Here is a 57,671-nt window from a genome sequence, read left to right on the forward strand (position 1 = left end):
CGGCCGAGGAGCCGTGGGCGCGGAGGAATGACCGAGGCGGACATCTGCCCTCTCTCGGGGTGCGTTCGCGCACGACCGGGCCGAGCAGGCGTTTCCACGCTACGTCACCCGGCCCCGGTCGGCGCGTCGAGGCCCGGCACCACCGGTGAGACCCTCGCGCGCGTCCGGTGAGACAGCTGGCCGGATGCCGCCGTTGACATGCACTTGCTGGGGCAAAATACGTGACATCAGTGATGATCATGGGCGGGGTGGTGTTGTCGGTGGCGTCCTTGTCGATACGGCGATTACGGGCACTGCGCAGGACGACGGGGGTGGGGTCGGGGCTGCAGCGCGCCCAGTCCTTCATGATCCTGACCACCCTGCTCTACCGGGCGAGCCATCTGACGGTCGGCGTCCTCGCGGTGGCCCAGCGACGGCACGACCTCCCCCTCCAGTACGCCGGGCTCGCCGTGGCCCTGGGGCTGAGCGCGGTGTGTTACGGAGCGGCCCTGCGGCGCGGCTGGTTCGACCGGCGGCACGTCTGGGCGGACGTCCTGGTCACCGGGTGCGTGCTGCCGTTCGTCCTCTGTACGTGGGGCGGGGTGCGGGAACCCGCCCTGCTCGGCTGGGCGATGCTGCTGGGCGGGTCGGCGAGCGCCGCCGCGGCCATCGCCCTCGAACGGTTCCACGTCCTCGCCGCGGTCGCGCTCCTCGTGGTGACCCACCTCATCGGCTACCAGCTGGTGGGCGCGAGCCCCGCGGTCCTCGGCGGCCACGTCAACTCGCTGCTGTCGTCCGCCGTGATGGCCTGGGTCATGTGGTGGTACCTGCGCCGCCAGGGACGCCTCCTCGACGACGCCAACGCCCGCGCGCTGGCCGCCGAGGCGCACAAGGCGCGCTACGCCGAGCGGCTGGAGCACCACCGCGCCCTGCACGACACGGTCCTGGCCACGCTGACCACCCTCGCGGCCGGCGGGATCGACGCCAACGCGCCCCGGGTGCGCGAGCGTTGCGCCCGCGAGGCCGCCTACCTGCGCCGGCTGATCCAGCAGACCGCCGACGAGGTCCCCCACCGGGAGATCGGCGCGGCCCTGGAGGAGGCGGTCGGCTCCGTGGAGAGCCTGCAACTGCGGGTCACCGCCCAGTACCACGACCTGCCGAAGGTGCCGCCCGAGGTGGCCGCCGCGTTCGCCGACGCGGCGCGGGAGGCCCTGAACAACGTACGGCGGCACGCGGGCACCGGACACGCCTACCTCACCGCGACCGGAGACCCCGACGGGCGTGGGGGAGCCGTCGTCACCGTGGTCGACCGGGGACCCGGGTTCGACCCCGAGCGGTACGTGCCCGGCCTCGGGCTGCGCGGTTCGGTCTGCGCCCGGATGGCAGAGGTGGGCGGCCGGGCCACCGTGGACGCCGCCCTGGGCGAGGGGGTCCGGGTGGAGCTGAGATGGCCCCGGTGATCACGGTCGCGGTGGTCGACGACGACCGGATGCTCCTCGACGGCATGCGGGCCTGGCTGGGCGGGGTCCCGGAGCTGCGGCTGGTGGCGACCGTGGCCACGGTCGGGGAGCTGCTCGCCACACCGGCCGTGGAACTCCCGTACGGACCGGGCGAGTCGGGGTACGTCCCGCCCGACGTCGTCCTCCTCGATCTCGTGCTGCGCGACGGCTCCGCCCCCGCCGACAACATCCGGCGGCTGCTGCGTTCCGGCAGCCGAGTCCTGATGATCAGCACCGTCCCGGACCGCTCCCGGATCATCGAATCGCTCCGGGCCGGCGCCGACGGCTACCTGACCAAGGACAACGACCTGCCCACGCTCGTCGCCGCCGTCAAGGACGTCGCGGCGGGCCGCAGCGCCCATTCCGCGGAACTCGCCTTCGCCTGCGCCCACGACACCAGTCCCGCCCGGCCGCGGCTCTCGCCCCGGGAACGGCAGGTCCTGCTGGACTACGCGTCCGGGATGACCCTGAAGTCCGCCGCCCGGCGTGCGGGCATCACGGTCCACACCGCCAAGGACTACCTGGACCGGGTCAAGGCCAAGTACCAGCAGGCCGGCCGGCCCACCTACACGAAGCTCGACCTGGCCCGGAGGGTGCGCGAGGACAGCCTCGACGGGGGCTGACCACCCTGCGCAAGCCCCCCAAACGGACGGCTACAGGGAACGGTCCCGCCCTTCGTATCGTCAACCCCGGCGCCGGCGCAGACGACGGCGCAGAGGCCGCTCGCTCCGCCAGGCGACTGCACTTCCGCTTCCCCGCGCACCAGGAGAGGCAGATGACAGAGCTGTACGAACGCATCAGCACGGGCATCGACGGCAGTCACCGCACACGAGGGGAACTCATCGGCAGGGAAGCCGAGATGGGGCAGGTCGCGACCGCCCTGGCCGCCGCCCGGTCAGGGCGGGGCGGCGCGGTCTTCGTCACCGGCGAGCCCGGCATCGGCAAGACCCGGCTCGCCGCCGAAGCCGTCGCCGCCGCTGCCGGGGCCGGGATGGTCACGGCCCAGGGGCGGGCCGGCACGATGGGCCCGGTCGTCCCGTACCGGCCGCTGGTCGAAGCGCTGCTCCTGCTGTCCCGCGCCGGCCTGCTGCCGGACCCGGACGAGCTGGGCCGCTACGGGCCGGTCCTCACCCACCTGCTGACCGGCACCCGGGGCACGGCCGCCGGCGCCGCGTCACCCCTCATGGTCGCCGAGACGGTCCTGCGCCTGGTCGCCGTCGTCGGACGGCAGCGGGGCTGCCTGCTCGTCCTCGACGACCTGCACGAGGCCGACGCCGGGACGCTGGCGATCGTCGAGTACCTGCTGGACAACATCGGGCCACAGCCGGCCCTGCTCCTGCTCGTCGCGGGGCGCGAACCCTGCGCGGCGACCGAACTGGCCGCGCGGGCCCGCCAGCGCGGGGCCGCGGCGGTACTCGACCTGCGCCCCCTCAGCCGGACCGACGTGCACCTCCTCGTCGCGACCGAGCTGGGAACCGCCCCGGCCGAGGCCGGCCCCGAGCTCGTCCACCGCGCGGTGACCTTCGGCGCCGGGATCCCCTTCCTGGTCAAGGAGCTCGTCCACGACCTCACCGGCCGGGCCCCCGGCGACGAGCGGATGCCGTCCGTCCCCGCCGCCGTCGCGGACAGCGTCAGACGCCGGGCCGAGAGGATCGGCCCGCTCGGCGTGGAATTCCTGAACATGGCGGCCCTGTTCGGCACGCGCTTCCCGCTGCCGGTGCTCCAGCACGCGACCGGCTGCGACCACGGGGAGCTGTCCGCGATCCTGCGCGCCGGGCTCGCCTCGTGCCTGATCGTGCCGGACGCGTCGAGCACGCAGTGGTACGCGTTCCGCCACCAGCTGGCCGCGGAGGCTCTGCTCGGCGACCTCGGACCGGGCGAGCGCGCCGGGTACGCGCGGCGCGCGGCGCGCGCACTGGCCGACCTGCACCCCGGGCTGCCCGGAATCTGGTGCGCGCAGGCCGCGGAGCTGCACGGACACACCGGCGACACACAGGAGGCCATCCGCCTGTACTGCGAGGCGGCGGGGCGGGCGATGACCGAGGGCACGGTGGAGAGGGCGGTGGCGCTGCTCACCCGGGCCCACCGCCTCGTCGACGCCGCCACCGCACCCGAACTGTACGCCGCCGTACTGGAGCAGCTGCTGGACGCCGTCGCCTGCTCGGCCCGGTTCGACCAGGTCCCCGCGCTGGTCGCCGGCCTGGAAGCCCTGGGCGGCGACCACGACGTGCCCGCCGGGCGCCGGGCCGGGCTGCACGCGCGACTGGCCCACATCGCCACCCTGAGGGGCCGGTCCGCGGAAGCCCTCCGGCACCTGGACGTGGCCCGCTGGCTGCTCGGGAGCCGCCCGGCCCCGGCCCACGCCGCCCGCGTGGACCTCGCCGCGGCGCACGTGGAGCTGAGCCGGTTCGCACCCGACCGGCTGTCCACCGCCGCCGGGTTCGCCCGCCGGGCGGCGGACGCGGCCGGGCACGCCGACCTGCCGGCCTTGGTCTGCGAGGCCCTGCTGATGCTCGGGCAGCTCACCTGGGAACGGGACGAGCCGACCGCCATGGCACACCTCACACGGGCCTGCGCCCTCGCCCACGCGCACCGGCTGCCCGTACTGCGGGTGTCCGCCGAGGTGTACTTGGCCAGGATCGCCGCGCGCCACGACGGCCTGCCGGACCGGGTCGAGCAGGCCCGGCAGGAGGCCCTGCGCATGGGCGCGGCGCCGCTGGCGCACGAGACCGGCTTCGTCCTCGCCCTGGACCAGGTCCGGCGCTGCGAGTTCGAGGCCGCGCGGGACCGGATCCGCGCGGGGGCGGCCGACGCGGAGCGGCTGGGGCTGGGGAGGGCCCTGTCCCTGCTGCGGCTGGCCGACGCGGTGCGCTGGGCCCACCAGGGCCGGCGCGCCGAGATGCATGAGGCACTGGAGGAGCTGGCTCCGCTCATCGACGACGCGCCGGGCGTGCGGTCGATGGCGTACGGGCTGGCGCGGGCGTTCTGTTCGCTGCTGGAGGAGAGGCACGACGCCGCCGAGCAGGAGTTCGCGCAGGCACTGGCCTACGACGCGGAGAACCCGGCGACCGGCGAGTTCGGCAAACACGGAGTCATCCTGCTGCTCGGCGTGCTGGCCGGGCGCATGGGCCGGCGGCACCACGCCGACGTAGCGGAGGCCGGCGTCAGCGGCAGCCGCTGGAACCGGCAGTTCGTCGGGCTGGCGCACGCCGTGCTGCTGGGCCGCGAGGGCCGCTCCGGCGAGGCGACGGCCGCCGCGCGTGCGGCGCTGGAGGCGGCCGAGCTCTACCCCATGGCGCGCCACCTGTGTCTGCGGCTGGTCGCGCAGTCGGCGTACGCGGACGGCTGGGGCGCCCCGGCCGACTGGTTGCGCGAGGCGGAGGAGTACTTCCACGGCGCCGGCCTGCAGGCCGTCGCGGGCGCCTGCCGGGCCCTGCTCCGCGGGATGGGCGCGCCGGTCCGGCAACGGCGCACGGGGACCGATCAGGTGCCGCCCGGCCTGCGCCGGTTCGGCATCACCGTCCGCGAGTTCGAGGTGGCCCGGCTGCTCGCCGAACGGATCGGGAACAAGGACATCGCCGGCCTGCTGCACATCTCGCCGCGCACCGTCGAGAAGCACGTGGCGAGCCTCCTGCAGAAGACCGGCCACCCCAACCGGTCGGCCTTCGCCTCCGCCGCCCGCGACCTGGTCACCGGCGCCGGTGCCACGGTGCCGGTGTAGGCGGTGTCCTGGGGATCAGGAGAGCGCGCCGGCCCCCGCCAAGGTCACCACCCGGTCGAAGCGGCCGTCGAGATCCTCGTCCCCGTGGTGCACGACGAGGAGGGCGCGCCCCTCGGTCCGCTCCCGCAGGGCCCGGAGCACCAGTTCCCTGCCGTCCTCGTCGAGGTTCGAGAACGGCTCGTCGGCGAGGTACACGTCCGCTTCCTCACACAGGAGAGCGGCGACCCCGACCCGCTGCCGCTGGCCGGACGACAGCTCCGAGGGCAGCTGGTCGGCCAGCGGGTCCAGGCCCATCGACGTGCGCAGCCGCTCGTCGGCGACCAGTTCGCGTACCGGCAGCGGGGGCAGGTTCACCGGGGTGGTCAGGCTCGCCACCCGGGGCGGCAGGGTGACCGCACCCGCGTCGGGGGCGAGCGTCCCGGAGATGATGTGCAGGAGCGTGCTCTTCCCGCAGCCGTTGGGGCCGCGGAGCAGCACGTGCTCACCGGCGCCCAGCTCGAAGTCCTCGATCGACACGTCGGCGCCGTCGCCGTAGACGACCCTGGCCCCGCGGACCAGGACCAGGGATCCTTCCTCGTGGTACGGGATCTCCCGGGCGTCGCGCAGTGCCTGGATCCGCTTGAGGACGGCGGTGCTCCGGCGGGCCTGCGGGATCATGTTGACGAGGTCGAAGATCCCGGTGACAGCCCGCCAGAGCGAGTTCACGAAGGCGAGGAAACTGCCGAACGACATCCTGCCGGAGAAGACGAAGAAGGCTCCGATGATCATCGAGGCGGTGTCCGACAGGTTCATCACCAGGTCGCTGAGGGTCTTCTGCTTCAACGACAGCCGGTAGTTGACGAACTTGATGCCGAGGAACCCGCGCAGCGCGTCCTGGTTCGCCGTACGGGTGCCGGGCAGCAGCGACGGCAGACCGCGCAGCGCGTGGAAGGACTCGAGGGTCCGGGTCAGCTTGTTGATGTACCGCGCCTCCGCCTCGCGTTCGGGCTCGGTGTTGTCCTCGATCCGCCTGGCCAGCCGGTTGCTCACGAGCACCAGCGGCGGCACGATCACCAGCAGGATGAGGCTGGCCTGCCAGGACAGGTACAGCAGCACGCCGAGGAAGACGACCGAGGCGACCGTCTGCCGCGCGATGCGGATACTGACGTCCACGGCCGGCAGGACGCCCTCGGAGACGTCGTTGTGGATGCGGCTGACGTACGAGGCGTTCCCCGCCGCCGACACCTTCCGGCCGTCCAGGCCGAGCGTGCGTCCCAGCAGCTCCGTCTCGAGCACCAGCGTGAACGCGTTCTCGAACCGCTTGCGCCACGAGGAGATCGCGTAACCCGCGAGGTTGAGGGTCAGACCGAGCAACAGGTAGCCGGTCCCGAGGACGAGGAACCTGCGGAAGTCCGCGGCCAGGATCGCCTGATCGAAGAGGGCCTTGAGCAGAAGCGGGTGCAGCAGGGCCTCGAGTCCTCCCGTGGTCGCCTCGGCGGCCAGGATCACGACGAACCGGGCCCGGTGACCGCTCAAAGTGAGCCACAACTGGTTCACCGCGCGGCCTCGTCCAGCAGGAAGTCGGCCGTGCCACCGCCGTTCACGCGGTGCAGCACCCGCAGCACGCCCGCAGAGCCGGTCATGTAGTCGCACGAGCAGCGCAGCAGTCCCTCACCGGGGACGCCCAGCGGGGTCAGCCCGTTCACGCGCGGCACCGCGAAGCGCTCGGCGGGCTCGAACAGGAACACCTTCCGGACGTAGTCCAGCTGCCGCAACGCGGTGTCGCGGTACGTGCGGTCACCGGTGAACTCGGCCGCGTCCAGCAGCGCGTCGGCGACGCCGCTCATGCCGAAGGCGTACCCCGGCAGCACCGAGTGCCCGGCGTCCAGCCCGCGCAGCACGGTCCGTGCGGAGTCCAGGTCCCCGTAGCGCAGCAGCACCTGCGCCACGCCCGCGGAGCCCACCTCGACGTACGGCTCCATGGTCCCTTCGTGCTCGAACATGACCGGGCTGTCGGCAGTATCGGCGTCCAGGGGTTTGGCATGGGCCATCTCCCAGGCGAGCGCGTCCTGCCCGAGCCGCAGATAGCGGTCCTCTCCCGTGACCTGGTGCATCCGCAGCAGGAACATCGCCACACCGGCCTGCCCGAAGCCCAGCCCGGTCAACGGCCCCTTGGACGAGAACTCGTTCAGCCAGTAGGCCTGCCGCCCGTCGCGCTGCGCGGCGGCGCACAGTACGCGCGCGCACTCCTGCGCCGCGGCGAGATCGCGGGGGTCGTGGCCGCGCAGGAAGAAGCGCAGGTTCGTCATGCCCAGCCCGGCGAGACCGTAGTAGAAGGTGTAGTCACCGGTTTCCGGGGCGCGCCGGTTGGCCTGGGTCAGCAGCTCCCTGGCTTGGGTCCGGAGCCCGAGCGAGTCGGCCGCCCAGGCCATGCCGGCCAGGCCGCTCATGAGACCGTCGGGGTACTCCGTCACGTCGATGCCGGACAGTTTGTCGCCCAGCCATTCACGCCATTCGGGCCGGATCGGGATGCCCGAGGCGTTCAGCGACCACAGGACGCCGCTGGCCCCGAAGCCGAGGCTCAGCGGGTTGGTGACGTGCGCGAACGGGTCCACGGGGAACAGCGTCGCCCGGTCGGTGTCGGCGACGGCCTCGACGAACGCGGCGACCCCGGCCTCGGCCTCCACCAGCCCGAGCCGCTCCTCGACGACCGGTCGCGGCGGCGCCGCCCGGACCTGGCCGAGCAGGTCTTCCTCGTGTTCCAGGGCCTCGAGCACGTCGGCGAGGGTGATCCGGGCCTGGGCCAGGTCGGTGAGCAGATCGTGGATCCGCTCCGGCCAGCCCAGGGCGTCGGTGAAGATCCGGTAGGTGTCGAGGACGTCCTCGCGCAGGTACGACATCGCCGCGATCGGGAAGATGAAGTAGGCCATGGTGTTCGCCAGGCCGTACAGGTCGCCCTCCGGTCCGGACGCCTTGAAGAGGCTCCGGGAGAGGCTGAACCCCGGTGTGAACAGTTCGACCGGCTTCTCCAGCGCCGCGTCGTCGCCGGCGATCGTGTTCCCGCCCTCGGCCAGCCGGCACGCCTCCAGATCGACGATGGTCACCTCGTGGGTGTCGGTGTCGATGAGCAGGTTCGCGGGGGTGAAGTCACCGAGGATCACGTGGCGTTCGTGGGCGGCCTGGATCGCACGCGTCAGTCCGCGGAAGACGGCGATGAAGATCCGCAGGAACTCCCGCGACCGGTCGATGTCGAACTCCGGCCGCGCGAGCGGGTTGCGTTCGAGCAGCACGGAGCGGATGTCGGAGCCCTCGACGAACTCCTCGGCTATGTAGTGGTGTTCCCAGTGCCGGAACGTGGCGATCGGAGTCGGGTACGAGCCGATGTCGCCCAGCCGGTTCAGGAACATCCATTCCCGGGCGAGGATGTCCACGGCGTCGTGGTCCTGGCGCGGGTTGATGTTGGTGTGCGGGCGGGCCTCCTTGAGGACCACCTTCCGGTCGCCGTCCGCCGTGTCCTCGGCCGTGTACACCCCGCCGGCGTTGGAGAACTGGATCGCCCCGGTCACCCGGAAGCGGCCGCCGAGCAAGCCGTCGCCGTCGTCCTCGTCGGCGGGCTTCCAGTCGGCGAACGGCCAGGGCACCCACCACGGTTGGGCGTACCCGGGCCGCCGGTCGTCGGGGACGGGGCCGTCCGGTCCGAGGATGTGGGGCACCCGCCGCCCGAGCACGTCGACGGCGTGCGTGTCGAGGAACTGGCCGTACCGGAAGTAGAGCGCCTTGCTGTCCCGGTAGCGCAGGTCCGACAGTACGTAGGCGCCCTCGATGCCCTCCAGGACGCGGGCCAGGTCGGCCAGGCAGGTCCGGAACTCCTCGTCGTCACGCGGGTAGACGGTGACGAGTTTTCCGCCGCTGCCCCGGGACATGGCCTTGGAGTTGAGCATCTCGAAGATGTTGAGGTCGAGAGCGATCTTGAAGTCGATCTCGTGTGCCGTCAGATGTGCGATCACCGAGGCCGCGACCTCGCGCACGGTGCGCTGACCCGCCGACACGTGGATCTTCCAGCCCTGCGCCGGCAGGGCCGGGTTGTGCCGATGGCTCCACCAGATGCCGCTGCGGACGAATCGCGCCCGCACCTGCTCGTCGAGCCCGGCGAGGAAGTGGTCGGCCCTCGGCTCGTAGTCGACGTCGAGCGGGTCGAAGAACAGCGTGTCGTTCCAGGCGAAGAGGAATCGGTAGACCCATCGTTCGTTGCGCATGTCCGCCTCTGTGATCGTCCGAAGGCCGCCGCCGGCAGCGGCCGGTGAGAAACGGAAACGGCGATCCGTGCGGGGACACAGCGCCTCCCCGCACGGATCGCCGTCGGGGTTAGACCGGCTTGACGGAACAGCAGGTGCTGCTGCTGCTCGTCAGGCTGACGATGGCAGCGCTGTTGTTCGTCGCGACGGGCTGCAGGTTCTGAAGCTTGAGAACGCTCATGGAGGTCACTTCCTCGGAGGTCGAGTGGAGTCGGAGTCCGTACCGGCCGATCGGCATGCCCGAGTCAACGCCACCCGTCCCACCCGCACATGGGAGCTCTCCACCCATCATTCCCGCGCACCACCCCCAGATACGGCTCGCCCGGGCCGGGCCCAAATGGTGGTGGGCCGCACAGAGGCGGCCCACGAGGACGTTTCCGGGGTGCTGAAGACGTCCGGGGCCGGCCCGTGCGGGCCGGCCCCGGACGCCGGGATCAGACGAGGTCGAACCGGTCCAGGTTCATCACCTTGGTCCACGCGGCGACGAAGTCCCGCACGAACTTCTGCTTCGCGTCGCCGCTCGCGTAGACCTCCGCGAGCGCGCGCAGCTCCGAGTTCGAGCCGAAGACGAGGTCGGCACGAGTGCCGGTCCACTTGACCGCGCCGGAGCCGTCACGGCCCTCGAACTCGTCCTGCGCCGAGGACGTCGACTTCCACGTCGTGCCCATGTCGAGCAGGTTGACGAAGAAGTCGTTGGACAGCGTGCCCGGCCTGTCCGTGAAGACGCCGTGCTTCGACCCGGCGTGGTTGGCGCCCAGGACGCGCAGACCACCGACGAGCACCGTCAACTCGGGCGCGCTGACCGTCAGCAGGTTCGCCTTGTCGAGCAGCAGGTACTCCGCCGGCAGGCGGATGCCCTTGCCGACGTAGTTGCGGAAGCCGTCGGAGGCCGGCTCGATCGCGGCGAAGGATTCGACGTCCGTCTGCTCCTGCGCGGCGTCGACGCGGCCCAGCGTGAACGGCACCTCGATGTCGACGCCACCGTCCTTGGCGGCCTTCTCGACGGCCGCGGAGCCCGCGAGCACGATCAGGTCGGCCAGCGAGACCTGCTTGCCCCCCGCCGAGTTGAAGGACCCCTGGATGCCCTCGAGCGTGCGCAGCACGTGCGCGAGCTCGTCCGGGTTGTTGACCTCCCAGTTGCGCTGCGGCTCCAGGCGGATGCGGGCGCCGTTGGCGCCGCCGCGCTTGTCGCTGCCGCGGAAGGAGGAGGCGGCGGCCCAGGCCGTGGAGACCAGCTGCGCGACGGTGAGGTCCGAGCCGAGGACCTGCTCCTTGAGGGAGGCGATCTCCGCGGCGCCGATGAGCTCGCCCTCGCGCGCCGGCAGCGGGTCCTGCCACAGCAGCGTCTCGGAGGGGACCTCCGGGCCGAGGTAGCGCACGATCGGGCCCATGTCACGGTGCGTCAGCTTGTACCAGGCGCGGGCGAAGGCGTCCGCGAACTGGTCGGGGTTCTCGTAGAACCGCCGCGAGATCGGCTCGTAGACCGGGTCGAGGCGCAGCGACAGGTCGGTGGTGAGCATCGTGGGGAGCTGCTTCTTCGACGCGTCGTGGGCGTCGGGGATGATCGCCTCGGCGTTCGTCGCCACCCACTGGTTGGCGCCGGCCGGGCTCTGCGTCAGCTCGTACTCGTACTCGAAGAGGTTCCTGAAGAATTCGTGGCCCCACCGGGTCGGGGTGCTCGTCCAGGTGACCTCGAGACCACTGGTGATCGCGTCCGCGCCCTTGCCGGTGCGGTACGAATTCGCCCAACCGAGGCCCTGGGCCTCGAGCGGGGCGGCCTCGGGGTCGTCGCCTACGCTCTCGGCCGGGCCCGCGCCGTGGGTCTTGCCGAAGGTGTGGCCACCGGCGATGAGGGCGACGGTCTCCTCGTCGTTCATCGCCATCCGGCGGAACGTTTCGCGGATGTCGCGGGCCGCGGCGATCGGGTCCGGAGTGCCGTTGGGCCCCTCCGGGTTGACGTAGATGAGGCCCATCTGGACCGCGCCGAGCGGGTTCTCCAGCTCACGGTCGCCGGTGTAGCGCTCGTCGTCGAGCCAGGTGGTCTCGGGGCCCCAGTACACGTCCTCGTCGGGCTCCCACACGTCGGGGCGGCCGCCGGCGAAGCCGAAGGTCTTGAAGCCCATCGTCTCCAGGGCGACGTTGCCGGTGAGGATCATCAGGTCGGCCCAGGAGATGGACTGGCCGTACTTCTGCTTGACCGGCCACAGCAGACGGCGGGCCTTGTCCAGGTTGCCGTTGTCCGGCCAGGAGTTCAGGGGGGCGAAGCGCTGCTGGCCGGTGCCGGCGCCGCCGCGGCCGTCGCTGATGCGGTACGTGCCCGCGCTGTGCCAGGCCATGCGGATCATGAGCGGGCCGTAGTTGCCGAAGTCGGCCGGCCACCAGTCCTGCGAGGTGGTGAGCACCTCGGCGATGTCCCGCTTCACCGCCGGGAGGTCGAGGGCGTTGAACGCGGCGGCGTAGTCGAACTCCTCACCGAGGGGGTTGGCCACGGCGGGGTTCTTGGCGAGGATCTTCAGATTCAGGCGCTCGGGCCACCACTGGCGGTTCCCGCCGCCCTGCGTGGGGTGCGGGGCACGCTCGTGTGCAACCGGGCAGCCGCCTCCGCCCCCGGCCTTGGGGTCGGTGACGATTGCGTCGTGGTTCTCAGACATGGGAATCCTTCCGGACCAACGGATCACGGTGTTCAGGAACTGCATGCTGTGGAACTGTCGGGGCTCAGGCCCCCAGTCAATGGTCTCGGCCTCGTCGGTCGTCTCGACGCCGAGGTGGTCACCGTCCCGGACGGTCTGGAGCAGTGGGACGGGGCGGCCGGCACCTGCGTGCCGGCACCGCACGGCTCCTCGGCGGCGGTCGGTCACGATTCCGACGCCTGCCGCTCTGGAGTCTTCCTGTCCCTTGGCTATCTACGAAACCGATCCTACGATGGACAGAATCCAAGTCAAGAAGGACACCAAGTCCATATGCCATCGGATCCCGGATGTCCGCCGGTAAACTTCGGGTCCCGCCGAGCCTGAATAGGTGAGCCGATATGAGTGACCTGCTGGAGCGGCTGCGAGGGCGTGGCTGGCGGATGACGTCCCAGCGGCGTGTCGTCGCGGAGGTCCTCGACGGCGAGCACGTGCACCTCACGGCCGACGAGGTGCACGCCCGCGCGGCAGAGCGGCTGCCCGAGATCTCCCGGGCAACCGTCTACAACGCCCTGGGCGAGCTGGTCTCCCTCGGTGAGGTCGTGGAGGTCACCACCGACGGCCGCGCGAAGCGGTACGACCCCAACGCGCACCACCCGCACCAGCACCTGGTGTGCTCCGCCTGCGGACTTATCCGCGATGTCCACCCGACCGGCAACCCGCTGGCCGGGCTCCCGGCGGAGGAACGGTTCGGCTTCACGGTGTCCGGGGTCGAGGTCACCTACCGGGGGCTGTGCCCGGCCTGCGCCTAGCCCGGGGATACGGCGACCGGAAGCTCCCGGACGGCGTGGAACCTGAAGGTGGTGGTCCACGGGACCTTCTCCACGGGGCACGCGAGCCGCAGGGACGGCAGGCGGCGCAGGAGCGTCCCCAGGGCGAGGGTGACCTGCATGCGGGCCAGCGGCGCACCGAGGCAGTAGTGCAGCCCGTGGCCGAGCGAGAGGTGGGCCTTGTCCGCCCGGTCGAGGTCGAACCGGTCCGGCGCGGGGTAGCGCGCCGGGTCACGGTGGGCGGCGGCGAGGGAGAAGAGCACGGTGTCGCCCGCGGGGATCCGGACGCCGCCGATCTCGACCGGCTCGGTCGGGAACCGCCGGATCGCGGTGTGGTTGGGGTGGGAGTGGCGCAAGAGCTCCTCCACGGCCTGCGGCAGCAGATCCGGACGGGCCCGCAGGGCCGCCAGCTCCCGGGGGTGCGTGAGCAGCGTGAGGAGTCCGTTGCCCAGCAGGTGCTGGACGTTCTCGCTCCCTGCCATGAGGAGGAGGAAGGCGAGCGAGACGAGTTCGTTCTCGGTGAGCCGGTCCTCGTCGTCCCTGGCCGCGATCAGATCCGACAGCATGTCCTCACCGGGGTGGGCGCGCCGCTCGGCCACCAGATCGAGCAGGAAGCCGTGGATGGCCCCGATCGCGGAGGTGAGTTCCTCCCGGGACGCCGGTGAGAGCATGCCGGCGACCCAGCCGGAGAACTTCCCCCGTTCGGCCTCGGGCACGGCGAGCAGCTCGCCGATCACCGTGAGTGGCAGGGGCCTGGCGAACTCCTCCACCACGTCGGCCCGGCCCTCGGATTCCATGCGCTCCACGAGCCGGTCGACCCGCGCGTCCACCGCCGTCTGGACGGAGCCGCGCAGGCTCTCGACGTGGCGGGGGGTGAACCCCTGGGACACGAGGCGGCGCAGCCGCAGGTGGTCGTCCGCGTCGATGTTCAGCAGGTTCGCGTCGAGCGCCGGGGGCAGGGCGAAACCCTTGAAGCCGGTACCCGAGTGCCTCTTGTTGACGGACAGCCGCGGGTCGACGAGCCCCTGGCGGACATCGGCTTCCCGGGTCACCAGCCATACGGGCGAGCCGTCCGGCAGCGCGACGCGGTGCACCGAGCCCTGCTCGCGCAGCCGCGCGTACATGGCGTGGGGGTCGGCCGGGAAATCGCGTCCGAAGGGCTGGGGAAGGGCCGTCGGGGCGGTGTTCAGGGTCATGCGGGTTCCTTGCGTGGTGTGGTGCCGGGGGCTTTCGGGTGGCCGGCGTAGCGGACGGCGATGGGCGAGGACATGGCGCGGGCCAGTCTGCGCTGGAAGGCGAGTTCGGCCGCGAGGTCGCCGGGGGCCGCGGCCATGGGCGTCTGCGGCTGCCGCTGGGGCGGGAGGTCGCGGCGTTTCGCGTCGATGGCGTTCCTGAGCTGCGCCGCCTCCACCACTGCCGCGAGTTCCTCGTCGCGCAGGCCGGCCCGTTCGGCGTCCTGCCGGGCCAGCTGGGCCACGTCCGCGTCCATCCACGTGCGCAGTGCCCACTGGGCGTCGCGGATCTCGATCACCATGCGGTACAGCCGGGTGCGCAGGTCAAGGGCCCGGGTGAACGGCAGGACGGGTTCCGGTACGTGCTCGGTGAGACTGCGGTGCAGGGGGCTCAGCGCGCGGTGGGCGATCCGGTGGCCCAGCCGGTCGCGCAGAGCGGTGAGGTGCGGGCCCCAGTCCGGCAGGATCCACCCGACCGTCTGGACGATCACGGCGATGGCCACGCCGATCTGCGCGAGGGGCTCCCAGGCGCGTCCGTCGTGGCCGAGCTGGGCCGCGAGGACATCGGCGGTCCGGGCTCCGGTGTAGAGGAGCGCGAAGGGCAGGGTGAGGGCGACCATGCGCAGTCCGCGGCGCAGCCACGGGGACGGCGCGATCCTGGAGTACCGCCGGCCCATCACGCCGACCTGGACCTGGTTCGCCGTGAAGGCGGCGAGGTAGACGACGAGGTAGGCGGGGGTGAACTGGGCCCGCGCGACGGCGAAGTCGTGCGGCGCCTCGCCGTGGGCCGACGCCGCGAAGAACAGCACGCCCATGGTGACCAGCACCAGTCCCAGGGCCACCACCCGGGGGACCGCCTTGCGGCGGGCCGCTTCCGGACCGTGGCTGAAGTGCAGCAGCACCAGCTGCTGACAGACGGTCATGATCACCACGCAGCTCTGGGTCAGGAGGCCGGAGAAGTTCTCGATCCCGGCGTACTCGCTGACCTGTACCCAGACGGACGGGGTGGACACGGTGAAGATGACGAAGAGCAGCAGGAAGTTGGCGACCAGGGCGACCTGGGGGACCGAGCGGTCCGTCCTCAGCACCCGGGCCTTGTAGACGAGCGCCACGAGGGCCACGGCCGAACAGAGCGGATAGAGAAGGGTGTTCAAGCCGAGTCCCGTGCCACGGGCGACTCCAGGGAGCTCAGCCTCTCGGCGATCTCCCGGGCTTCCGGCGGCACGGTCCAGGTGGGGTGGACGTTCCACGTGCTGATCAGCCCGCCGATCAGCGAACCCACCAGCTCGGCCTCCAGCTCGGCCTCGGAGTCGCCGTGTTCGCGGCCCATGACACGTCGGACGAGCGCCGGGTCGAGGGAGGGCATCAGCAGCCGCGAGGCGTCCCCGGTCATGACGGGCGAGGTGTCGTGATCGCACACGACATGACCGATCTCGTGGAGGATCACCTGCTGCTGATGGACGGGTACGAGGCGCTCCTCGGCGAAGATGTAGTCCCGGGTGTCGGTCGAGACCCACAGTCCGTGCGGCCCGGCGGACGGAAGGGCGAGGGTGGCGATATGCACCTGCCGTTGGCGCAGGGTGCCGACGTAGGCGCACAGTTCGCCGATGGTCAGTTTCTCCCCGGGCGGCAGGCGCAGGTCCCGCACCCTCTCCTGGCACCGTTCGGCCAGCGGGTTGCCGGCAGGGCCGCCGAGTTTTGATCGCCAGCGCACGACGATCACGGCACGTCGACGCTGAGTGCTGCACCGCTGTACATCCTGATCCCCTCGAATGATCGTCAGGAGTTCTACCCCAACACAGTTGTCCCTGGTCGTACAGGCGCCTTTGCGCCAGTGGGGGACCTGTCAAGGGGGGACTTCGGGTCAGCCGTCGGCGCCGGTCCCCGGTTCGGGCGGCACCTCGGCGAGGCCCTCCAACTCGCGGACCCGTTCGATCAGTTCACCGATCGAACGCAGGCTCCCCTCCGACAGCCCGGCGGTTCTCAGTGCGACCCGCTGGACCTGGGCGTCCCGCATGGCCGCCAGGAGGGCCAGTTCGGAGTTGACGGTGTCGGTCACCTCGTCGTCGAAGAAGTAGGCGGGCGGCACGCCGAAGAACTTCGCCAGACCCTCGATGTGCCGCAGCGTCGGATTGTCGCGCTGGCCCTTGCGCAGCAACCAGATGTAGCTGCCCGAGATGGGAACTCCGGAGGCCGTGATGGCACGTGCGACCTCCTCGCCTGTGTACGGGCCCCGGCCGGCCGGGGCCGTGGTGCCGAACAGGTGGTTCAGCTTGTCGGCCAGGCTGCCGGTCGGCTTGTTCTCGGGGTTGGTCATGCGCCGTGCCTCCATCTTCGAAGGCGCATTTTACCTGCGCACTGATGTGTCAGCCCTCCGTCCGTCCGCCCGTCACGATCGGCAGCAATCGCGGTACGTGGTCGGCCAGATAGAAGTGGCCTCCCGGGAACACGTGCCGCGCGTACGCGCCGGTGGTGACCGAGGCCCACTCGTCGATCCGGGCGAGGTCCACCTGGGGATCACGGTCCCCGGTCAGGGCGACGACCTCGACCCGCAGGGGTGCGGCCTCCGGTTCGCGGCGGTACGTGTCGATCAGGAGGTAGTCGTTGCGGACGATGCCCAGCACCATGTCCCGCAGGTCCGGATCGTCCAGGACCGCCGAGCGGGTGCCGCCGAGTGCCGTCATGGAGGCCATGAGCTGCTCGTCGTCGCGGACAACCGGGGCGGCTGGCTGGGGGGAGGCCCGCAGCTCCCGGCCCGACACGCACAAGCGCGTGACGGGCGAGGAGCCCCAGGATTCCAGCAGCCGCAGTGTCTCGTAGGCGACCGCGGCTCCCATGCTGTGGCCGAAGAACACCGTGTCGCGACCGTCGGCCGGCCCGTCGGCCAGGGCCTCCGCCACACCCTGGGCCAGCTGCTCCATCGAGGGGACCAGCGGCTCGGCCAGCCGGTTCTCCCGGCCCGGGTACTGGACGGACTGCAACGCGAAGCCGGGGCCCAGGTGCTCTGCCCAGGTGCGGAAGTAGCTCGCGCTGCCGCCCGCGTGGGGGAAGGTGACCACGCGGGTCTCCGCGTCCGGGTCGGGCCCGTAGGCCACCAGCCAGGGGGACTTCTTGCTCATGGTGGTTCCGGCCAATCTGGCTAGCCGAGAACGGCTTCGCCGAGGTGGGTGAGGCGGTGTACGACGAGATTGCTCTTGCGCTCCGTCGCCACCAGCCCGGACCGCCGGAGCACGCTCACGTGCTTGCTCGCGGACGGCTTCGAGATGTGCAGGCGGCGGGAGATGTCGCCGGTGGAGCTGGGTACGCGGACGCTTTCGAGGACGCTCGCCCGGGTGTGCCCGAGCAGCTCGCGCAGGGCGGCGGCGCCGTCCTCCTCGGCCTGCCACAGGGAGGAGGCGGACTCGGTGTCGAGCGGCACGTTGTATACGAGGGTGGTCAGCCCCTGCCGTCCGCTCTCCGGGTCCAGGACGAGCGGGCGGCTGGCGAACAGCGAGGGGGCGAGGACGATCCCGTCGCCGGTGAGTCGTATCTCCCGTGCGTTCTGTCCGTTGTCCACCCGTAAGTAGGGCGCGTCCCAGTCGATGGTCGGGTGCAGCCGGTTGAGTGCGCTCTCCACCCCGCCGGAGAGGGCCGTCCGGCCGAACAGCTCGCGCTCCGTCTCCAGATGGCTGCGTATGCGCCCCCAGAACGGTTCGATGGCCGTGGCGTGGAAGTACCCCCCGACCGGGGAGGGGCCCGTCGCGGCGCGGGGCGCGGGCGGCGGGGCCGAGGCGGCGATCGTGGAGATCCGGCGCAGTCTTCGCTTCACCTTCCGACGCCACTCGCTGAACTCGTCCTGTAGCGGCTCCGCGTATCTCAGCTCCGCGAGACGGGATTCGAACTCCGCCCCCAGAGTGCCGATGAAACGTATTCGCGACAGGTCCTCGACGGTCAGTCGGAGGGTAACCAACGCATTTCTCCTGATGTCAAAGCCATGCACGCGGTGTCCCGCGCGCCCCCATACCTTGCGCATCCACATGAGTTGATGACTGTTGACGACACTACAGTGATCAACCGGCCTCGGGGCAGGGCGGTTTCGAGCCATCGGGTGCTGACAGCCCGGCTTCGTGATCAGTAGAGTTGGCGATTCCTGAGGGGCCATGAGTGCAGAGGACGTGACCGATGGCTGGCGGCGCTGACAGCAGAGATACGGGGGCGGACGCCGACCGGACCCTCGCGGAGAAGCTGGATCGGCTCTTCACCGAGGAACCCGGGGGCCGGCGTCCGCCGTCGTACGAGGAGGTCGCCACCGCGATCAACATCGCCGCCGGTGAGAGGACCATCAGCGCGACCTACATCTGGCAGCTGCGCACGGGCAAGAAGACCAACCCGACCAAGCGGCATCTCGAGTCGCTGGCCAGGTACTTCGGCGTCAAACCCGCCTACTTCCTCGACGACGAGGAGGCGGAGCGGACCGATGAGCAGCTGTCCCTCCTCAAGGCGCTCCGGGAAGCGGACGTACGCGCGCTCGCGCTGCGCGCCAACGGCCTCTCGCCTTCCAGCCGCCGCACCATCGCGAGCCTGATCGGCCAGCTGCGGGAACTGGAAGGCGTGGACAACCCGGACACCGCGCCGCAGGCGGACGCGTCGCAGACCGGTGACGCAGACTCCTGAGGCGAGCGCTCACCGCGCCGACCGCGACACCGTGCCCGTCCCCTCGCCCACCTCCTCCACGGCCGGAGCCTCCGGAGGGCGGCGCATGACCGGGCTCAGCACGGCAGACAGGGCGATGACGCCCAGCAGCGCCGAGCAGGCCAGCAGTGTGACGGGCCGTCCACACAAGTCGAAGGCGGCGCCCCCGGCGAGCGGCGCGATCGCGGCGCCGCCCGAACTGCAGATGTTCGCCACGCTCATCACCCGGCCGCGATGGGTGTCCGGAGTGAGCAGCAGCTGGTAGGTCGTGAAGTAGGCGCTGGCGGTCGGCGCGGTGAAGGCGGTGACCCCCAGCAGGATCCCCGGCGTGTAACTGCCCGGCAGCAGCGCGATCCCCGCGGTCAGCACGGCGAAGAGCCACAGCACGAGGAAGATGGGGCGGGAACCGGTCAGGACCCGCTGGAGCCTGGGTGCGGCCAGCGCGCCCAGCAGCCCGCCGACCCCCAGGAGTGCGGCCATCACGCCGACCAGGCCCGAGCTCATCCCGCTCGTCTTCGCCGAGGCGATCACCACGAAGTAGACCGCTCCGTAGAAGAAGTTCGTGACCGTCGCGTAGAGCAGGCCCAGCCGGAGGAAAGGACGCCCGGAGATCCAGCGGATGCCGTCCACCAGGTCCCGGGAGGACCACTTCCGGGACCCCTTCCGTCCGGCGGGCGGCTGCGGCCGGATGAAGAGCAGCAGGACGAAGCTGATCGCGTGGGCGACGCCGCCGAAGGCGAACGGCAGCGCGTTCCGCATCGCCTGCAGGAAGCCGCCCGCCGAGGTGCCGACGAGCTGGCCGGCGTACGTGCGCGCCGAGTTCATCGCGACGGCGCCGGACAGTTCCTCCCTGGGGACCAGGGCCGGCACCATCGCCGCGCCCGTGGCGAGCAGCACCGCGGTGGCGGCGCCGCTCACCAGGGCCAGCAGCACCAGGACCGGCAGCGACGCCACCTCCACCCACAAGGACAGCGCCGCGACGCCGAACACCGCGACCAGCACCCCCTCGCACCAGAGCATCACCGACCGCCGGTCGTAGCGGTCGGCCACGGCGCCCGCCGGCAGTCCGGCGAGCAGCATGGCGACGGCGTCGACGAAGGCGATGACGCCCGCCTGCGAGGGGGACCCGGTGATCGTCAGCACCAGCAGGGGCAGCGCGATCAGGGAGGTGCTGTAGGCGAACTCGCTGACCGCCTGGCTCGCCCACAGCAGAGTGAAGTCCTTCCTGGCCATGTCAGCCCAGCACGCGGGAGCGGGACCGCGTGTGCACGAACGTGCGCCGCAGGTCGCGGACCACGCTGGTGCGCTTGAGCCACCGGTCCGCGCCGTCGTACCGCGGCACGAACACGTCCCGGCCGTGCACCACCCGGTAGTTGTCCAGGAAGACGGCCTCGCCCGGGCTCAGCACGACCCGCTCGGCGGACGCGTTCAGCAGCTCGGCGCACTCCTCCATGGCCTTCCAGGCCTCCGCGTCACCGGGCAGCGCACTGGTGAAGTCCGCGTCGATGCGCAGGTACGGGGCATCGGCGGGGCCGAACAGTACGGAGGCCACCTCGTGCTCGCGCTCCTCCCGGGCGACGGGCCGCCCGCCGGAGTACCGGGGTGGGACCGCGTGCGAGTCGTCCGGGTAGAAACGGAAGCGCTCCTGCTGCAGCACCTCCCGCAGCGGCTCCGGCAGGGAGCGGGAGTCGAGCCCCGCGACGGTCGTGCCCACCCGGTCGGGGTTGCGCAGGCACATCAGGGCCACGTAGTCCCCCCGGCAGGCGTGGAACACGTCCTCGGTGTGCAGGGTGAGCTGGGTTTCGCTGCTCGCGCTGGTCAGCGAGGACTCCTGGCCCCTGGCCGGGCAGACGTCGTGCACCAGCCGGCCGTTCTGCTGGTTCGCCCAGGCGAAGGGATCCCCGAGCACGGAGGCGATCAGCAGCAGCACCAGCTCCTCCCGGACCGCCGCTCCCTCCTTCTCGGCGACCTGCCAGCTCGCCGGGGTCGGCACGAGGCCCTCGTCGACGGGAAGGTTCGCCACCGTGATGACGGGCTCCTCGGCGGTCCGGCAGGCCACGAGGAACTGCCGTATCCCGAGCGGCAGCCGCTCGGACTCCGCCCTGATCTCGTCCGCGAGGATGAGCGGCTCCCAGCCCTGGCGGCCGGCGAGGAAGCGGTCCGCCAGATCGGCCACCGCGTCCGTTTCGTTCTGGTCCAATGCATAGCGATTCACAGGAAGAACCCTTCAGTTGGCGCGTGCCTGCCCGGCGATCTGCTCCAGTCCCAGCAGGAACCGGTCGGCGAGACGCTCGACGGTGGCGGTGTGGTGGTGTCCGGGGGAGTGGATCCAGTCGATCCGCAGCTCGCCGTCGACGACGGCCGCCACGATGTCGATCAGGTGCGGGCGCGGGAGTCCGGGCGCCCGGTCACGGCCCAGGGCCTCCAGGTGTCCGCGGACCAGGCCCTCCGGGTCGGCGGACTGGTCCCACTGGCCCATGTAGTTGAAGCTCACGCGCGGCTGCTCCTGGGCCGCCAGCGCCCGGCCGGGGCCGTCGGCGGCGGACAGGTGGCGCAGCGCCCCGTAGCCCAGTCCCCGTCCGGGGACGGCGCGCAGCAGGCGCCGTACGGCCTTGAGCGCGGGCGGCCAGTCGCCGGCCGGAACGTCGAGGGTCACGGGGTGGATCGTGGTGAACCAGCCCACGGTGCGGGACAGGTCCACGTCCTCGAACAGTTCCTCGCGGCCGTGGCCCTCCAGCGCGACGGTGACCGGAGCCCCGGCCCATTCGCCCAGCACCCGCCCGAGCACCGTCAGCAGCACGTCGTTGATCTGGGTACGGAAGGCCCCGGGCACCCGCTTGAGCAGATCGTCGGTCGCCTCCCGGCCCAGCCGGACGGACGCCACGGCGCTGCCGCCGTAGGTGTTGGCGCCCTCGCCGTCCTGCGGGACGGCCCGCGAGCCCGGGACCTGCGTCCAGTACTCCACCTCGTGGTCGAGGCCGCCGGAGCGGACGTGGTCGGCCAGGCGCCGGGCCCACTGCCGGTAGCTGCTGGTCCGTGCGCCGAGGCCGGCCGCGGCGCCGGCCGCGAGCTGTCCGTACGCGGTGGCCAGGTCCTCCAGGACCACCCGCCAGGAGACGCCGTCCATGACCAGGTGGTGCACGGCCAGGAACAGTTGGGGCAGCTCGTTCCCGCCGAGGCGGAAGAAGACTCCCCTGACCAGGCTCCCCGAGGCGAGCTCGAGGTCCCGCTGGGCGGTCAGCGCCGCCTCGTCGGCCGCCCGTTCCCGGGCGGCCGCGTCCGGCTCGGACGACAGGTCGCACACGGAGAGCACACCGCGGGGTGCGTCGCCGTACTCCTGCACCCACCCCTCGGGGCCGCGGTTGAACCGCAGACGCAGGGCGTCGTGTTGCGCGATCACGGCTTCCAGGGCCCGGCCGAGCAGCACGGGGTCGGTGCCGGGGGCCAGTTCGACCCGTACCGACATGGCGTACTGGTCCGGGGTGACGGCCTCGTGCTGGTCGAAGAACCACCTTTGGACGGGGGTGAGTTCGACGGTGCCGCGCGCCGGTTCGAGCGCCGTGGCGGGGCCGGAGCCCGGTGCGGCCACCGCGGCCTGCACGGCCAGGGAGGCGATGGTCTGGTGCAGGAAGAGCAGCCGGGAGGTCAGCTGCAGACCCTCCTGCCGGGCCCGGGAGACGACCTGGATCGAGAGGATCGAGTCCCCGCCGAGGTGGAAGAAGTTGTCGTGGACGCCGACGCGTTCGACCCCCAGCACCTCCGCCCAGATCCGGGCCAGCGCCTCTTCCGCAGCGTCGCGCGGAGCGACGAACTCGGCGCCGGACGGTCCCGCCTGCGCCTCCGGGGCGGGCAGGGCACGCCGGTCCACCTTCCCCGACGGCGACAGCGGCAGCGCGTCCAGGACCACGAACAGGGCCGGGATCATGTAGTCCGGCAGCGAGGCTGCCAGGTGCTCGCGCAGCTCCGCCGTGGACAGTTCGCCGCCGCCCACCAGATAGGCGACGAGCCTGCGGTGTCCGCCCTCGTCCTGGTGGGCGATCACCACGGCCTCGCGGATGCCCGCGTGGCCCACCAGCGCCGTCTCGATCTCCCCGGGCTCGATCCGGAAGCCGCGCACCTTGACCTGGTCGTCGCTGCGGCCGAGGTGTTCCAGGGTGCCGTCCGACCGCCAGCGGGCCAGGTCGCCGGAGCGGTACATCCGCTCACCGGGAGCGCCGTACGGGTTGACCGGGAAACGCTCGGCCGTCAGCTCGGGCCGGTTCAGGTAGCCGCGGGCCAGACCGCCCCCGGCCACGTGGATCTCACCGGGCACCCCCACGGGTACGGGCCTGCCCGAGGCGTCCAGCAGCAGCACCCGGTAGCCGGGCAGCGGCCGGCCGACCGGGATCCGGCCTCCGCCCGCCAGGTGGCCGGCCAGTACTTCCTGGAACGTAACGTGCACGGTGGTCTCGGTGATGCCGTACATGTTCACCAGCCGGGCCCGGCCCGATCCGTAGCGGTCGAACCAGGCCGTCAGGTGCTTGGACTCCAGCGGCTCACCGCCGAACACCACCCAGCGCAGCGTCGGCAGCGGCGCCGAGCCGCGCTCCGCCGCGGTGGCCACCAGCTCGCGGAACATCGACGGCGTCTGGCTGAACACCGTCACGCCCTCCTCGCCGAGCAGGGACCACATCGCCTCCGGGCTGCGCGCCGCGTCCCGCGGGACGATCACCGCGCGGCCGCCCGTGACCAGGCATCCCCACAGCTCCCACACCGAGAAGTCGAAGGCGTAGCTGTGGAAGACCGTCCACACGTCCCGCTCGTCGAACCCGTAGGCCGGGCGGCAGTTCTCCAGCAGATGGAGCACCGACCGGTGCTCGACGGCCACGCCCTTGGGGCGGCCGGTCGAACCGGAGGTGTAGATCACGTACGCGAGGTCCGTGCCGGACACCGCGCTCCGCGGCGCGGTCTTCGGGCGCCGGCCGATCGCCGCCCCGTCGCCGTCCAGATCGACCACCACGGCCCGGGTCACCGGCAGCCGCCGTTCCAGGCCGCGGTGGGTGACCAGGATCTTCGCCCCGGAGTCCTGGACCATGTGCGCCAGCCGGTCCGCCGGGTAGGCGGGGTCCAGCGGCACGTAGGCCGCTCCGGACTTGAGGATGCCGAGCATGGCGACGGCCATCTCCACCCCGCGTTCGACGGACAGGCCCACCAGCACGCCCGGTCCCGCGCCGAGGGACACCAGATGGTGCGCGAGCCGGTTCGCCCGTTCGTCCAGTTCCCGGTACGACAGGGCCTCCGGTCCGCACGAGACCGCCGTCGCCGCCGGGGTGGCGGCGGCCCGGGCGGCGACCGTCCCGTGCAGCGAACCGTGCGGAGCGGGCCCACCGCCCGTCCGGTTCCACTCCTCCACCACCCGCTCGAACTCGCCCGGCGCGAGCAGCGGAAGGTCGGCCACGGTCTGCTCCGGGGCGGCGGCGACGCCCGCCAGGACGACCCGGACGTGCTCGGCGAACCGGGCGACCGTCTCCTCGTCGAACAGCTCGCTGCTGTACTCGACCAGGCCGCGCACCCCGTCCGGGTGCTCCTCGAACTCGATGGTGAGGTCGTACAGCGCGGAGTCGCGCTCCATCTCGAAGCCCGACGTGCGCAGCCCCGCCAGCTCCAGGTGGCTCCCCGGGGTGTTCTGCAGTACGACCATGACCTGGAACAGCGGGGTGCGGCTGGTATCCCGCTCCTGCCGCACCGCCTCCACCACGCGTTCGAACGGCACCTCCTCGTGGGCGAAGGCCTCCAGCGCCGTCTCCCTGACCTGCCCGAGCAGCTCGCGGAACGGCATCCCGGGGTCGACCCGCGAGCGCAGCACGACGGTGTTCACCAGGAACCCGACGAGGTGCTCCAGCCCCGCGTGGCCGCGGCCCGCCGAGGCCGTGCCGACCGCGATGTCCTGCTGCCCGGAGTACCGGGCGAACACCACCTTCAGCGCGGCGGTCAGGGCCATGAACAGGGTCGCCTCCTGTTCCCGGGCCACCTCCCTGACGCCCGCCACCACGTCGGCGGGGATCTCGAAGGTGTGGGAGCGGCCCCGCGCCGAGCGGACGGCCGCCCGCGGCCGGTCCGTGGGCAGCTCCAGCGGCGCGACCCCGTCCAGGCGGCCGCGCCACCACTCCAGCTGCTCCTCCAGCAGGCCGCCGTCCTCCAGCCTGCCGCGCTGCCACGCGGCGAAGTCCGGGTACTGGACCGGGACGTCCGGCAGCTCCGCCGGCACCCCGCGCACCTGCGCCGCGTACAGCTCGCCCAGCTCCCGCGCGACGATCCCCATCGACCAGCCGTCGGTCACGATGTGGTGCATCCCGAGCACGAGCAGGTGCCGATCGGCGGCCAGCCGCACCAGCAGCAGGCGCAGCAGCGGGCCGCCCTTCAGGTCGAACGGCCGGTCCACCTCGGCGCGCACCAGGGCGCGCAGCCGCTCCTCGCGCTCCTCCTCGGGGACGTCCGACAGGTCGGCCGTTTCCCAGCCGGGTTCCAGGACCTCGTGGACCAGCTGCACCCCGCGGCCGTCGGCCACGTCGAAGGTGGTGCGCAGCGCCTCGTGCCGGGCGACGAGCAGGCCGGCCGCGGTGCGCAGGGCGTCCGCGTGCAGCTCGCCCGTCAGCCGCACGGCCGCCGTCGAGTGGTACTCCGTGCTGTCCTCGTTGAAGTCCTGGAGGAACCAGAGGCGTTGCTGCCCGAACGACATGGGCAGGTCGGCCGTACGGGACACCACGGGGATCGCCGTCCCGTCGGTGCCGTCCGCGCCGCCGGCTCCGTCCGCTCCGTCCGCCGGGACCAGCGCGGCGGCGAGTTCGGCGACCGTCGGGGCGTCGAACAGCAGCCGCGGCGAGACCTGGATGCCCAGTGCCTTGTGCGTACGGGAGACCACCAGGATCGCGAGGATGGAATTGCCGCCCAGATCGAAGAAGTTGTCGTGGACGCCGACGCGGGGCACGCCGAGGGCCTCGGCCCACAGCGCGGCCAGGGTCTCCTCGGTCCCGGTCCGCGGGCCGACGTACTGCGACTCCTGCTGTTCGCCCTCGGCGCTGGGGGCGGGCAGCGCCCTGCGGTCCACCTTGCCGTTCGGCGACAGGGGCAGCCGCTCCAGGCGGACGAAGGCGTCGGGCAGCATGTACTCGGGCAGCGAGGCCGACAGGGCGGTGCGCAGCTCGTTCGCGGTCAGCGCGCGGTCGGCGGTGTAGTGGGCGACGAGCCGCCGCACACCGGGGCTGTCCTCCCGTACCGACACCACGACCTGGCCCACGCCCGCCAGCCGGTCCAGCGCGGCCTCGATCTCGCCCAGCTCGATGCGGAATCCGCGGATCTTGACCTGGTTGTCGGCCCGGCCGATGAACTGGAGCCGGCCGTCCGCCGTGCGGCGGACGATGTCCCCGGTCCGGTACATGCGCGCGCCGGCCTCCCCGAACGGGCAGGCGACGAACCGCTCGGCGGTCAGCCCCGGCCGGTTCAGGTAGCCCCGGGACAGGACCGGGCCGGCCGCGTACAGCTCGCCCGCGACGCCCACCGGCACCGGACGCAGCTGCGGATCCAGCACGAACAGCGAGGCGCCCGCGATCGGGCCGCCGATCGAGACGGTCTCGCCGTCGTCGGCGCCGAGGTGGTCGGCCACGGTGATCTGGATGGTCGCCTCGGTGGGCCCGTACTTGTTGATCAGCGGCACGTCCCAGGCGGAACGGACAGCGTCGGCGACCGACTTGGGCAGCGGCTCGCCGCCCACGAAGAGCCGGCGCAGCGCACGCGGCCTGCGGTCCAGCGGGAGGGCGCCCAGCAGGGACGGGACGAACTGCGCGATGGTGATCCCGTACCGGTCCATGACGTCGGCGAGTTCGAACGGGTCCTTGGACACGTCGGTGGAGACCACGTGGGCGGTGGCTCCCGAGAGCACCGACAGCATCAGCTCCCAGACCGACACGTCGAAGCTCATCGAGGTCCGCAGCAGCACCTTGTCGCTGGGGTCGACCGGATAGGCCTGCTCCAGCCAGGGCAGCAGGTTCGCGGCGTTCGCGTGCGTCACCATGACGCCCTTGGGCCGGCCGGTCGACCCCGAGGTGTAGATGACGTAGGCCAGGTTTCCGCCCGTGAGCGCCACCTCGGGCGCCGACACCGGGAGCGCGCCGATGGCGGGCCAGTCGCCGTCCAGCTCCACCTCGACGGCCCCCGACACCGGCAGCCGGTCCCGCAGCTCCCGCTGGGTCAGCAGGATGCCCATGCCGGAGTCGCGGACCATGAACGCGAGACGCTCGGCCGGATAGGCCGGGTCCAGCGGGACGTAGGTGGCCCCCGCCTTGAGGATGCCGAGCACGCCGACCACCATCAGCGGGCCGCGCTCGACCGACAGGCCCACCAGCCGGTCCGGTCCCGCGCCCAGGGAGATCAGGTGACGGGCGAGCCGGTTCGCCCGCTCGTCCAGCTCCCGGTAGGTCAAGGTGCCCTCGGCGGAGGAGACGGCCACGGCATCCGGGGTCCGCGCGGCCCACCGGGCGAACCGCTCGTGGGCGAACTCCCCCCGGCCGGGCACCGCGCTCGCCGCGTTCCAGCCGCGGACGGCCTGCTCGAACTCCTCGTCCGACAGCATCGGCACGTCGGACACCGCCCGCTGCGGATCGGCGGCCAGGCCGGTGAGCAGGGTCTCCAGGTGCCCCGCCATGCGCTCGACCGTGGCCTCGTCGAGCAGCTCGGGGTCGTAGGCCAGCGAGTAGCCGAACCCGTCGCCCGCGTAGGCCCGCAGGACCAGCGGGAAGTTGGTGGTCTCGACGCTCTCCAGGTTGCGCAGCCGCAGCCCCTGGGCGGCCGCCGTCCCGTCGGTCATCGGATAGTTCTCGAAGTTGACCAGCGTCTCGAAGAGCTGGGTGGCGCCGGAAAGGGGGCTCCAGTTCTGCACCCGCGTCAGCGGAACGTACTCGTACTGCGCCGCCTCCACCTGGGCCTGCTGGATCCGCCCCAGCCACTCGGCCACCGGCGCGGCCCCGTCGACCTCGACCCGTACCGGCAGGGTGTTGAGCGTCATGCCGACGATCGAGTCCACCCCCGGCAGATCGGCGGGACGGCCGGAGACCGTCGCGCCGAACAGCACGTCGCCGCGGCCCGTGTACCGCGACAGCAGCAGGCCCCAGGCGCCCTGTACGAGGGCGTTCACGGTGATCCGCTGCCGTCGGGCGAAGGCGGACAGCTCCGCCCCGGCCTGCGGGGAGAGCCGGCGGACCAGCCGCCCGGTGGACGTGGACTGGTGGCCGGGGGCGGGCCGCCGGTCGAGGGGCAGCGGGGTGGGCTCCTCGAATCCGGCCAGCCGGCCGCGCCAGTACTCCTCAGCCTGGGTCAGGTCCTGGCCCTCCAGCCATTCCACGTACGAGCGGAAGGGCTTGCGGGCCGGCAGGACGGGGGTCCGTCCCTCCGCCAGCGCCTCGTAGGCGACGGAGAGCGCGGAGAGCATCTGGAAGGTGCTCCAGCCGTCCAGCAGCACGTGGTGGGAGCTGCGCACCACCCGGACACCGGTCTGCGAGGTGCGGATCAGGGCGAGCCGGGCCAGCGGAGCCGTGCCCAGGTCCAGGCCCTGGGCCCGGTCCTCGGCGAGGAAGCGCTCCAGCTCGGCCCGGTGCTCACGCTCCGGCAGCTCCCGCCAGTCCAGGTGGGTCACCGGAAGCTCGGCGTGCCGGCTGACCACCATCAGCGGCCGGGGGACCCCCTCCCACACGAGCGAGCCGCGCAGCAGCTCCAGGTGGTCGGTGACGTACTGCCAGGCCGCCGCCAGCACCCCGACGTCGTGCACGTCGTCGAACTCGAACACCATCTGGTCGAAGTAGCCGGGGCCGCCGGGGTCGGCCAGCGTGTGGAAGAGCATCCCGGCCTGCGTCGGCGTCAGCGGGTAGATGTCCGTCACGGCGCGCCCGTTCCCGGCGATCCGGTCCACGCCGGCCTGGTCGAGGCCGGCCAGCGGGAAGTCGGAGGGGGTGGCGCCGCCGCTGCCCTCGGCCAGGCAGTGCGCGATGATCTCGCGCAGGGAGGTCAGGAACTCCCCGGCGAGCCGCTCGATCGTGGCCTGCGCGAAGACCTCACCGGAGTACGTCCAGTTGACGCCGAGCCGGCCGTCGTCGATCAGGCCGATGACGTCCAGCAGGTAGGGGCGCGGCTCCTCGGGAGCGTGATCGAGACCCGAGGCGGACACCCGTCCGCGGACCAGGCCGTCCTCGCCCGTGGCGCCGTGGAACTGCCCGAGGTAGTTGAAGCTGATCTCCGGAAGCCGGTCGCCCCGCAGCGCGTGGCCGGGGCTGCCCGGCCGGGACAGGAAGCGCAGCGCGTCGTAGCCGAGGCCCCGCCCGGGGATCGCGCGCAGCTGCTCCTTCACCGACTTCAGGGACTCGCCCCAGCCGGCGCCGCCGCCGGGGAGGGTGAGTGCCACGGGGAAGTGGGTGGTGAACCAGCCGACCGTACGGGAGAGGTCGAGGTGGTCGAACAGCTCCTCGCGGCCGTGGCCCTCCAGGCCGATCACCACGCGGTCCCGGCCGGTCCAGCCGGCCATGGTGCGGCCCAGCGCCGCCATGAGCACGTCGTTGATCTGCGTGCGGTAGGAGGCGGGCACCCGGTGCAGCAGTGCCTCGGTCTCCTCCCGTCCGAGCAGCACCTCGACGGTCCGCTCGTGGGCGGTGGTGTTGGCCCCGTCCCGGTCGGTGGGCAGGGCCGGGGCGCCGTTCGGGTCGACCTGGCGCCAGTACGCGATCTCGGGGTCGAGACCGCCGGACCGCACGAGCTCGGCCAGCTGCCCGGACCACTGCCGGTAGCTGCTGGTCTTGGGGCCCAGGTCCACCGGCTTGCCCTCGGCGAGCTGCTCGTACGCGGCGGCCAGATCGGCCAGCAGCACCCGCCAGGAGACCCCGTCCACCACCAGGTGGTGGACGGCCAGCAGCAGCTGCGGCGCCCGGTCCGGGCCGGAGTCGAAGAACACGCCCCGTACCAGGGACCCCGCGGCGAGGCCGTGGGACCGCTGGGCCGCCAGCGCGGCCGAGTGCATCACCGTACGGCGCGCGGGCTCGTCCAGCGTGGTCAGGTCGCAGACGTCGAGCAGGCCGGTGCCGGCGCCGGAGCCGTACTCCTGGACCCACTCCTCGCCCTCGCGGCGGAAGCGCATCCGCAGGGCGTCGTGGTGCGCGACCACGGCCTCCAGCGCGCGGCCCAGCAGTCCGCTGTCGGTGTCCGGGGCCAGCTCCACCTGGACGGACATCGCGTAGTGCTCCGGGGCCACGGTGTGCGCCGAGAAGAACCACCGCTGGATCGGGGTGAGTTCGGCCGCCCCCGGGCCCGTGTCGGGGGCGGCGGGGGACGGGTCCGCGTCCTTCGTCACCACGGCGGCCAGCGCGGCGATGGTCTGGTGGACGAAGAGCTGCTTGGAGGTGAGCCGGTAGCCCGCCTGGCGGACCCGCGAGACGACCTGGATCGACAGGATCGAGTCGCCGCCCAGGTCGAAGAAGTTGTCGTGGATGCCGACCCGCTCCGCGCCCAGCGCCGCGGCCCACGCGGCGGCCAGCACCTCCTCGGTCTCGTCGCGCGGGGCCGCGTACGCCGCGTCCGGCGCGGCATCGTGCGCACCGGGCTCGGGCAGCCCCCGGCGGTCCACCTTGCCGCTGGGCGTCAGCGGCAGCCGGTCCAGCCGCACGAACGCCGCCGGCACCATGTAGTCCGGCAGCAGACCGCCGAGGTGACCGCGCAGCTCCGCCGGAGCGAGCTCGCGGCCGGTCACCAGATAGGCGACGAGCCGGCGGCGCCCGGAGGATTCCTCCCGGGCGACGACGACCGCCTCCTCGACGTCCGGGTGTGACCGGACGGCCTTCTCCACCTCGCCGAGTTCGACCCGGAAGCCGCGGATCTTGACCTGGTCGTCGGCCCGGCCGAGGAACTCCAGGTCGCCGCCGGGCAGCCGCCGGGCCCGGTCGCCGGTGCGGTAGAGGCGGTCGCCCGCCACGAACGGGCTCGGCCGGAACCGCTCGGCGGTCTGCTCCTCGTTGCCGTGGTAGCCGCGGCCGACGCCCGCGCCGCCGATCCAGATCTCCCCGGGAACCCCGACCGGCACCACCCGCATCCCGGCGTCCAGTACGTAGACGCGGGTGCCCGGCAGCGGACGGCCCACCGGTACGAAGACCCCGTCCCCAAGGGTGTCGAGCCGGGGCAGGAACACCGTCGAGTCGACGGTCGCCTCGGTTCCCCCGTACGCGTTGACGACCAGCGTGCCGGGGGCGACCCGGCGCAACAGCTCCCGGCAGTCCTCCACCCGCCAGCCCTCGGAGCCCACCGATATCAGCCGCAGCGGGGGGAACGGGCTGCCCCGGCGGGCGGACTCCGCCAGCACCGCGTTCAGCAGGGACGGGACGATCTCCAGCCCGGTGGCGCCGGTCCGCTCGATCAGGGCGAGCAGCGCTGGCGGGTCGGTGGTCACGTCCCGGGAGGCGATGATCAGCGCCCCGCCGAACGGCAGCGAGCGGATGAGGTCGGCGAAGAACAGGTCGACGGAGATGCTGGAGACGGACAGGAAGCGCAGCTCGAGGTGGGACAGGCCGTACTGCTCGTCCCAGGCCTCGCAGATGTGCGTCACGTTGCGGTGCTCGATCGCCACGCCCTTGGGGCGTCCCGTCGAGCCCGAGGTGTAGATGACGTAGGCCAGGTCCGAGGGGGAGACGGGCGCGTCGGGCGCCGTCGCGGGGGCCGCGGCGATCGTGTCGCGGTGGGCCGTCAGGTCGACAAGGACGGCGCCGGACTCCGGAAGCCGTCCGCGGACCGCCTCCTCGGTGACCACCAGGGCCGCCCCGGAGTCGTGGAGCATGTGCGCGAGCCGGTCCGCGGGATAGTCCGGATCGAGCGGCACGTACGCCGCTCCCGCCTTGAGGATGCCGAGCAGGCCGACCGCCATGGCGGTGCCGCGCGGCACGCACAGCCCGACCGGCGTGCCCGGTCCCGCCCCCCGGTCCCGCAGGACGTGGGCCAGCCGGTTGGCCCGCTCGTCCAGCTCGCGGTAGCTCAGGGTGGCGTCGTCGGCGACGACGGCCACGGCGTCGGGGGTGCGCGCGGCCCGAGCGGCCACCCGCTCGTGGACCGGCGCCGGGTCCCCGGCCTCCCGCTCCGTCGCGTTCCACTCCTCGACGGCCTGCCGGTACTCGCCGTCCGTCAGCATCGGCAGGTCCGCGAGGGCCTGTCCGGGGCTCGCGGCGGCCGAGGCGAGCAGGGTGGTCAGATGGCCTGCCAGCCGGGCGGCCGTCCCCTCGTCGAAGAGCTCGGTGCTGTACTCGATCAGGCCGAGCAGCGCGCCCTCGCGCGCCTCGAACTCCACGGTGAGGTCGCAGAGCGAGGCGTCCCGGTCCAGCGCGTACGGAGCCGCGGCGACGCCGGGGAAGGCGACCGAGCCGGCCGGGGTGTTGTGCAGCACCACCATCGCCTGGACCAGCGGGGTACGGCTGGGGTCGCGCTCCGGCTGCAGCGCGTCCACCAGCCGGTCGAAGGGCACGTCCTCGTGGGCGAACGCGTCGAGGACCGTCTCCTTGACCTGGCCGAGGAGCTCGTCGAACGTCATCTCCGGGGCCACCCGCGAACGCAGGACCACCGTGTTCACCAGGAAGCCGACCAGGTGCTCCAGCTCCTCCTCGCGGCGGCCGGAGGAGGAGGTGCCCAGCGCGATGTCCTCCTGCCCCGACCAGCGGGCCAGAACCGTGCCGACCGCCGCGGTCAGCACCATGAACAGCGTCGCGCCGCGGGACCGCGCCAGCTCCGACACGGCGTCGAGCGTCGCGGCCGGCACCTCGAAGCGCAGGGCCGCGCCGGCCGAGGACCGCACCGCCGGACGCGGCCGGTCGGTGGGCAGTTCCAGCGGGGCGAGTCCCGCCAGCCGCTCCCGCCACCAGTCGAGTTCGGCGGCGAGCAGCTCGCCGTTCTCCAGCCGGTCGCGCTGCCAGGCCGCGAAGTCCGGGTATTGCAGCGGTACGTCGGCCAGCCGCGCCGGACGGCCCTCGACCCGGGCCGCGTACAGCTCGCCCCACTCGCGGGCGGCGATCCCCATCGACCAGCCGTCGGTGACCATGTGGTGCATCCCCAGCACGCAGACGTGCTCGGCGGCGGACAGCCGCACCAGCAGCACCCGCACCAGCGGGCCGCCCTCGAGGTCGTACGGGCGGTTCATCTCGGCCTGCACGAGTTCGCGGACGCACGCCTCGCGGTCGGCGGGGGCCGTGTCCGACACGTCCACGACCGCCCACTCGGGAGCCAGGCCGGGGCGCAGGACCTGCACCCCCTTGCCGTCGGCCAGACCGAAGGTGGTGTGCAGCGCCTCGTGCCGGGCCATCAGGTCACCGACCGCCGCGCGCAGCGCCCCGGCGTCGAGCGGGCCGGTCAGGCGCAGCGCCTCGGCCAGGTGGTAGTCGGTGCCGCCCGGTGCGAAGTCCTCCATGAACCACAGGCGTTGCTGCCCGAAGGACATCAGGAGGGTCTCGGAGCGCGGGACGCGGGGAATCGCGAGACCGTTCCGGGCTCCGGAGCGGCCGGCCAGACGCTCGGCGAGGGCCGCGCGCAGATGATCGGGGAGCGCGGCGATCCGGTTCTCGCGCGAAGACGGCGTGTTCATGAAGACTCCTAGAAGACGTGGGCGCCGGGGGCGCACCACGGAGCGTGTGCTCGGGTGTGGAAGGGGTGGAGGGGCGCGGCGAGGGCCCGCGTCACGGAGCGCCGTCGCCGGTCTCCAGCTCCGCGAGGATCCGGTCCTCGATCTCGTGCGCGGTCTCGGCGACCGTCGGCCGGTCGAACAGCGTTCTCGGCGACAGACCGGTGCGGAAGGCGGCGTTGATGCGGGAGGCCATCCGCACCGCGAGGAGCGAATCACCGCCGGAGGCAAAGAAGTCGTCGTGCACGCCGACGGGTCCGCCGCCCAGGAGCTCCTCCCAGATCTGCACCAGCACCTCCTCGGTCACCGAGCGCGGTGCCTCGTACGCGTCCCCGCCGCCGGCCCGGCCGTCCGGAGCCGGCAGGGCGCCCCGGTCCACCTTGCCGCTCGGGGTCAGCGGCAGCTCGTCCAGCGGGAGGAACACGGCAGGGACCATGAACTCGGGCAGGAACGTCACCAGGTGGGCGCGCAGTTCGGCGGGGTCGGGATCACTCCAGCCCGGCGCCACGACATGGCCGACGAGGAAGGTGCGGTCGCCGTCCGAATGGGCCGTGACCGCCGCGTCGGCGATCCGCGGGTGCGTGACGAGCGCGGCCTCGATCTCGCCGGTCTCGATCCGGAAGCCGCGGATCTTGACCTGCCCGTCCGCGCGTCCCAGGTACACCAGGGTGCCGTCGGCCCGCCACCGTGCGAGGTCGCCCGAGCGGTAGACGCGCTCCCCGGGGCCGCCGAACGGATGCGCCGGGAACCGTTCCCCGGTCAGCTCCGGCCGGCCCAGATAGCCACGGGCCAGACCGGCACCGGCGATGTACAGCTCGCCCGTCACCCCGGCCGGCACCGGCCTGCCCGCGGGATCGAGCAGCAGGACCTGGTAGCCCGGCAGCGGCCGTCCCACGGGCATCGGGCCGCCGTCGGCCACGTCCTGGGCCGTGATCTCCTGGCGCGTCACGTACACCGTCGCCTCGGTGGGTCCGTACATGTTCACCAGCCGGGCCGGCCCGGTGCCGAAGCGGTCGAACCACGTGCCCAGGTGCTTCGGCTCCAGCGCCTCGCCCGCCAGGATCACCCAGCGCAGGTCCGGCAGGTCCGGGCAGCCGGCCCCGGCCGCGCTCTCCACCAGGGCGCGGAACATCGAGGGGGTCTGGCAGAGCACCGTCACCCCCTGCTCGCGCAGGAGCGCCCAGGCGGCCTCGGGCTGCTGCGCCCAGTCCCGGTCGACGAGCACCAGACGCCCGCCCGAGGACAGGCACCCCCACATCTCCCATACGGAGACGTCGAAGGCGTAGCTGTGGAAGGCGCTCCACACGTCGCGCTCGCCGAACCCGTAGCCGGGCCGGGCGTTCTCCAGCAGGTTCAGCACCGAACGGTGCTCCACCGCCACGCCCTTGGGCCGTCCCGTCGAACCCGAGGTGTAGATCACGTACGCGAGGTCCTCGCCGGACACCGCCACGTCGGGCGCGGAGGCGGGCCGCTGTGCGAGGGCCTGGCGGTCCCCGTGCAGATCGACCACCGTCACCCCCTCGGCGGCCGCACCGGAGGGGCCGCTGCCGTCGCCGACCAGGATCGCCGCACCCGAATCGCGCAGCATGAACGCCAGCCGCCCCGCCGGGTACGCGGGGTCCAGCGGCACGTACGCCGCACCCGACTTCATGATGCCGAGCAGGCCCGTCACGAGTTCGATGCCGCGTCCGGCCGACAGACCCACCGTCCTGCCCGGACCGGCGCCCAGGGAGATCAGGTGGTGGGCGAGCCGGTTGGCCTGCTCATCGAGCTCCCGGTAGGTCAGCGACCGGCCGGAGGCCGAGACCGCGACCGCGTCCGGCGTGGCGGCGGCCTGCAGGCCGATCCGCTCGTGCAGGCAGCCGTCCGGCACGGCGGGCCGCTCGGGCGCGCTCCACGCGCGCACCACCCTCTCGAACTCGCCGTCGTCAAGCATCGGCACCTCGGCGACGGCCCGTGCGCCGTCGTCGGCGAGCCCGGCCAGCAAGGCGGTGAAGTGCCCGGACAGGTGCCGGATCGTCGCCTCGTCGAACAGCGCGGGGTCGTACGCCAGCGTGAACGCGAACGCCTCGTCGGTGTAGGCCAGCAGGTTCAGCGGGAAGCTGGTGATGTCCATGCCCTCCAGCCCCTTCAGCACCAGGCCGCTGTCCCCCGTGGGCCGGTCCTCCCTGGGGTAGTTCTCGAAGACGACCAGGCTCTCGAACAGGCTGGTGCCGGGGGCCGCATCGCTCCAGCCCTGGATCCGCGGCAGCGCCACGTAGTCGTACTGCCGCGCTTCCACCTGCTCGCGCTGCAGCCGGTCCAGCCACTCGGCCACCGGGGCTCCGCCGTCGACGTCCACCCGCACCGGAAGGGTGTTGATCAGCATGCCCGCGATCGAGTCCGCACCGGGCAGATCGGCCGGCCGCCCCGAGACGGTGGCACCGAAGACCACGTCCCGCTCACCGCAGTAGCGGGAGAGCAGCAGCGCCCAGGCCGCCTGGACCAGCGTGTTGACGGTCAGCCGGTGGCTGCGGGCGAAGGTGAACAGCGCCTCGGACGCGGCGGAGGACAGCCGGGTCGCCAGACGGCTGGTGGAACGCGCCGAGTGGCTGGCCCGCGGGCTCCGGTCGTACGGCAGCGCCGTCGGCCCGCCCGCCCCGGCCAGCCGGTCGCGCCAGTAGGACTCGGCCAGCGCCGGATCCTGCCGCTCCAGCCACTCCACGTACGCCCGGAACGGCTGCCGGGCGGGCGGCGCGGCCACCTCGCCCGCCGCGAGCGCACCGTAGCCGCTGTGCGTCTGGGACAGGACGGAGAAGGCGCTCCAGCCGTCGAGCAGCAGGTGGTGGAAGGAGCACACCACGCGGACCGAGCTGTCGGTGAGCCGGATCAGCGCCAGCCGCATCAGCGGCGCCGCCGACAGGTCCAGCCCCCGGCCCCGTTCCCCGGCGAGGAGGTCCTCCAGCGCCTGCTCCCTGTCCCGATCGGACAGCCCCCGCCAGTCCAGCCTCTCCACGGGCAGTGCGGCGCGGCGGCGTACCACCATCAGGGGCCGGTCCACTCCCTCCCAGACCACGTGCGCGCGCATCACGCCCAGCTGGTCGGCGGTCTGCTGCCAGGCCGCCGCCAGCAGTTCCGGGTCGCTCACCCCGTCGAGTACGTACGTCATCTGCTCGAAGTACGTGGGCGAGGCGGGATCGGCGAGGGTGTGGAAGAGCATGCCGGCCTGCATCGGGGTCAACGGGTGAATGTCCTCCACGTCCCGTCCGTCGCCCACGATCCGGTCCACGCCGGCCTGGTCGAGGCCGGCCAGCGGGAAGTCGGAGGGGGTGGCGCCGCCGCTGCCCTCGGCCAGGCAGTGCGCGATGACCTCGCGCAGGGCCGCCAGGAACTCCCCGGCGAGCCGCTCGACCGTCTCGGCGGAGTGGTTGGCGGGGGAGTGGATCCAGTCGATCCGCAGCTCACCGTCGCTGACGGCGGCCACGATGTCGATCAGGTGGGGGCGGGACAGACCACCGGCCTGGTCCCGGCCCAGCCCTTCCAGCCGTTTGCGGATCAGACCGTCCGTGCTGGTCGAACCGTCCCACTGACCAAGGTAATTGAAGCTGATCGCAGGTCCGGAGGCATCCGACCCGAGGCCGGAGCCGTCCGGGACGAGGTAGCGCAGCGCCCCGTGTCCGAGACCGCGGTGCGGGATCGCGCGGATGCGCTCCTTCACGCCCTTCAGCCCGCTGCCCCAGTCCTCCCGGGGCACGTCGAGGGCGACCGGGAAGGCGGTGGTGAACCAGCCCACCGTCCGGGACAGGTCGATGTCCTCGAACAGGTCCTCGCGCCCGTGCCCCTCCAGCGCGATGGTGACCGGCGCCCCGGACCACCCGTGCAGGACCCGGCCCAGCGCCGTCAGCAGCACGTCGTTGATCTGGGTGCGGTACGCGGACGGCACCTGGTGGAGCAGGGCCCTCGTCTCGGCCCGGCCGAGCACGGCGGAGACCGTCGAGGAGGAGCCGAAGGTGTTCGGCGCCGTCCCGTCGCGCGGCACCGCGGCACCGGCCGGAACGCCGTGCCAGTACGGCAGTTCGCCTTCGAAGCCGCCGCCCCGCGCAAGCTCGGCCAGGTGGCGTGACCACTGCTGGTAGCTGCTGGTCCGTACGGCCGGCTCGGCGGGCCGGCCCTCCGCGAACCGGGTGTAGGCGGCCGACAGGTCCTCGAGGAGCACGCGCCAGGACACGCCGTCCATCACGAGGTGGTGCGCGGTCAGGAACAGCCGCGGCAGCCGTCCCGCCCCCAGGCGGAAGAACACGCCCTTCAGCAGGCGGCCGGTGCCGAGGTCCAGCGAGCGCTGGGCCGCGAGGGCGGCCTCGTCGAGCGCCGCGCCCTGGTCGGACTCGTCGAGACCCGACAGGTCCCGGACGGTGAGCAGGGCCGTCGCGGCCGGTTCGCCGTACTCCTGGACCCACTCGCCGCCGTCGCGCGTCAGCCGCATGCGCAGGGCATCGTGTTGCGCGACCGCGGCGGCCAGGGCCCGCTCCAGCAGGGCCAGGTCCGTGTCGGAGGCCAGCTCCAGCTGGACGGACATCGTGTAGTGGTCCGGGCCTTCGGGGTAGTCCTCGAAGAACCGCCGCTGGATCGGGGTGAGTTCGACCCGCCCGGAGACCTCGGTGGGTTCGCCGTGCGCCTCCGTGATCACGCCGGTGACCGGGGCGAGGGTGGCGATGGTCTGGTGGACGAACAGCAGCTTCGAGGTCAGCTGGAGACCCGCCTGCCGGGCCCGCGAGACCACCTGGAGCGAGAGGATCGAATCCCCGCCCAGGTCGAAGAAGTTGTCGTGGACCCCGACCCGTTCGACGCCGAGCACCTCGGCCCACAGGGCGGCCAGGACCTCCTCCGTCGCACCGGCCGGCGCGACGTACGCCGGGCCGCCGGGCCGTCCGACGGCGCCCTCCGGTTCCGGCAGGAGTCCGCGGTCCACCTTGCCGTTCGCGGTGAGCGGCAGCCGGTCCAGGGACACGAACACCGAAGGCGTCATGTACTCGGGCAGGGAGGCGGCGAGGTGCGTGCGCAGCTCCCCGGCGGGTACCTCGTGCCCGGACACGAGGTACGCCACCAGCCGCCGGTGGCCCGAGTCCCCCTCGTAGGGGACGACGACGGTGTCCGACACGGCCGGGTGCTGCTTCAGCGCGTTCTCGACCTCGCCGAGTTCGATCCGGAACCCCCGGATCTTGACCTGGCCGTCGGCCCGGCCGAGGAACTCCACGGCACCGTCCGACCGTCGGCGGGCGAGGTCGCCCGACCGGTACATCCGGGAGCCGGGGGCGCCGTACGGGTCGGCGACGAACTGCGCCGCGGTCAGGCCGGCCCGGCCCAGGTAGCCACGGGCCAGGCCGGGGCCCGCGATGTACAGCTCTCCGGGCACACCGGCCGGGGCGGGCTCCAGGGTCTGCGTGAGCACGTACACCCGGGTGTTGCCGATCGGCATGCCGATGGGTACCGGGGCGGCCGCGTCGAGATCGGCGGCCAGCGCGTGCACCGTGGTGAGCGATGTCGCTTCCGTCGGCCCGTAGCCGTTGTGCAGCCGCAGCCGCGGATGCGCCGCCAGCACCCGGGCACAGTGCTCGGGAGAGACCGTGTCGCCTCCGGCGATGACCTGCCGCAGCCCGCGCAGCGCGCTGACGTCGTCGTCGACGACCTGGTGGAACAGACCGGCCGCGATGGCCAGATGGGTCACGCCGTGCTCCTCCAGGAACGCCCCCAGCTCGCTGCCGGTCGGCGCGGCCGGCGGGTGCACGGCCAGCCGCGCACCGTGTAGCAGCGCCGCCCACACCTCCAGGGTCGAGGCGTCGAAGGACAGCGAGGCGAACTGGGCGACCGCGTCCCCCGGCCCGATGTCCAGGAAGCCGGACTCGCGGACCAGCCGGACCACCGCGCGGTGCGAGGTCATGACCCCCTTGGGGGCCCCGGTGGAACCGGATGTGTAGATCACGTAGGCCAGCTGATCGGGGGAGAGCGCCACCTCGGGTGCCGTGGCCGGGAAGCCGCCGCCCTCACCGCCCGGGCCGTCCACGGTGATCACGCCGGCGCCGGTGCCCGGCAGCCGGCCGCGCAGTTCCTCCCGGGTGAGGAGCAGCCGGACACCGGCGTCCCGCACCATGTACGCCAGGCGCTGCTCCGGGTAGCCGGGATCCAGCGGGACGTAAGCCGCCCCGGCCTTGAGCACGGCGAGCAGGCCCACCACGGCCTGCGCTCCCCGCTCCAGGCACAGGCCCACCAGCACGTCCGGGCCCGCGCCCGCGGCGGCCAGCCGGCGGGCGAGCCGGTTGGCGCGCGCGTCGAGCTCGCCGTAGGTCAGCCGCTCCGGGCCGTACGAGAGGGCCACGGCGTCCGGCCGCTCGGCCGCGACGGCGGCGAACAGCTCCGGCAGGGAGGCCTCGGGCAGCGGGCGGTCCGTGTCGTTCCAGCCGTGGACGGCCTGCTCGAACTCGGGGCCGGTCAGCATCGGGAGGTCTGCCACGGACCGGTCGGGGTCCTCGCCGGCCGCGTCGAGCAGCACGTTCAGGTGCCCGGCGAGCCGGGCGACCGTCGCCTCGTCGAACAGGGCCGTGCTGTAGATGATCCGGCCCGCGACACCCGGACCGTCCTCGGTGAACTCCAGGGTGAGGTCGAAGGGCGCGGCGTTGTGCTCCACCGGGTGCGGGGCGACCTGGAGGCCGGGCATCCGCACATCGCCCCTGGGGGCGTTCTGCAGGACGACCATCGTCTGGATCAGCGGCGTGCGGCCGGCGTCCCGCTCCGGCTGCACCACCTCCACCAGCCGCTCGAACGGCAGGTCCTCGTGCGCGAAGGCGTCGAGCACGGTCTCCTTGACCCGGTCGAGCAGCGTGCCGAAGGACAGGGCGGGGTCCACCCGCGAGCGCAGCACGACCGTGTTCACCAGGAAGCCGACGAGCTGTTCCAGATCGCGGTGGCCGCGCCCGGAGGTCGCCGTGCCCACCGCGATGTCCTCCTGGCCGCAGTGGCGGGCGAAGACGGCCTTGACCGCGGCGGTGAGCACCATGAACAGCGTGGCGCTCCGCTCCCCGGCCAGAGCCCTGGCCCTGGCGACGGTCGCGGGCGCCATCTCGAACAGGAACTCGGCGCCGGCCGTGGACCGCACCACGGGCCGGGGCCGGTCGGTGGGCAGCTCCAGCGGGGTGATCCCCGCCAGCCGCTCCCGCCACCAGTCGGCCTGCCGCCCCACGACCCCGCTGTCCTCGATCCGGCCGCGCTGCCAGGCGGCGAAGTCGGCGTACTGCACGGGCGGTTCGGCCAGGCCGCCGCGCTCCCCGCGCACCCGGGCCGCGTACAGCTCACCCAACTCCCGTGACACCACCCCGGTCGACCAGCCGTCGGTGACGATGTGGTGGATCCCCAGGACCAGTACGTGCTCCTCGGCGGACAGCCGGGCGAGCAGGACCCGGACCAGCGGTCCGTTGCGCAGGTCGTACGGCCGGGCGTGCTCGGCGCGCACCAGCTCCCGCAGCCGGTCCTCGCGCAGCCCGTCACCGGTGCCGGACAGGTCGGCGGTGTTCCACTGCGGCGCGAGCGAGGCGTGGACCACCTGGACGCCCTGGCCGCCGACCACGCCGAAGGTGGTGCGCAGCGCCTCGTGGCGGTCCGTCAGGTCGGTGACGGCGGCCCGCAGCGCCTCCCCGTCGATCCGCCCGGTCAGGCACAGCCCGAAGGCGGTGTGGTACTCGGCGCTCCCGGGGTCGAAGTTCTCCAGGAACCACAGCCGCCGCTGCCCGTACGACATCGGCAGCAGGCCCTCGCGCGAGACCCGGGGGATGGCGATCTCCGCACCCTGCTCGGCGGAGTCGACCGAGGCGGCGAGCGCTGCCACCGTGGGGGTGTCGAAGAGCACCCGCAAGGACAGCTTGATGCCCAGTGCCTCCCGCAGCCGGGCGGCGGCCCGGACAGAGAGGATCGAGTTGCCGCCCAGGGCGAAGAAGTCGTCGTGGACACCCACCTGATCGAGGTCGAGCACCTCGGCCCAGACCCCGGCGATGGTCTCCTCCACGGCGTTGCGCGGGGCGGCGTACCCGCCGTCGGGCCCCTGCGCCGGACCGGGCGCGGGCAGCGCGCGGCGGTCCACCTTCCCGTTGGGGGTCAGCGGGAGGGCGTCGAGCACCACCACCGCCGAGGGGACCATGTACTCCGGAAGCCGCTGCGCCAGATGGGCGCGCAGCGTCTGCGCGCTGAGCGGCGCCCGGCCGGAGGGCACCGCGTACGCCAGCAGGTTGGTGTTGTGCGTGATCACGACGGCCTGGGCCACGTCCGGCCGCCGGGCCAGCGCGCTCTCGATCTCGCCGAGTTCGACGCGGAAGCCCCGGACCTTGACCTGGTCGTCCGCCCGGCCCAGGTACTCCAGGGTGCCGTCCCCCTTCCAGCGGGCCACGTCGCCGGTGCGGTACATGCGGCTGCCCGGCGCGCCGAAGGGGTCGGCGACGAAGCGCTCCGAGGTCAGACCGGGGCGGCCGTGGTAGCCGCGCGCCAGACCCGTCCCGGCGATGTACAGCTCGCCGCGCACCCCGGCCGGCACGGGCCGCAGCGCGCTGTCGAGCACGTGGATCCGCGTGTTGGCGATCGGGGCGCCGATCGCCGGCACCGCGGCGCCGCCGAGCGGGCCGCTCATCGTCGCGCACACGGTGCTCTCGGTGGGCCCGTAGGCGTTGATCATCCGGCGCCCGGCGGACCAGCGCTCCACCAGGGCCCCGGTGCTGGCCTCGCCGGCGACGATCAGGGTGGCGCCCTCGGGCAGCCCGCGGCCCTCCGGCAGCACGGCCACGGTGGTGGGGGTCAGCGTGGCGTGCGTGACGCCGTGCTTGCGGGTGTAGGCGGCCAGCGGCTCGCCCGGCTGCAGGGCCTCCTCGGAGCCCATGACGAGGGCGGCTCCGGTCAGCACGCCCATGCAGATCTCCCAGAACGCCGCGTCGAAGCTCGACGAGGCGAACTGCAGGACGCGGCTGTCCGGGGTGACCTCGAAGTGCGCGGCCTGGACGGCGGCCAGGTTGCCGATCCCGGCGTGCGAGACGAGGACGCCCTTGGGCCGGCCGGTGGAGCCCGACGTGTAGATGACGTACGCCAGGTCCTGCGGGGCGGGCACGGTCTCGGGCGCGGTGACCGGCCACTGCTCCAGGGCCGCCCGGTCACGGTCCAGGTCGACCAGGACGGCCTCGGTCTCCGGCAGCCTGCCGACGAGGTGCTCCTGCGTCACGATCAGGGTGACCCCGGAGTCCTGGAGCATGTAACCGAGCCGGTTGGACGGGTAGTTGGCGTCCAGGGGCACGTAGGCGGCGCCCGCCTTCATGATGCCGAGCAGCCCGGTGATCATCCTGGCGCTGCGCTCCGCGCACAGGCCGACCAGCACGTCGCGGCCGGCTCCGCGGGCGATCAGGTGGTGGGCGAGGCGGTTGGCCCGCTCGTCCAGCTCCCGGTATGTCAGCGAGCCGTACTCGTCGATCACGGCCACGGCGTCCGGGCGCGACTCCACCTGGGCGGCGAACAGTTCTGGGAAGGTGCCGGTGGGGACCTCACGGTCGGTGGCGTTCCACTCGCGGGCCATCCGGTCGAACTCGGCGTCCGTGAGCATCGGCAGGGTGGCTACGGCCCGGCCGGGGTCCGCCGCCGCGCCCGCCAGCAGCCGGTTCAGGTGGCCGCCCAGCCGGCCGGCCGTCGAGGCGTCGAACAGGGCCGTGCTGTAGTGGACGCGCCCCGACAGGGCGTCGCCCGCCTCGGTGAACTCCAGCGCGAGGTCGAGCGGGTCGTACGGCGCCTCGTGCGACGGGTCCGCGCCCCGCAGGACGACCATGGTCTGGATGAAGGGGGTCACGCTGGTGTCCTGCTCCGGGGCCAGGGCCTCGACCAGCCGGGGGAAGGCGACCCCGTCGTGGTCCAGGGCGTCCCGCACGGTCCGCCCCGCCCGCTCGAGCAGCCGGGCGAAGGACTCCTGGGCATCGACGTCCCCGCGCAGCACCACGGTGTGCCCGGTACGCGGCGAGAGGGTGCCGACCGCGATGTCCTCCTGCCCGGAGTAGCGCGCGAACAGCGCCCAGGCCGAGGCGGTCAGCACCTCCAGCAGGCCGGTCCCGTTCCGCTCGGCGAGCCCGCGCAGGGCCGCCGTCGTCTCCGGGGGGACCGTGAACGCGTGGGTGGACGTCTCCGTCGACCGGACGACGGGGCGCTGCCGGTCCAGTGCCAGGTCGAGCGAGGTGATTCCGTCCAGCCGGTTCCGCCAGAACTCCACGTGCTCGGGCAGGGGCCGGCCAACCGGTGCTGCGGCGCGAGTCAAGCTGTGCCTCCATGAGGGACTGACCTCCGCGCCGGAGCCCGCGGCCGGTGGCCGCACGGGACGGGGGAAGTCGGAAGAAGAAGGGGGACGAAGAGGTGCGCGGCCGTCAGACCGCGGCGGGCAGGCGCGTGGCGGACCGCCCCGCCAGCTGCATCAGGTTCACGGCTCCCGTGGCGGGGTCCTGGACGAAGCGTCCGGGGTAGGGCGCGGCGGCGGTGTCGGTGCGCCGCGCGCTGAAGTGAAGTCCGTCGTACAGCGCGAGGTCCGCGAGCAGACCGGACGGGTCGCTCAGCCGGATGCCCGCGCCGTGCGGCCGGACGGAGAAGACGGTGTCGCCGTTGGCGTACTCGCCGAACAGCGGTGCCGGGTCCGCGAGGGCGCGGTCCGCGGCGGGGGAGGCGGGCAGGGCGCCCGTGTAGTCGGCGACGTCGAGGCCGAGGGTGCGCAGTTCCCGCAGGAGGTCGGGCCACAGCCGGGTCCCCGTGGTGGCGTTGGTGGTCAGCGCTACCGCCGCGCCCGTCGCCGGGTGGAAGCGGAGGTGGCAGGTGGCGCCGTCCACGGTGCCGTCGTGGCCCAGCCAGTGGCCGTCCGCGCCGTACCGGGCGAGCCCCAGGGTCCATCCGTCGGCCATCCCGAAGGCGTCGGCGGCGGGCTGCGAGGTGTGCATTTCGGCCCGGTCCTGCGGGCCGAGGAGGGCGGCGCCGCCGGCGTGGGTGCCGGTGTGCAGCCGGGCGAAGGAGACCAGGTCCCGCGCGCTGCCGCACAGTCCGCCGGCCGGCGCCCAGGTGGGCGGTAAGTACAGGCGGACCGGCCGGGCCCGCCGCTCACCGGGACGGACGGCGTGCCCCTCGGCCGCGACGCGGCCGCTCGGGCCGGAGCCGTGCAGGAAGTGCGGCCGTATGCCCAGGGGACCCAGCAGGAAGTCCCCCAGCGCGGCCTGCCAGGACGTGCCGGTGACCTCTTCGACGAGGCGGCCCAGCAGGTTGTAGCCGGTGTTCGCGTAACTGAAGGAGCTGCCGGGCTCGAGCAGCAGGGGGAGTGCGGCGACGCTCGCCGCGTACCGGAACAGCGACCGCTCACCGGGGTCGGGGAGCTGGTGGTCGGAGACCAGACCGGCGGTGTGGGACAGCAGTTGCCGGGCGGTGATGGAGCCCGCGGCCCCGTCCTTCGGCTGCCGGAACTCCGCCAGTGAGCCGGCGAGCGGTTCGTCGAGCCCGATGTCGCCGTCGGACGCGAGCTGCACCACCAGGGTCGCGGTGAACGCCTTGGTGACCGAGCCGTAGGCGAACGCCGTCCCGGAGTCCACCGGTACGCCGGCACCGGACCGGGTGACACCGGTGGCGACGGAGATCAACTCCGTGCCCGTGTCCACGGCGAGCTGGGCACCGGGTACCGCGTGCTCCTCCGTCAAGGTGCGCAGCAGGTCGGCGGCATGCCGCATGTTCATGTCCTCCCCCATCGCTCGACCGGCACTGCCGAGGCGGCACGGATGTGTGCGCGCAGTGCGTCTTCCGGCACGCCGGCGGAAGGTGCAGACGGCGGCCCGGAGGGTGTGCCACCGCTGTCGTGGCCGGCCCCCCGCCGGTACGGCTATCCACACCATCAGGGGTGTGGCTGCCCGTACCTCCACATCCTTGATCGAACGCACGGTCGCGGGCAAGGTGTTTCCCTGGGAGGAAAGTGCGCAGGTCAGAGCGCCTGTGACGGGGTCGGGGCGGGCCCCGTGCGAAGGGGTGCGGCGCAGGCCCGGCCTAGGGTGGCGCGCATGTCGGCAACCCGATACGTCTATCTCGGCCCGGAGGGAACGTTCACCGAGGCCGCCCTGCACACCCTTCCCGAAGCGGCGACCCGGGAGCTCGTCCCCATGGTGTCGGTGCCCGCGGCGCTCGACGCCGTCCGCTGCGGCGAGGCCGCCGCCGCCCTCGTGCCGATCGAGAACTCCGTCGAGGGCGGAGTCACCACCACCATCGACGAACTCGCCCAGGGCGAACCGCTGATGATCTACCGTGAGGTGCGCCTGCCCATCACCTTCGCCCTGCTGGTCCGACCCGGCACGGCGCTCGAAGACATCAAGACCGTGACCGGTCACCCGGTGGCCCAGTCCCAGGTCCGGGGCTGGCTGCGCAGGCATCTCCCGTACGCGGTATGGGAGTCGGCTTCCTCCAACGCGGACGGCGCCCGCCTGGTGCAGGAGGGCCGCTACGACGCGGCCTTCGCCGGAGCGTTCGCGGCGGCCCGCTACGGCCTGGAACCCCTGGTCACCGAGATCCACGACGCCGAGAACGCCGAGACGCGCTTCGTGCTGGCCGGCCGGTCGGGCAGGCCGGCGGCGCCCACCGGACGGGACAAGACCTCGGTGGCGGTCTGGCTCGGCGGCGACCGGCCCGGGGCCCTGCTCGACCTGCTCCAGGAGTTCGCCGTCCGCGGGGTCAGCCTGATGCTGATCCAGTCGCGGCCGACGGGGGAGGGGATCGGCAACTACTGCTTCGTGATGGACGCCGAAGGGCACGTCACCGAGCGGCGGGTGGGCGAGGCCCTGATGGGCCTGAAACGGATCGCTCCGAAGGTCCGCTTCCTGGGCTCCTACCCGCGCGCCGGGGACCACGGTGACCCCGCCGGCGTACCGCGGCCCGGCACGACCGAGGGCGACTTCACGGTCGTGGCGGACTGGCTGACGCGCATTCAGGACGGGCGGTACTGATCCCGTGCACCCCCGACGACGGCCGCCCTCAGGCGGATTCTCCCCGCAGGTGGGCCAGGACGGCCAGCACCCGCCGGTTGCCCTCGGCCGGATCCAGGTCCAGTTTCATGAAGATGTTGCTGGAGTGCTTGACCACCGAGGCCTCCGTGACGCTGAGCCGTTGCGCGATCGCCTGGTTGGTCAGGCCCTCGGCCATCAGCGTCAGCACCTCCCGCTCCCGGGGGGTGAGCCGGTTCAGCGGGCGGCGCGCCGTCTGCTGCGTCAGCAGCACGCGGACCACCTCGGGGTCGATGACGGTCTGGCCCGCGGCGACCCGCCGCAGGGTGTCCAGGAACTCGGAGACCTCGCCGACCCGGTCCTTGAGCAGGTAGCCGAGCCCCGCCGCGCCCGCACCGCCGCCGCCGACCAGCTGGGTGGCATACGCGGTGGCCACGTACTGGGACAGCACCAGGACGGGCAGCCGCTCGTGCCGGGCCCGCAGCTCCAGGGCGGCCTTGAGGCCCTCGTCCCGGAAGTCCGGGGGCATCCGGACATCGGTGATGACGATGTCGGGCAACTCGGCGTCCACCGCGCGCGCCAGCGCCTGCGCGTCGCCGACCGCGGCGACCACCTCGTGGCCGCTGCGGGTCAGGAGTTCGACGAGTCCTGCACGGAGCAGCACTGCGTCCTCGGCAAGGACTACGCGGAGCACGGGACCTCCACTCGGAGCTGGGTCGGACCGCCGACCGGGCTGGAGACCAGCAGCCGGCCCCGGAGGATCGCCATGCGGTCCGCCAGCCCGGACAGACCGGTGCCCTTGTCGGGATCCGCCCCGCCGCGCCCGTCGTCGGTGATCAACAGGATAAGCCGGTCGCCTTCCAGCCGGCCGACGACGGAGATCGCGGAGGCCCCGCTGTGCTTGACCGCGTTGGCCAGCGCCTCGGTCACGGCGAAGTACGCCATGGTCTCCACCTGGCCCGGCAGCCGTCGCGGCAGGTCGATGTCCACGGTGACCGGGACGGGGTTGCGCAGCGCGACCTCCGCTACGGCGGCGGCCAGCCCGTGATCGGTCAGCACCTGGGGGTGGATGCCCCGTACGAGGTCCCGCAGCTGGTCCAGGGCACGGCGGGCCTCCCCGCGGCCGCGGGCGACCAGATCGGCGGCCGCGGGACTCTTGTCCCCCAGCTCCATCTCGGCCAGGCCCAGGGTCATCGTGAGGGCCACCAGCTGCTGCTGGGCGCCGTCGTGCAGGTCGCGCTCGATGCGGCGGCGCTCGGCCTCGAAGGCGTCCGCCAGCCGGGCCCGGGAACGGGTCAGTTCGATGACCCGGTGGTCGTCCTGCGCCTCGCGGGGCGCGAGCAGGAACCAGGCCGTCCGTACCTGCGCGCCCGCCAGCAGCCCCGCGGCGTACGCGGACAGGGCCAGGCCCAGGGCCCCGCAGAGGCTGAACGGCAGCGCGGCCAGCGGATGGCCCACCGCCCGGCCGGGAATGATCATCACGGTTTCCGGTGCCAGCGCCCACACGACCACGGGCGAGACCAGCAGCATGCCCGAGAACGCCAACAGCACCGTCACGCCCAGGCCCGCGCCGGCGAAGACGATCGCCAGCAGCGCCGTGTAGCCCAGCTCCCGCCAGGTCGCCGACTCCCGCAGCCGGGTCCGCAGCCGCCCCCAGGGACCCATGTCCAGGAGCGGGCCGTGCGGATCCGCCGGCGCGGTCGGCTCGATCAGCCGCAGCCGGCGCCGCTCCGCCCGGGCGACGGGGATCCCGAGCAGCGCGGTGGCCGCCAGGACCACCAGGCCCACCCCGACCACGGAGAGGACCACCCCGAGGGCCACCAGCACGGCCAGGCACAGCAGCACGCCCACGCCGAACAGCGCGCCGCTGAACAGGTAGGCCCAGCTGCGCAGCGGCCAGCGGGACCGCAGGAAGGGCAGCGGCCCCGCCCTCATCGCCTCCCAGACGGCGATGGTCTGCCCGCTCGGTTCGTGCGGCATCGGCTGCCCTGACATCTGCGCACCCTTCTGGAACCCGGCGCATCCGGCGCTCGGTGATCTTCCTTGAACTCTAGTCCGGCCTCCTCCGCCTGTCGGTAGGGAAAACCCTCCCCCGAGGTGTCCCCTCAGGCCCACTGTGCCGGGGCACCCCGCGGTGCTGGACTGGAGGGGTTCCGCTTCGCCCCCACCACCCACGGCAGTCCCCACCCGCCCACTCGCCCCACCCACCGCACCCACCGCATCGGCAAAGGATTCACGACATGGCACTTCTCACCGACATGAAGGTGTCGGCCGCGCGACTGGTCTCGGTGTCCAAGACCTACCCCGGCGCCACGGGGCCGGTCCTGCACGAGGTCACCGTGGAGTTCCCGGCCCGCGCCATGACCGCGGTCATGGGCCCGTCCGGTTCGGGCAAGACGACCCTGCTGCACTGCGCCGCGGGACTCGACCGGCCCTCGGCGGGCCAGGTGCTCCTCGGCGACACCGATCTGGCCGTCTGCGACGAGGAGCAGCTGACGAGGATCCGGCGGCAGCGGGTGGGCTTCGTCTTCCAGCAGTTCAACCTCCTGCCCATGCTGACGGCCTACGAGAACGTGGCGCTCCCGCTGCGGCTGAACGGCCAGCGGCCCAAGCGGTCGGTGGTGCAGGGCGCACTCGCCCAGGTCGGCCTGGAGAAGCTGACGGACCGCCGCCCGGCGCAGCTTTCGGGCGGGCAGCAGCAGCGGGTGGCCATCGCCCGGACCCTGGTGGCCGAGCCGGAGGTGGTCTTCGCCGACGAGCCGACCGGCTCGCTCGACCGGGCCACGGGCCGTCAGGTCATGGCCCTGCTGCGGAACCTGGTGGACCGGGCCGGGGGGACCGTGGTGATGGTCACCCACGACCCGGTGGCCGCCGCGTACGCGGACCAGGTGGTCTACCTGGTCGACGGCCGGGTGGTGGGCACCGACCCCGCTCCCACCGTCGAGCGCATCACCGCCCGCCTGGGCCGGTGGGACGCCTGATGTGGCAGCTGTCCGTACGCTCCGTCCGGCACCACGCGCCGCTGTTCCTGGGCACCTTCGTCTCGCTCGTGCTCGGGGTGGCGCTGATCGCGGTGTCCTCGGCGGCCCTGGCCGCCACCTTCGACGTCCGTCAGCCGTCCCCGGAAGGCCGGCCCTCGATCACGCTCCAGGACGGCAGCGGAACCACCCACACCCTGGTCAGCGGAGGACTGGACCTGGGGGGCATCCAGACCGTGCTGGTGATGGCCGGCATCGTCTCCGCGTTCGTGACCGTGTTCGTCATCGCCGGCACCTGTGCGTTCAGTGTCGCCCTGCGCCGCCAGGACATGGGCCTGCTCCGGCTGGTCGGCGCGGGTGCGCGGCAGGTGCGGCGCATGGTGATCGGGGAGAGCGTGGCCGTCGCGGTGCCCGCCGTCGCGGTGGGATGCCTGCTGGCCGTCGTGGCCACACCGTGGGCCGTGGACGGGCTCAACGGCACGGGCCTGTCGCCCGCGGAACTGCGGCCCGCCCCGCTGGGCGGCCCCCTGCTGATCGCGGCGGCCTCCGGGCTGGTCATGGCCGTGCTCGGCGCGATGGCCGCGTCCCGCCGCGCCTCGCGGGTCCGGGCCACCGAGGCACTGCGTGAGGCCGCACTGGACTCGCGTGCCATGACCGGGGGCCGCTGGGTGACCGGTCTGCTGCTGCTCGCGGTGGGCGGGGTCATGGTGGGGCTGGCCCCGCAGGCCGGCCTGGAGGGTTCCATTCCGCTGGCCCTCTTCGGATCGATGGCGCTGACCCTCGCCGCGTCCTCCCTGGGCCCGGCCTACCTGCCCGCGCTGACCCGGCTGCTGGCCGCTCCGTTCAGGCGCTCGAGCTCCGTGCCCGCCCGGCTCGCCGTGGAGTCGCTGGGCACGTCGAAGCTGAGGACGGCCTCCCTGGTGGGGCCGGTCCTCGCCATCGTCGCCGTGGTCGGTGTGTTCACCTCCGTCCTGTCGACCACGGGTGCCACGATCAAGTCCGACGACCGTCGCCGGACCGTCGGTCAACTGGTGGTGGAAGAGGCCGCCGGCGGGGGAGTGACCCAGGACGTGCTGGCCGTGCTCCGCGCGGACCCGAGGGTGCGCGCGGTGTCGGCGCCGGCCGGCCTGGAGCTGGCCGTCGCCGACCGGTCCTCCGTACGGCAGGACCGCGGCGCCGTGGCCGACCTCCCCGCTCTGGCCCGCACCCACCGCATCGACGTGGTCGAGGGCGCCGTCACGGAGCTCGGCCCGGGACAGGTCGCGGTCTCGCGCGAGTACGCCGATTGGTACGGCTACCACGTGGGCAGCCGCCTGACCTACGGGCTCTTCGGCGGGAGCCCCGCCACCGCCGAGGTGACGGCGGTCCTCGACGGCGGAACGGCCGTACCGCACGTGGTCCTTCCGGCCGGGTCGGCCGGGGCCCCCGAGCCGCAGAGGGCGACCGTACTGCTCGACCCGGCCTCGGCCGGCGCGGCCGGCACGGTGGCCCGCGAACTGACCTCCCGGCTCGGCGCGGACCGCGTGCGGGTGACGGAGACCGCCCAGTGGTTCGCGCGGTCGTCGAGCGATCAAGAACGACTCAACATGCTGGTCCTGGTGGTCCTGGCGGGACCCGCTTCCGCTTACGCATTGATCTCCGTGGCGAGTACCTTGGTCATGTCGTTCAGCAGGCGCACCCGTGAGTTCGCCGACATGCGTCTGGTCGGCGTCAGCGAGAAGCAGTTGAGGAGCATGGCCCTGTGGGAAACTGGGTGCACGACCACCGTGGCGGCCGTGGTGGCCACAGCCGTTGTGGCTTCGGGGCTCCAGGCCTATCGTGCAGCGCTGCGCGTGACGTATGACGTCGTTCCACTGAGTGTGCCGTGGGGGGCGCTGTCAGGGTTGGTCCTCGCATGTGTGGCGGTCTCGGCCACCGTGGGCCTGATGGCGACCCGGCGGCTCCTCGGGAAGGCCGGCATCACGATGGCGACCACTCGTCAGTAGCAAGGGGAGAGACTGTGCGCGTCCTGATCGCCGAAGATTCCGCGCTCCTGCGCATGGGAATGCAGCGGCTGCTGGAGGACGAGGGAATCGAGGTCGTCGCATCGCTGGGCGATGTGACCGACGTCCTCCAGGTGATCACCGAGTGCGAACCCGATGTGGCGATCATGGACGTCCGCATGCCGCCCACCCACACCGACGAGGGCATCAGGGCGGCGCGGGACATCCAGCGGCGATGTCCCGGCACCGCCGTCCTGGTGCTCTCGCAGTACGTCGAGTACGAATACGCCAAGGACCTGGTCCGCGACGCCCGCGGCGGCACCGGCTACCTGCTGAAGCAACGGGTGGGCAGCATCGACGACTTCCTCACCGCGCTGGAGCGGGTGGTGGCCGGTGAGACCGTCCTGGACGCCGAGATATACAAGAAGTTCATCGGGAACCCGCACGAGCGGCGGGCCGCGGAACTCCTCACCAACCGGGAGCGCCAGGTCATGGAACTCGTGGCGACGGGCCTGTCCAACACGGGAATCATGGCCCGGCTGGACATATCCGAGCGCGCCGTGGAGAAACACGTCACCGCGATCCTGAGCAAACTGCAGATCCCGAGTTCGGGAGAGGGCAACCGGCGCGTCCTCGCGGTCCTGGACTATCTGCGGGGAATGGGACAGGACAGCGTCGCCTGATGGGCGGGCTCGTCACGGACTCCTCAACCACCCGGTCCAGGCAGTCCGTTCAGTCGAAGGTCGCGGCCGGGGCCATCTACCTCTCCGTCGGCAGCCTCGTCGGTGTCCTGCTGGTGCCGCTCACCCTGGTCGCGATCGCGCTGCGGGTGCTCTCCCTCTGCCTCGCCGTCCTGCCGCTGGCCGGGGCGCTGTTCGTCAGGGCGATGATGAAGGCGGTGCGCCGGGTCCTGCCGCACGCCGGTCCGGAACCCGCGCCGGCCCCGCCTGCGGGACCGACGTGGCGCAGCGCCTGGCACTGGGTGGCCGGCGTCACTCCGGGCGGCCTGCTCGGCATACCGCTGCTGCGCGCGGCCGCCGACCTGGAACGCCTGCTGGCGGCCGCGGTCCTGCAGACCTCGGCGGCCGACGGTACCGGCGCGAGCGGCGGTACCGTCGGGAAGCCGGCAGCGGCACCCCGGCGGCGGGGCGCCGCCGTGTGGGGGGACCTCGGGTATCTCGGCCTCCTCCTGCTCGGCCTGATCTGGCTGTTGCCCGTCCTCGCACTGTCGCTGCCCGTGGTCGCCTTCGTGGTGAGCCTGCCGTTCGGCCGCACTGAGCAACTGTCCTTCGGCGAGGGCAACACGATCGTCGTCGAAGGCGCGGCGACCCGGATCGGCGTGGGGCTGGGCGCCGCCGTCCTCTTCGTCCTGCTCGTCATGCTGCTCTTCTGGCTGGGCAGGCTGCGGGCGCGGCTGGTGCGCAGGATCCTCGGCCGGGTCGACGAGGACGAGCGCCTGAGGCGCGAGGTGCTGGCCGAACAGCAGCGGATCGCCGCGCTGCGGGTCAACGACGCCGACTACCGCAGGATCGAGCGCGACCTGCACGACGGGGCCCAGGCCCGGCTGGCCGCCGTCATGATGCGCATCTCGCAGGTCACCCGCCGCCCCGGCCGCAGCGCCGAGGACCTGCGGAAGGTGCTGGAGGAGACGCATCACGAGATCGACCAGGCACTCGACGAGATCCGCGACCTGGTGCACGGGATCCAGCCGCCGATCCTGAGCGACCGCGGACTGCGTGCGGCCGTCGCCGCCCTCACCGACAAGTTCTACGTCCCGGTGCGGATGGACTGCACGCTGGAGCGCCGTCCGGCCGTCAACGTCGAGGCGGCGGCCTACTTCATCATCGCGGAATCCCTGACGAACGCCGTCAAGCACGCCTCGCCCACCGTCATCACGGTGTCCCTGGCGCAGGAGGGGAACCACCTGGTCGCCGTCGTCACGGACGACGGGGTGGGGGGCGCCACCCCGCAGGGGGGAACCGGGGTGCGCGGCATGGCGGACCGGGCCACGGCACTGAACGGCGAGGTCGTGCTCACCAGCCCGGCCGGGGGGCCCACCACCGTCCGCGTGGTTCTCCCGTGGTCGCCCGCCGGCCTGTGACACACCGTGAGAGTGGGCTCTGACCTGGGAACTTTCCTCCCAGGGAAACACCTTGCCGCCGCACATACGTCCGATCAAGGATGAGGGGGTACGGCTACCCGCACCGTGGCGTGCGGCCTGGCCGGAGCGATCGAGGGGCTGCTGCCGAACCTCTCGCTGCCACTGATCTGGAGATCCTTGATGACACAGCTGAACGACTTACGCGCCGGGGCACCGTCCGTGACCGTGTCGCAGGAATGGGACGGACGCAGCCTGCCGGCCCTGGTCCGTGCGGATGTGCCCGGCATCGGCCTGGCCGACTGGATCAGCGCCCGCAAGCCGCTGGTGGACGACCTGGCCCGGCGTGCCGGGGCGGTCCTGTTCCGCGGTTTCGAGGTGACCGACTCCGCCGCGTTCCGCACCGTGATGGGCGCCCTGTCCGACGAGGTCCTCAAGTACGGGGAGCGCTCCTCGCCCCGCACCGAGGTGTCCGACAACATCTACACCTCCACGGAACACCCCGCCGACCAGCACATCCTCCTCCACAACGAGCAGTCGTACACGGAGAACTGGCCGCTGCGGATCGTCTTCTGCTGCGAACGGCCCGCCGACCGCGGCGGCCGTACGCCGCTCGCCGACTCCCGCAAGGTGCTGGCCCGGCTGCGTCCGCAGACAGTCGCCAAGTTCGAGCGACTCGGCGTGCAGTACGTGCGCAACTACATCCCCGGCATCAGCCTGTCCTGGCAGGAGACCTTCCAGACCGACGACCCCGAGCAGGTGCGCGCGTACTGCGAGGACGCCGGGATCTCCGTCGAGTGGGTGGACGGGCTCCAGCTGAGGACCCGTCAGACCCGGCCCGCGCTGCACCGCCACCCGGTCACCGGGGACCGCACGTGGTTCAACCACGCCGTCTTCTTCCACGTCACCTCGCTGGCCGAGGAGATCTGCGCCGGACTCCGCGCGGCCCTGGGGGAGGAGAACCTGCCGTACAACACGTACTACGGCGACGGCACGCCGATCGAGGACGAGACCCTCGCCGAACTGCGCGCCGCCTTCACCGCCGAGACCACCGGTTTCGACTGGGAGCTGGGCGACGTACTGCTCGTCGAGAACATGATCACCGCGCACGCCCGTGAGCCCTTCGAAGGCCCCCGGCGCATCCTGGCCGCCATGTCCGACCCCGTCGCGACGATCCGGGAAGGAGCGGCCGCATGACCGCGCAGGAGATCCGGGCCCGGTTCACCGGCCCGGTGACCGCCGCACCCCTGGACCCGGAACCCTTCCTGCTCTGCATCGAGGCGACCCGGCCCGGCCTGCGGCTGGACGAGTGGATACGGGCCAACCGGGCGCAGCTCGGCGAGGAACTCGACCGTCACGCCGCCCTGCTCTTCCGCGGCTTCGCCGTCGACAGCCCCGAGGAATTCGGCGCCGCGGCCCGCGCGTTCTCGCCCGAGCTGCTCGACTACCTCGAACGGGCGGCCCCCCGCACCGAGATCGCCGACAAGGTGTTCACCTCCACCGAGCTGAGCCAGGACCAGTGGATCGCCTTCCACCACGAGATGTCCTACTCCCACAACTGGCCCGGCAAGCTGTACTTCTACGGCGACAGGCCCTCGCGGACCGGCGGAGCCACGCCCGTCGCCAGCGAGCGGGCGGTCTTCCCCAGGATTCCGGCCGAACTCCGGGAGCGGTTCCAGCGGCACGGCGTGTGCTACGTGCGCAACTACAGCCCCGTGCTCGACATCCCCTGGCAGGTCGTCTTCCAGACCACCGACCGGGCCGAGGTGGAGGCCTACTGCCGGGCCTCGCACACCGAGTTCGAGTGGGTGGGCGAGGACGGGCTGCGGACCCGCGCGGTGCGACAGGCCGTCTCCCGGCACCCGCGCACCGGGGAGACGGTGTGGTTCAACCACGCCCACCTGTGGCACGTTTCCGCCCTCCAGCCGGAGGTGGCGGAGTACCTCCTCGGCGCGTACGGGCCCGAAGGAGTGCCCCGCAACGCCTTCTACGGGGACGGCACGCCCATCGAGGACGAGGCCGTCGCGCTGATCGGGAAGCTGTACGAGGACAGCGCGGTCTCCTTCCCCTGGCAGCGGGGCGACGTCCTGGTGGTGGACAACCACCTCGCCACGCACGCCCGGGAGCCGTTCCGCGGTGACCGCCGCATCCTCGTGGCCATGTCCGACCTACAGGTCAACCAGGACCTCGGCTGACCGGGCGGGCGGCGCCGTGGTGGGGGAAACCCGACCCCAACCTCTCGACCTACCTGTCATGACCCCACCCCCGCCCCTCGGATGCAATGAACGGTGTGCTGATTCGACAGGCTGGAACCGCAATGACCGCAATGACCGCCTCGACGGGCGAGGCCGTGCGCCGCGTGGGCCGGCGGCGGATCTGGGTGGGCGGCTGGCTGCTCGCGGCAGCCTGGGCCGCGGTCTTCCCCCTCGTCTCGACCCTGGACACGCACCGCGCCTGGGGGACTTGCGCGGCGGCCGGCTATGCGGGCGCGGCCCTCGCCTCGTGCCTGCTGCCGCGCCCGCGCGCCCGTACGTGGGCCGTGGCCTGCGCCCTGCTCGGCGCCCTCGTCCTGCCGCTGCTGTACCTGCTCCTGACCGGGAACGGGCAGAGCGAGGTCGCGGTGATCGAGAGGTCCGCCGAGCTGATGGTGAGTCAGTCCACGCCCTACCTGGCGGACCCGCAGACGGTCACGGACTACAACCCCTACCTGCCGGGGATGGCCCTGTTCGGCCTGCCCCGCGCCCTCCTCGGGGACGGCGGCCCCGCCCGGGTCCTCGGGGACGCCCGCATCTGGTGCGCGGCCGTGTTCCTGCTGAGCCTGTGGGCCGGCCGCCGCGTTCTGGCCGCACCCGTGGAGGGCCGGGCCGTGCTGCCGTCGCCGCGCCGGGCGCCCCGCACGACCCTGGCGGTCCTTCTCGCCTCGCCCGTGGTGGCCCTGCCGCTGTGCGTCAGCGGGGTCGACCTGCCGATGACGGGACTGTGCTGCCTGGGGCTCGCCCTCGCGGCACGCCGCCGCCCGGTGGCCGCGGGCCTGGTGCTCGCCGCCGCCTGCTCGCTGAAGTGGACGGCCTGGCCCGCCCTCGCCGTCGCGGTGGCCCTGCTCGCCGGGAGCGGCGGCGCCCGCCGGGCCCTGCGCTGCGCGGTCGTGGCGGCCGCCGGCACGCTCGCAGTGGTGCTGCCCAGCGCCCTGCTGTCGCCCGGCCCGATGTTCCAGCAGGTGCTGGCCTTTCCCACCGGCCGTGCCCCGGTGGCGACCCCGGCCGCCAGCCCGCTGCCGGGCCGGCTGCTCGCGGACCTGGGCCCCGCCGGCTGGTACGCGGCGGTCGCCCTGCTCCTGTGCGGCGGGATCGCCGTCGCGGCTTCCCTCGTCGTGCGTCCGCCCGCCGGGGTGGTGGCCGCGGCCGACCGCCTCGCCCTGGGCCTGTGCGCGGCCTTCCTGCTCGCGCCCGCCGGACGGTTCGGCTACCTCGCGCTGCCCCTCGTCCTCGTCGTCTGGCCGAGGATCGCCACCGGATCCCGCCGCACCGGGGCCCTTTCGGCCCCGCGCGCCGCGATGCCAGGGGCCGCCGTCCCCGGCCGCCTTGGGCAGGCCGTCACCGCCGGAGGCGCGCGATGACGGCGCCGCGTACGGTCACCCGGCGGACGGCGGGTGTGGCCGGGGCCCTGCACTGGGCCGCGGCCCGCATGCCCTTCGTGGAGGACGAGGTCGCGGGGCTGCGGGAGTTCGTCCGGCCCGGAGACGTCTGCCTCGACGTCGGCGCCGAGTACGGGCTGTACACCTGGGCGCTGTCCCACCTCGTCGGAGGCGCCGGACAGGTGCACAGCGTGGAGCCGCTGCCCGGCCCGGCCCGCTGGCTGCGCCTGGCATCCCGCACGCTGGGCTGCGCCAACGTGGTCGTACACCGCACCGCGCTGGGCTCCCGGACGGGGCACGGGGTGCTGAGCCTGCCGATGCGCCGCGGCACACCGGTGCACGGGCGCGCGTACCTCACCGAAGGCACCGACGGCCCCGGCCCCAATGCGGAGTTCCGCACCTCCCGGCCGGTGCCGACCACCGTGGACACCCTGGACCGGCTGGTGCGCGGGGCGGGGCTGGAGAAGGTGAGCTTCGTCA

Annotated in this window: 31 protein-coding genes (1 of these 31 cut by a window edge); 14 read left to right on the forward strand and 17 right to left on the reverse strand. The window is 72.9% G+C overall.

Annotated elements, in window-relative coordinates:
- Positions 1-311: 311 nt before the first annotated feature.
- The 3 genes from OHA89_RS31725 to OHA89_RS31735 all read left to right on the forward strand — a co-directional run bounded on the left by OHA89_RS31725 (position 312) and on the right by OHA89_RS31735 (position 5,199).
- On the forward strand, positions 312-1,439 hold the full coding sequence (locus OHA89_RS31725) for a sensor histidine kinase (protein ID WP_215146621.1): 1,128 nt from the start codon (positions 312-314) through the stop codon (positions 1,437-1,439).
- Positions 1,427-2,101: a response regulator transcription factor gene (locus OHA89_RS31730; RefSeq protein WP_215146620.1), complete on the forward strand. Its 675-nt coding sequence runs from the start codon at positions 1,427-1,429 to the stop codon at positions 2,099-2,101. The genes OHA89_RS31725 and OHA89_RS31730 overlap by 13 nt, the downstream gene beginning before the upstream one ends.
- Positions 2,102-2,253: 152 nt before the next feature.
- Complete coding sequence (locus OHA89_RS31735; RefSeq protein WP_406367683.1) at positions 2,254-5,199, forward strand: AAA family ATPase; 2,946 nt, start codon at positions 2,254-2,256, stop codon at positions 5,197-5,199.
- 15 nt (positions 5,200-5,214) lie between these two features.
- Here the strand turns inward: OHA89_RS31735 and OHA89_RS31740 are convergent, their stop codons facing one another.
- The 4 genes from OHA89_RS31740 to katG all read right to left on the reverse strand — a co-directional run bounded on the left by OHA89_RS31740 (position 5,215) and on the right by katG (position 12,124).
- Positions 5,215-6,735 (reverse strand): ABC transporter ATP-binding protein, encoded by a 1,521-nt coding sequence (locus tag OHA89_RS31740; protein WP_266611125.1) that lies wholly within the window; start codon positions 6,733-6,735, stop codon positions 5,215-5,217.
- Complete coding sequence (gene lanKC, locus OHA89_RS31745; protein ID WP_266611127.1) at positions 6,732-9,434, reverse strand: class III lanthionine synthetase LanKC; 2,703 nt, start codon at positions 9,432-9,434, stop codon at positions 6,732-6,734. The genes OHA89_RS31740 and lanKC overlap by 4 nt, the downstream gene beginning before the upstream one ends.
- Before the next feature lie 109 nt (positions 9,435-9,543).
- A complete protein-coding gene (locus tag OHA89_RS31750) occupies positions 9,544-9,654 on the reverse strand; it encodes a class III lanthipeptide (protein ID WP_257557570.1) in 111 nt (36 codons plus the stop codon).
- 253 nt (positions 9,655-9,907) lie between these two features.
- Positions 9,908-12,124 carry a catalase/peroxidase HPI gene (gene katG / locus OHA89_RS31755; protein ID WP_257557571.1) on the reverse strand — a complete coding sequence of 739 codons (2,217 nt, stop codon included), beginning with the start codon at positions 12,122-12,124 and terminating at the stop codon, positions 9,908-9,910.
- A gap of 377 nt (positions 12,125-12,501) precedes the next feature.
- Between katG and OHA89_RS31760 the strand changes: the two genes are divergently transcribed.
- Entirely contained in the window at positions 12,502-12,912 is a 411-nt protein-coding gene (locus OHA89_RS31760) for a Fur family transcriptional regulator (protein WP_215146614.1), read from the forward strand.
- On the opposite strand, the gene OHA89_RS31765 is transcribed toward OHA89_RS31760, so the two are convergent.
- From OHA89_RS31765 to OHA89_RS31790, 6 genes are all read right to left on the reverse strand, one after another.
- Positions 12,909-14,126, reverse strand: coding sequence for a cytochrome P450 (locus tag OHA89_RS31765; protein WP_406367686.1), 1,218 nt, complete (start codon positions 14,124-14,126; stop codon positions 12,909-12,911). The two genes, OHA89_RS31760 and OHA89_RS31765, sit on opposite strands and share 4 nt — an antisense overlap.
- The gene (locus OHA89_RS31770; protein WP_266611133.1) at positions 14,123-15,316 is read right to left on the reverse strand and encodes an MAB_1171c family putative transporter; all 1,194 of its coding nucleotides are present in this window, start codon (positions 15,314-15,316) and stop codon (positions 14,123-14,125) included. Before OHA89_RS31770 ends, OHA89_RS31765 begins: the two co-directional genes overlap by 4 nt.
- Entirely contained in the window at positions 15,313-15,876 is a 564-nt protein-coding gene (locus OHA89_RS31775; RefSeq protein ID WP_266946817.1) for an ImmA/IrrE family metallo-endopeptidase, read from the reverse strand. The genes OHA89_RS31770 and OHA89_RS31775 overlap by 4 nt, the downstream gene beginning before the upstream one ends.
- A 150-nt stretch (positions 15,877-16,026) precedes the next feature.
- Entirely contained in the window at positions 16,027-16,479 is a 453-nt protein-coding gene (locus OHA89_RS31780) for a helix-turn-helix domain-containing protein (protein ID WP_215146610.1), read from the reverse strand.
- A 49-nt stretch (positions 16,480-16,528) separates the two neighbouring features.
- On the reverse strand, positions 16,529-17,281 hold the full coding sequence (locus tag OHA89_RS31785) for a thioesterase II family protein (RefSeq protein ID WP_266611137.1): 753 nt from the start codon (positions 17,279-17,281) through the stop codon (positions 16,529-16,531).
- 20 nt (positions 17,282-17,301) lie between these two features.
- A complete protein-coding gene (locus OHA89_RS31790) occupies positions 17,302-18,111 on the reverse strand; it encodes a helix-turn-helix transcriptional regulator (RefSeq protein ID WP_251065032.1) in 810 nt (269 codons plus the stop codon).
- Positions 18,112-18,323: 212 nt separating this feature from the next.
- Here OHA89_RS31790 and OHA89_RS31795 point away from each other — a divergent pair, with 212 nt between their 5' ends.
- On the forward strand, positions 18,324-18,815 hold the full coding sequence (locus OHA89_RS31795) for a helix-turn-helix domain-containing protein (protein WP_266946815.1): 492 nt from the start codon (positions 18,324-18,326) through the stop codon (positions 18,813-18,815).
- Between the two features lie 9 nt (positions 18,816-18,824).
- Here the strand turns inward: OHA89_RS31795 and OHA89_RS31800 are convergent, their stop codons facing one another.
- The 5 genes from OHA89_RS31800 to OHA89_RS31820 all read right to left on the reverse strand — a co-directional run bounded on the left by OHA89_RS31800 (position 18,825) and on the right by OHA89_RS31820 (position 45,248).
- The gene (locus OHA89_RS31800; protein WP_257557578.1) at positions 18,825-20,066 is read right to left on the reverse strand and encodes an MFS transporter; all 1,242 of its coding nucleotides are present in this window, start codon (positions 20,064-20,066) and stop codon (positions 18,825-18,827) included.
- Between the two features lies 1 nt (position 20,067).
- Entirely contained in the window at positions 20,068-21,033 is a 966-nt protein-coding gene (locus OHA89_RS31805) for a TauD/TfdA family dioxygenase (protein ID WP_406367689.1), read from the reverse strand.
- A 27-nt stretch (positions 21,034-21,060) separates the two neighbouring features.
- Entirely contained in the window at positions 21,061-33,462 is a 12,402-nt protein-coding gene (locus OHA89_RS31810) for an amino acid adenylation domain-containing protein (protein ID WP_406367690.1), read from the reverse strand.
- Positions 33,463-33,553: 91 nt separating this feature from the next.
- Positions 33,554-43,801 carry an amino acid adenylation domain-containing protein gene (locus OHA89_RS31815; protein ID WP_406367691.1) on the reverse strand — a complete coding sequence of 3,416 codons (10,248 nt, stop codon included), beginning with the start codon at positions 43,799-43,801 and terminating at the stop codon, positions 33,554-33,556.
- Between the two features lie 106 nt (positions 43,802-43,907).
- A complete protein-coding gene (locus OHA89_RS31820; protein WP_266611151.1) occupies positions 43,908-45,248 on the reverse strand; it encodes a serine hydrolase in 1,341 nt (446 codons plus the stop codon).
- 318 nt (positions 45,249-45,566) lie between these two features.
- On the opposite strand from OHA89_RS31820, the gene pheA reads away from it, so the two are divergent.
- Positions 45,567-46,502, forward strand: coding sequence for a prephenate dehydratase (gene pheA / locus OHA89_RS31825; RefSeq protein ID WP_266611153.1), 936 nt, complete (start codon positions 45,567-45,569; stop codon positions 46,500-46,502).
- Between the two features lie 28 nt (positions 46,503-46,530).
- On the opposite strand, the gene OHA89_RS31830 is transcribed toward pheA, so the two are convergent.
- Together OHA89_RS31830 and OHA89_RS31835 are read right to left on the reverse strand one after the other, a co-directional pair.
- Entirely contained in the window at positions 46,531-47,193 is a 663-nt protein-coding gene (locus OHA89_RS31830; protein WP_257557587.1) for a response regulator transcription factor, read from the reverse strand.
- Positions 47,181-48,494, reverse strand: a complete 1,314-nt coding sequence (locus tag OHA89_RS31835) for a sensor domain-containing protein (RefSeq protein ID WP_266611156.1) — start codon at positions 48,492-48,494, stop codon at positions 47,181-47,183. The genes OHA89_RS31830 and OHA89_RS31835 overlap by 13 nt, the downstream gene beginning before the upstream one ends.
- A 245-nt stretch (positions 48,495-48,739) precedes the next feature.
- On the opposite strand from OHA89_RS31835, the gene OHA89_RS31840 reads away from it, so the two are divergent.
- The 8 genes from OHA89_RS31840 to OHA89_RS31875 form a co-directional block, all read left to right on the forward strand.
- On the forward strand, positions 48,740-49,480 hold the full coding sequence (locus OHA89_RS31840) for an ABC transporter ATP-binding protein (protein WP_266611158.1): 741 nt from the start codon (positions 48,740-48,742) through the stop codon (positions 49,478-49,480).
- A complete protein-coding gene (locus tag OHA89_RS31845) occupies positions 49,468-51,462 on the forward strand; it encodes an FtsX-like permease family protein (protein ID WP_257557589.1) in 1,995 nt (664 codons plus the stop codon). The genes OHA89_RS31840 and OHA89_RS31845 overlap by 13 nt, the downstream gene beginning before the upstream one ends.
- A 14-nt stretch (positions 51,463-51,476) precedes the next feature.
- Positions 51,477-52,142, forward strand: a complete 666-nt coding sequence (locus OHA89_RS31850) for a response regulator transcription factor (protein WP_215146598.1) — start codon at positions 51,477-51,479, stop codon at positions 52,140-52,142.
- Positions 52,142-53,560, forward strand: a complete 1,419-nt coding sequence (locus tag OHA89_RS31855) for a histidine kinase (protein WP_266611162.1) — start codon at positions 52,142-52,144, stop codon at positions 53,558-53,560. Before OHA89_RS31850 ends, OHA89_RS31855 begins: the two co-directional genes overlap by 1 nt.
- Positions 53,561-53,740: 180 nt before the next feature.
- A complete protein-coding gene (locus OHA89_RS31860) occupies positions 53,741-54,754 on the forward strand; it encodes a TauD/TfdA family dioxygenase (RefSeq protein ID WP_406367692.1) in 1,014 nt (337 codons plus the stop codon).
- Positions 54,751-55,752 (forward strand): TauD/TfdA family dioxygenase, encoded by a 1,002-nt coding sequence (locus OHA89_RS31865; protein ID WP_266946805.1) that lies wholly within the window; start codon positions 54,751-54,753, stop codon positions 55,750-55,752. Before OHA89_RS31860 ends, OHA89_RS31865 begins: the two co-directional genes overlap by 4 nt.
- Positions 55,753-55,874: 122 nt before the next feature.
- Positions 55,875-57,173, forward strand: a complete 1,299-nt coding sequence (locus OHA89_RS31870) for a glycosyltransferase 87 family protein (protein WP_406367693.1) — start codon at positions 55,875-55,877, stop codon at positions 57,171-57,173.
- Positions 57,170-57,671, forward strand: partial view of an FkbM family methyltransferase gene (locus OHA89_RS31875; RefSeq protein WP_257557595.1) — the 5' portion only. It continues 245 nt past the right edge of the window; 502 of the gene's 747 nt are visible here — the first part of the coding sequence; the start codon lies at positions 57,170-57,172; the stop codon falls past the right edge of the window. The genes OHA89_RS31870 and OHA89_RS31875 overlap by 4 nt, the downstream gene beginning before the upstream one ends.

Origin of the sequence: Streptomyces sp. NBC_01546 (assembly GCF_045208355.1) — a bacterium.
Classification (GTDB): Bacteria; Actinomycetota; Actinomycetes; order Streptomycetales; family Streptomycetaceae; genus Streptomyces.

Excerpts from the sequence above, each read along its gene's own strand:
- OHA89_RS31730 (WP_215146620.1), top strand. The coding sequence starts at position 1,427 with ATGGCCCCGGTGATCACGGTCGCGGTGGTCGACGACGACCGGATGCTC.
- OHA89_RS31735 (WP_406367683.1), top strand. The coding sequence starts at position 2,254 with ATGACAGAGCTGTACGAACGCATCAGCACGGGCATCGACGGCAGTCAC.
- lanKC (WP_266611127.1), bottom strand. The coding sequence starts at position 9,434 with ATGCGCAACGAACGATGGGTCTACCGATTCCTCTTCGCCTGGAACGAC.
- OHA89_RS31750 (WP_257557570.1), bottom strand. The coding sequence starts at position 9,654 with ATGAGCGTTCTCAAGCTTCAGAACCTGCAGCCCGTCGCGACGAACAAC.
- katG (WP_257557571.1), bottom strand. The coding sequence starts at position 12,124 with ATGTCTGAGAACCACGACGCAATCGTCACCGACCCCAAGGCCGGGGGC.
- OHA89_RS31760 (WP_215146614.1), top strand. The coding sequence starts at position 12,502 with ATGAGTGACCTGCTGGAGCGGCTGCGAGGGCGTGGCTGGCGGATGACG.
- OHA89_RS31765 (WP_406367686.1), bottom strand. The coding sequence starts at position 14,126 with ATGACCCTGAACACCGCCCCGACGGCCCTTCCCCAGCCCTTCGGACGC.
- OHA89_RS31780 (WP_215146610.1), bottom strand. The coding sequence starts at position 16,479 with ATGACCAACCCCGAGAACAAGCCGACCGGCAGCCTGGCCGACAAGCTG.
- OHA89_RS31785 (WP_266611137.1), bottom strand. The coding sequence starts at position 17,281 with ATGAGCAAGAAGTCCCCCTGGCTGGTGGCCTACGGGCCCGACCCGGAC.
- OHA89_RS31795 (WP_266946815.1), top strand. The coding sequence starts at position 18,324 with ATGGCTGGCGGCGCTGACAGCAGAGATACGGGGGCGGACGCCGACCGG.
- OHA89_RS31800 (WP_257557578.1), bottom strand. The coding sequence starts at position 20,066 with ATGGCCAGGAAGGACTTCACTCTGCTGTGGGCGAGCCAGGCGGTCAGC.
- OHA89_RS31810 (WP_406367690.1), bottom strand. The coding sequence starts at position 33,462 with ATGAACACGCCGTCTTCGCGCGAGAACCGGATCGCCGCGCTCCCCGAT.
- OHA89_RS31820 (WP_266611151.1), bottom strand. The coding sequence starts at position 45,248 with ATGAACATGCGGCATGCCGCCGACCTGCTGCGCACCTTGACGGAGGAG.
- pheA (WP_266611153.1), top strand. The coding sequence starts at position 45,567 with ATGTCGGCAACCCGATACGTCTATCTCGGCCCGGAGGGAACGTTCACC.
- OHA89_RS31835 (WP_266611156.1), bottom strand. The coding sequence starts at position 48,494 with ATGTCAGGGCAGCCGATGCCGCACGAACCGAGCGGGCAGACCATCGCC.
- OHA89_RS31840 (WP_266611158.1), top strand. The coding sequence starts at position 48,740 with ATGGCACTTCTCACCGACATGAAGGTGTCGGCCGCGCGACTGGTCTCG.
- OHA89_RS31855 (WP_266611162.1), top strand. The coding sequence starts at position 52,142 with ATGGGCGGGCTCGTCACGGACTCCTCAACCACCCGGTCCAGGCAGTCC.
- OHA89_RS31860 (WP_406367692.1), top strand. The coding sequence starts at position 53,741 with ATGACACAGCTGAACGACTTACGCGCCGGGGCACCGTCCGTGACCGTG.
- OHA89_RS31865 (WP_266946805.1), top strand. The coding sequence starts at position 54,751 with ATGACCGCGCAGGAGATCCGGGCCCGGTTCACCGGCCCGGTGACCGCC.
- OHA89_RS31870 (WP_406367693.1), top strand. The coding sequence starts at position 55,875 with ATGACCGCAATGACCGCCTCGACGGGCGAGGCCGTGCGCCGCGTGGGC.